The 57,671-nt window shown below is 43.2% G+C and carries 47 protein-coding genes, 1 tRNA gene and 1 rRNA gene (1 of these 49 only partly in view); 30 read left to right on the top strand and 19 right to left on the bottom strand.

Going from position 1 to position 57,671, the window contains the following annotated elements:
- Positions 1–656 carry the 5' portion of a hypothetical protein gene (locus tag Xmir_RS02305; protein WP_099112845.1) on the bottom strand. 241 nt of this gene lie to the left of the window's left edge, so only the first 656 of its 897 coding nucleotides appear in the window; the start codon lies at positions 654–656; the stop codon falls past the left edge of the window.
- A 479-nt stretch (positions 657–1,135) separates the two neighbouring features.
- Here Xmir_RS02305 and treB point away from each other — a divergent pair, with 479 nt between their 5' ends.
- From treB to Xmir_RS02280, 5 genes are all read left to right on the top strand, one after another.
- Entirely contained in the window at positions 1,136–2,569 is a 1,434-nt protein-coding gene (treB, locus tag Xmir_RS02300) for a PTS trehalose transporter subunit IIBC (RefSeq protein ID WP_099112844.1), read from the top strand.
- An 84-nt stretch (positions 2,570–2,653) separates the two neighbouring features.
- Entirely contained in the window at positions 2,654–4,315 is a 1,662-nt protein-coding gene (gene treC / locus Xmir_RS02295) for an alpha,alpha-phosphotrehalase (protein WP_099112843.1), read from the top strand.
- 203 nt (positions 4,316–4,518) lie between these two features.
- Positions 4,519–5,877: a PI-PLC domain-containing protein gene (locus tag Xmir_RS02290; protein ID WP_099112842.1), complete on the top strand. Its 1,359-nt coding sequence runs from the start codon at positions 4,519–4,521 to the stop codon at positions 5,875–5,877.
- A gap of 114 nt (positions 5,878–5,991) precedes the next feature.
- Positions 5,992–6,468 (top strand): hypothetical protein, encoded by a 477-nt coding sequence (locus Xmir_RS02285; protein ID WP_099113070.1) that lies wholly within the window; start codon positions 5,992–5,994, stop codon positions 6,466–6,468.
- Positions 6,469–6,795 (top strand): lysozyme inhibitor LprI family protein, encoded by a 327-nt coding sequence (locus Xmir_RS02280; protein ID WP_099112841.1) that lies wholly within the window; start codon positions 6,469–6,471, stop codon positions 6,793–6,795.
- A gap of 75 nt (positions 6,796–6,870) precedes the next feature.
- Here the strand turns inward: Xmir_RS02280 and Xmir_RS02275 are convergent, their stop codons facing one another.
- The 4 genes from Xmir_RS02275 to Xmir_RS24465 all read right to left on the bottom strand — a co-directional run bounded on the left by Xmir_RS02275 (position 6,871) and on the right by Xmir_RS24465 (position 9,451).
- On the bottom strand, positions 6,871–7,557 hold the full coding sequence (locus tag Xmir_RS02275; RefSeq protein ID WP_099112840.1) for a hypothetical protein: 687 nt from the start codon (positions 7,555–7,557) through the stop codon (positions 6,871–6,873).
- Positions 7,558–7,596: 39 nt separating this feature from the next.
- Entirely contained in the window at positions 7,597–8,496 is a 900-nt protein-coding gene (locus Xmir_RS02270; protein WP_099112839.1) for a hypothetical protein, read from the bottom strand.
- A 268-nt stretch (positions 8,497–8,764) separates the two neighbouring features.
- On the bottom strand, positions 8,765–9,214 hold the full coding sequence (locus Xmir_RS02265; RefSeq protein WP_099112838.1) for a GNAT family N-acetyltransferase: 450 nt from the start codon (positions 9,212–9,214) through the stop codon (positions 8,765–8,767).
- 142 nt (positions 9,215–9,356) lie between these two features.
- A tRNA-Sec gene (locus Xmir_RS24465) sits at positions 9,357–9,451 on the bottom strand.
- A gap of 243 nt (positions 9,452–9,694) precedes the next feature.
- Here Xmir_RS24465 and prlC point away from each other — a divergent pair.
- Positions 9,695–11,737: an oligopeptidase A gene (gene prlC / locus Xmir_RS02260; protein WP_099112837.1), complete on the top strand. Its 2,043-nt coding sequence runs from the start codon at positions 9,695–9,697 to the stop codon at positions 11,735–11,737.
- 7 nt (positions 11,738–11,744) lie between these two features.
- Positions 11,745–12,488 (top strand): 16S rRNA (guanine(1516)-N(2))-methyltransferase RsmJ, encoded by a 744-nt coding sequence (gene rsmJ / locus Xmir_RS02255; RefSeq protein ID WP_099112836.1) that lies wholly within the window; start codon positions 11,745–11,747, stop codon positions 12,486–12,488.
- Between the two features lie 87 nt (positions 12,489–12,575).
- Here rsmJ and gdhA read toward each other — a convergent pair whose 3' ends face one another.
- Both gdhA and uspA read right to left on the bottom strand, forming a co-directional pair.
- On the bottom strand, positions 12,576–13,919 hold the full coding sequence (gene gdhA / locus Xmir_RS02250; RefSeq protein ID WP_099112835.1) for an NADP-specific glutamate dehydrogenase: 1,344 nt from the start codon (positions 13,917–13,919) through the stop codon (positions 12,576–12,578).
- A 259-nt stretch (positions 13,920–14,178) separates the two neighbouring features.
- Complete coding sequence (uspA, locus tag Xmir_RS02245; protein WP_047962023.1) at positions 14,179–14,610, bottom strand: universal stress protein UspA; 432 nt, start codon at positions 14,608–14,610, stop codon at positions 14,179–14,181.
- Between the two features lie 283 nt (positions 14,611–14,893).
- Here uspA and uspB point away from each other — a divergent pair, with 283 nt between their 5' ends.
- Positions 14,894–15,223, top strand: coding sequence for a universal stress protein UspB (uspB, locus tag Xmir_RS02240; protein WP_099112834.1), 330 nt, complete (start codon positions 14,894–14,896; stop codon positions 15,221–15,223).
- 96 nt (positions 15,224–15,319) lie between these two features.
- On the opposite strand, the gene pitA is transcribed toward uspB, so the two are convergent.
- Complete coding sequence (pitA, locus tag Xmir_RS02235; protein ID WP_099112833.1) at positions 15,320–16,810, bottom strand: inorganic phosphate transporter PitA; 1,491 nt, start codon at positions 16,808–16,810, stop codon at positions 15,320–15,322.
- 298 nt (positions 16,811–17,108) lie between these two features.
- On the opposite strand from pitA, the gene Xmir_RS02230 reads away from it, so the two are divergent.
- The 5 genes from Xmir_RS02230 to Xmir_RS02210 all read left to right on the top strand — a co-directional run bounded on the left by Xmir_RS02230 (position 17,109) and on the right by Xmir_RS02210 (position 24,922).
- A complete protein-coding gene (locus Xmir_RS02230) occupies positions 17,109–18,353 on the top strand; it encodes a BaiN/RdsA family NAD(P)/FAD-dependent oxidoreductase (protein WP_099112832.1) in 1,245 nt (414 codons plus the stop codon).
- A gap of 802 nt (positions 18,354–19,155) precedes the next feature.
- Complete coding sequence (locus tag Xmir_RS02225; protein WP_099112831.1) at positions 19,156–20,286, top strand: LuxE/PaaK family acyltransferase; 1,131 nt, start codon at positions 19,156–19,158, stop codon at positions 20,284–20,286.
- A gap of 1 nt (position 20,287) precedes the next feature.
- Positions 20,288–22,723, top strand: coding sequence for an acyl-CoA reductase (locus Xmir_RS02220; protein ID WP_099112830.1), 2,436 nt, complete (start codon positions 20,288–20,290; stop codon positions 22,721–22,723).
- 15 nt (positions 22,724–22,738) lie between these two features.
- Positions 22,739–23,983, top strand: coding sequence for a phenylacetate--CoA ligase family protein (locus Xmir_RS02215; RefSeq protein WP_099112829.1), 1,245 nt, complete (start codon positions 22,739–22,741; stop codon positions 23,981–23,983).
- Positions 23,984–23,995: 12 nt separating this feature from the next.
- The gene (locus tag Xmir_RS02210) at positions 23,996–24,922 is read left to right on the top strand and encodes a GNAT family N-acetyltransferase (RefSeq protein WP_099112828.1); all 927 of its coding nucleotides are present in this window, start codon (positions 23,996–23,998) and stop codon (positions 24,920–24,922) included.
- Between the two features lie 274 nt (positions 24,923–25,196).
- Here Xmir_RS02210 and Xmir_RS02205 read toward each other — a convergent pair whose 3' ends face one another.
- Positions 25,197–27,209 (bottom strand): RNA-binding domain-containing protein, encoded by a 2,013-nt coding sequence (locus Xmir_RS02205; protein WP_099112827.1) that lies wholly within the window; start codon positions 27,207–27,209, stop codon positions 25,197–25,199.
- Between the two features lie 241 nt (positions 27,210–27,450).
- Between Xmir_RS02205 and Xmir_RS02200 the strand changes: the two genes are divergently transcribed.
- Positions 27,451–28,146 carry a pirin family protein gene (locus Xmir_RS02200; protein ID WP_099112826.1) on the top strand — a complete coding sequence of 232 codons (696 nt, stop codon included), beginning with the start codon at positions 27,451–27,453 and terminating at the stop codon, positions 28,144–28,146.
- A gap of 115 nt (positions 28,147–28,261) precedes the next feature.
- Here Xmir_RS02200 and pckA read toward each other — a convergent pair whose 3' ends face one another.
- The 4 genes from pckA to Xmir_RS02180 all read right to left on the bottom strand — a co-directional run bounded on the left by pckA (position 28,262) and on the right by Xmir_RS02180 (position 33,636).
- Positions 28,262–29,881, bottom strand: coding sequence for a phosphoenolpyruvate carboxykinase (ATP) (pckA, locus tag Xmir_RS02195; RefSeq protein ID WP_099112825.1), 1,620 nt, complete (start codon positions 29,879–29,881; stop codon positions 28,262–28,264).
- Between the two features lie 252 nt (positions 29,882–30,133).
- On the bottom strand, positions 30,134–31,006 hold the full coding sequence (gene hslO / locus Xmir_RS02190; RefSeq protein ID WP_099112824.1) for an Hsp33 family molecular chaperone HslO: 873 nt from the start codon (positions 31,004–31,006) through the stop codon (positions 30,134–30,136).
- A gap of 26 nt (positions 31,007–31,032) precedes the next feature.
- Complete coding sequence (gene hslR, locus Xmir_RS02185; protein WP_099112823.1) at positions 31,033–31,446, bottom strand: ribosome-associated heat shock protein Hsp15; 414 nt, start codon at positions 31,444–31,446, stop codon at positions 31,033–31,035.
- A gap of 81 nt (positions 31,447–31,527) precedes the next feature.
- Complete coding sequence (locus Xmir_RS02180) at positions 31,528–33,636, bottom strand: IgaA/UmoB family intracellular growth attenuator (protein WP_099113069.1); 2,109 nt, start codon at positions 33,634–33,636, stop codon at positions 31,528–31,530.
- 357 nt (positions 33,637–33,993) lie between these two features.
- Here Xmir_RS02180 and nudE point away from each other — a divergent pair, with 357 nt between their 5' ends.
- Complete coding sequence (gene nudE, locus Xmir_RS02175; RefSeq protein WP_099112822.1) at positions 33,994–34,545, top strand: ADP compounds hydrolase NudE; 552 nt, start codon at positions 33,994–33,996, stop codon at positions 34,543–34,545.
- 572 nt (positions 34,546–35,117) lie between these two features.
- Positions 35,118–36,353: a flagellin lysine-N-methylase gene (gene fliB, locus Xmir_RS02170; RefSeq protein ID WP_099112821.1), complete on the top strand. Its 1,236-nt coding sequence runs from the start codon at positions 35,118–35,120 to the stop codon at positions 36,351–36,353.
- 363 nt (positions 36,354–36,716) lie between these two features.
- On the opposite strand, the gene mrcA is transcribed toward fliB, so the two are convergent.
- The gene (gene mrcA / locus Xmir_RS02165; RefSeq protein ID WP_099112820.1) at positions 36,717–39,248 is read right to left on the bottom strand and encodes a peptidoglycan glycosyltransferase/peptidoglycan DD-transpeptidase MrcA; all 2,532 of its coding nucleotides are present in this window, start codon (positions 39,246–39,248) and stop codon (positions 36,717–36,719) included.
- 237 nt (positions 39,249–39,485) lie between these two features.
- On the opposite strand from mrcA, the gene pilM reads away from it, so the two are divergent.
- The 11 genes from pilM (at position 39,486) to trpS (ending at position 49,255) form a co-directional block, all read left to right on the top strand.
- Complete coding sequence (gene pilM / locus Xmir_RS02160; protein WP_099112819.1) at positions 39,486–40,319, top strand: type IV pilus biogenesis protein PilM; 834 nt, start codon at positions 39,486–39,488, stop codon at positions 40,317–40,319.
- Positions 40,316–40,867: a PilN domain-containing protein gene (locus Xmir_RS02155; protein WP_099112818.1), complete on the top strand. Its 552-nt coding sequence runs from the start codon at positions 40,316–40,318 to the stop codon at positions 40,865–40,867. Before pilM ends, Xmir_RS02155 begins: the two co-directional genes overlap by 4 nt.
- Complete coding sequence (locus Xmir_RS02150; protein ID WP_099112817.1) at positions 40,857–41,444, top strand: hypothetical protein; 588 nt, start codon at positions 40,857–40,859, stop codon at positions 41,442–41,444. The genes Xmir_RS02155 and Xmir_RS02150 overlap by 11 nt, the downstream gene beginning before the upstream one ends.
- Positions 41,441–42,565, top strand: a complete 1,125-nt coding sequence (locus Xmir_RS02145; RefSeq protein ID WP_099112816.1) for a secretin N-terminal domain-containing protein — start codon at positions 41,441–41,443, stop codon at positions 42,563–42,565. Before Xmir_RS02150 ends, Xmir_RS02145 begins: the two co-directional genes overlap by 4 nt.
- Positions 42,566–42,957: 392 nt before the next feature.
- Positions 42,958–43,479 carry a shikimate kinase AroK gene (gene aroK, locus Xmir_RS02140; RefSeq protein WP_038237472.1) on the top strand — a complete coding sequence of 174 codons (522 nt, stop codon included), beginning with the start codon at positions 42,958–42,960 and terminating at the stop codon, positions 43,477–43,479.
- 45 nt (positions 43,480–43,524) lie between these two features.
- The gene (aroB, locus tag Xmir_RS02135) at positions 43,525–44,622 is read left to right on the top strand and encodes a 3-dehydroquinate synthase (RefSeq protein WP_099112815.1); all 1,098 of its coding nucleotides are present in this window, start codon (positions 43,525–43,527) and stop codon (positions 44,620–44,622) included.
- A gap of 263 nt (positions 44,623–44,885) precedes the next feature.
- Complete coding sequence (locus Xmir_RS02130) at positions 44,886–45,857, top strand: SPOR domain-containing protein (protein ID WP_099112814.1); 972 nt, start codon at positions 44,886–44,888, stop codon at positions 45,855–45,857.
- A gap of 85 nt (positions 45,858–45,942) precedes the next feature.
- Positions 45,943–46,761 carry an adenine-specific DNA-methyltransferase gene (dam, locus tag Xmir_RS02125; RefSeq protein WP_099112813.1) on the top strand — a complete coding sequence of 273 codons (819 nt, stop codon included), beginning with the start codon at positions 45,943–45,945 and terminating at the stop codon, positions 46,759–46,761.
- A 58-nt stretch (positions 46,762–46,819) separates the two neighbouring features.
- Positions 46,820–47,497: a ribulose-phosphate 3-epimerase gene (gene rpe / locus Xmir_RS02120; RefSeq protein WP_099112812.1), complete on the top strand. Its 678-nt coding sequence runs from the start codon at positions 46,820–46,822 to the stop codon at positions 47,495–47,497.
- On the top strand, positions 47,494–48,216 hold the full coding sequence (locus Xmir_RS02115; RefSeq protein ID WP_099112811.1) for a phosphoglycolate phosphatase: 723 nt from the start codon (positions 47,494–47,496) through the stop codon (positions 48,214–48,216). The genes rpe and Xmir_RS02115 overlap by 4 nt, the downstream gene beginning before the upstream one ends.
- Positions 48,217–48,220: 4 nt before the next feature.
- Positions 48,221–49,255 carry a tryptophan--tRNA ligase gene (trpS, locus tag Xmir_RS02110; RefSeq protein WP_099112810.1) on the top strand — a complete coding sequence of 345 codons (1,035 nt, stop codon included), beginning with the start codon at positions 48,221–48,223 and terminating at the stop codon, positions 49,253–49,255.
- 114 nt (positions 49,256–49,369) lie between these two features.
- On the opposite strand, the gene Xmir_RS02105 is transcribed toward trpS, so the two are convergent.
- From Xmir_RS02105 to sodA, 4 genes are all read right to left on the bottom strand, one after another.
- Positions 49,370–50,557, bottom strand: a complete 1,188-nt coding sequence (locus tag Xmir_RS02105) for a glycosyltransferase (protein ID WP_145956858.1) — start codon at positions 50,555–50,557, stop codon at positions 49,370–49,372.
- 299 nt (positions 50,558–50,856) lie between these two features.
- A complete protein-coding gene (yiiM, locus tag Xmir_RS02100; RefSeq protein ID WP_099112809.1) occupies positions 50,857–51,528 on the bottom strand; it encodes a 6-hydroxyaminopurine reductase in 672 nt (223 codons plus the stop codon).
- 103 nt (positions 51,529–51,631) lie between these two features.
- The gene (locus Xmir_RS02095; RefSeq protein ID WP_244170836.1) at positions 51,632–52,027 is read right to left on the bottom strand and encodes an Exc2 family lipoprotein; all 396 of its coding nucleotides are present in this window, start codon (positions 52,025–52,027) and stop codon (positions 51,632–51,634) included.
- A gap of 140 nt (positions 52,028–52,167) precedes the next feature.
- Entirely contained in the window at positions 52,168–52,794 is a 627-nt protein-coding gene (sodA, locus tag Xmir_RS02090; protein ID WP_099112807.1) for a superoxide dismutase [Mn], read from the bottom strand.
- 371 nt (positions 52,795–53,165) lie between these two features.
- Between sodA and acs the strand changes: the two genes are divergently transcribed.
- The 3 genes from acs (at position 53,166) to actP (ending at position 57,260) form a co-directional block, all read left to right on the top strand.
- Positions 53,166–55,121, top strand: coding sequence for an acetate--CoA ligase (gene acs / locus Xmir_RS02085; RefSeq protein ID WP_099112806.1), 1,956 nt, complete (start codon positions 53,166–53,168; stop codon positions 55,119–55,121).
- Positions 55,122–55,290: 169 nt separating this feature from the next.
- Positions 55,291–55,602 (top strand): DUF485 domain-containing protein, encoded by a 312-nt coding sequence (locus Xmir_RS02080; RefSeq protein WP_099112805.1) that lies wholly within the window; start codon positions 55,291–55,293, stop codon positions 55,600–55,602.
- Positions 55,599–57,260, top strand: coding sequence for a cation/acetate symporter ActP (actP, locus tag Xmir_RS02075; RefSeq protein ID WP_099112804.1), 1,662 nt, complete (start codon positions 55,599–55,601; stop codon positions 57,258–57,260). The genes Xmir_RS02080 and actP overlap by 4 nt, the downstream gene beginning before the upstream one ends.
- Before the next feature lie 125 nt (positions 57,261–57,385).
- Here actP and rrf read toward each other — a convergent pair.
- Positions 57,386–57,501: ribosomal RNA gene (gene rrf, locus Xmir_RS02070) — 5S ribosomal RNA — on the bottom strand.
- Between the last annotated feature and the right edge of the window lie 170 nt (positions 57,502–57,671).

The raw sequence follows: 57,671 nt of genomic DNA, 5'->3' as shown, positions 1-57,671 counted from the left end.
GCTCTTAGATATTGTTTCGAATTCTCAGTGATCTTAAGATAATCAAGCAATCTTTTTCTCTCAGTAAGAAAATTACTCAGATGGCTACTAGGATCTATCTGGTCAAATAAAGTCATAGAAGAATATCTTAATGAGAGATTAGATCCAGAATATCTTATACGATAAAAATAATCTCCAAATCTGCTTTTAATTTTTTTAGGCGTTTGACCCACCTCAAGTGAAAAGAACACATAATCATTATTTCCCAAATCCTCTATATCTGTGATAGTTGAATGATTGTCAGGAAATGGAATTTCTTTTTCCTCAAGGCGCAGCCTTGAGTAAATATTCAAGTCTCTTTTGAAATTATCTGGTTTGTTTATAAGATTTTTGTCGCTAGCATGGACAATATAGAACTCTTTTGACTTAAAAACTTTTTCGAATTTTAATTCCTCATCTGTCAATTCTCCTAAACTTTGCCTCAAGTCATTTGTAACAGTCCACATATTAGAATGTAAATCTGGGAAACACTTATCACCAGGTCTCTTGTTAAAATCGTATACCATATCGGAATCTTGATTTCCTGCTATTGCCTGACTCATTTGGTCAATCGCTTTGTTTGCCCAACGTCGACGAGTAGCCCATCTTAATTTTGACCAAGCATCTTTTTCATTCATATATCACCTCATCATTTCATGCTTCTCCTAACTGAGAACTAAGGCTCTGGTATCATCTTATCAACTGACTGAAAATGAACAATATTAAAGACTCATTTATCACAAATAGAATAATTTCTTTTTCGGCAGAAAAAAAATCCATACATTTCAAAAACCATTAACAATAAAACCCTCCTTTGTTTTACAAAAAAAATATAAATCCAGCACAATGTATAATAAATATCTATTAATTAGCTAAGTAATCAAACCTGTTTCACCTATAAGTTTTGCAAATATAAAAATCTTTAATTTCAAACCAATGGCGTAAAATGTGATCTAAAACTCAAACGAAAAATATTTTCATATTAAAAAGTTTGAAATCTTACTAGGATGAATCAGCTATTATTTCAGTCTATTCACTATCTCATCACGAGAGTAATCATTCTGTTAATCGCAAAATTCCGTTTTTTATAACTCCTGCCACACAAAGGAGCAAAGGCATGAAGAAAAAACAAATAAATCAAAAGGATATTGAAAAACTTATTACATTGATTGGAGGAAAAGAAAATATCGCCTCCGTCAGTCATTGTATCACCCGCCTCAGATTCGTTCTCAATACACCAGAAAATGCCGATGCCAAAGCCATTGAAGAGTTACCAATGGTTAAGGGCTGCTTCACCAATGCCGGTCAATTTCAGGTGGTTATTGGAACAAATGTAGATATTTATTATAAAGCCCTGCTTGAAGCCACCGGAAAACAATCCGTTAATAAAGAAGAAGTTAAACAAGCAGCTCGCCAAAATATGAAATGGTATGAAAATGCAATTTCACATTTTGCTGAGATCTTCTTCCCATTACTGCCCGCTCTGATAAGCGGTGGTTTAATTCTCGGTTTCCGTAACCTGATCGGCGATATTCCGTTCAGCGAGGGCAAGTCACTCGCTCAGCTCGACCCTATCTGGAAGACTATCTATGACTTCCTTTGGCTGATCGGTGAAGCGATATTCTTCTATCTTCCTGTCGGGATCTGCTGGTCTGCTGTCAAAAAAATGGGTGGAACACCCATCTTAGGGATTATTTTGGGGATTACACTGGTTTCCCCACAGTTGATGAATGCTTATCTGCTTGGGCAACAAGCTCCCGAAGTCTGGAATTTCGGCTGGTTTACAATTGATAAAGTCGGTTATCAGGCACAAGTTATTCCTTCCTTATTAGCAGGTTTAACGCTGGGATGGATTGAAACACGGCTGAAAAAATGGGTACCCGATTACCTCTATCTTGTTATTGTCCCTGTCACCTCTCTGTTGCTGGCAGTATTCCTTGCCCATGCACTGATAGGGCCTGCCGGACGTGCTATCGGCGATGGCGTTGCCTGGGCTGTTAAAGGATTAATGACGGGTAGTTTTGCCCCTATCGGTGCCGCCTTGTTCGGCTTCTTCTACGCCCCGCTGGTTATTACAGGTGTACACCAAACGACTCTGGCAATCGATCTGCAAATGATCCAAAGCACTGGCGGAACACCAATCTGGCCTATTATTGCGCTATCCAATATTGCCCAAGGGTCAGCCGTAGCCGGCATTATTTGGGCAAGCAAGAAACAGAAAGAGCGTGAAGTTTCTGTTCCTGCGGCAATTTCAGCTTATCTGGGAGTCACTGAGCCTGCCATGTACGGTATCAACCTGAAATATCGTTACCCGATGTTCTGCGCAATGATTGGTGCAAGCCTGGCCGGGCTGATTTGTGGCTTTAATCATGTCACCGCCAATGGCATCGGTGTTGGTGGTATACCGGGTATTCTTTCCATCAAACCACAGTTTTGGATGGTCTACCTAATCGCTATGCTTGTCGCTATTGTTGTCCCTTTAGTGCTGACCGTTCTGGCTTATCGCAGAAACGAACGTAAGGCAGCATTATCCAATGAGATTGCCAATTGACTTAGCAAGCTCATTAAATTAACAGGCCTACTTAATGAGTAGGCATAGTAAATTAGTAGGCATAATAAATTAGTAGGGATAGTTATGACCGAACAAAAACCGTGGTGGATGGATAGCGTTATCTATCAAATTTATCCAAAGAGTTTTCAAGATAGTACCGGAAGCGGCACAGGAGATATCAACGGGATTATCCAGCGGCTGGATTATCTGCAACGCCTCGGTGTGGAGGCTATCTGGATCACCCCAATTTATCCGTCTCCACAAATTGATAATGGCTATGATGTTGCCGATTACTGCGCTATTAATCCTGATTATGGCTCGATGGAAGACTTTGACAATTTGGTGCAAAACGCTCATCAACGAGGCATTCGCATCATTTTGGATATGGTTTTCAATCATACTTCAACGCAGCATCCGTGGTTCCAGGCAGCTCAAGATATTAATAGTCCTTATCGCCAGTTTTATATCTGGAAAGACGGCTCCGAAGGCACCTTGCCCAATAACTGGAGGTCTAAATTCGGTGGTAATGCCTGGCAATGGCATGCAGAGAGCCAGCAGTATTACCTCCATCTGTTTGCGGTAGAACAAGCCGATTTAAATTGGGAGCATGAACCTGTTCGCGCTGAGCTGAAAAAAATCTGTGAATTCTGGGCTGATCGTGGTGTAGATGGCTTGCGACTGGACGTAATTAATCTTGTCTCAAAACAGCAGGATTATCCGAATGATGAACGTGGAGATGGTCGTCGATTCTATACCGATGGCCCGCGTATCCATGAATTTATGCAAGAAATGAGCCGTGATGTTTTTCAACCTAAGGGATTGATGACTGTCGGTGAAATGTCCTCCACTGGCCTTGAACACTGCCAGCGCTATAGCTCACTGGATGGGACAGCGCTGTCCATGACGTTTAATTTTCACCATCTGAAAGTGGATTATCCGAATGGAGAGAAATGGACTCGCGCAAAACCCGATTATGTTGAGTTGAAAAAGATTTTCTCAACATGGCAGCAAGGTATGTATCAAAAGGCTTGGAACGCGCTTTTCTGGTGTAATCATGATCAACCCCGCATTGTTTCCCGGTTTGGAGATGAACACCGGCACCATAAAACATCCGCCAAAATGTTGGCTATGGTGCTGCACGGTATGCAAGGAACACCTTATATTTATCAGGGTGAAGAGCTGGGCATGACGAACCCACATTTTGCGCGTATTGAAGATTATCGGGATATCGAAAGCCTGAATATGTATCAGGAGCGTATTGAGCAAGGCATGCAGCCAGAGGATATATTGGCAATTCTAGCGCAGAAGTCCCGCGACAATGGCCGGACTCCTATGCAGTGGGATAATTCAGCGAATGCAGGTTTTACCACCGGCAATCCGTGGATTGCACCATGCAGTAATTACCCGGAAATCAATACCGAAGCCGCATTACAGGATAAAGATTCCGTCTTTTATTGCTACCACGATTTAGTTAAATTGAGAAAGCAGCAACCTATCCTGACATATGGTGATTATCTGGATTTACTGCCTGATCATCCCTCACTGTGGTGTTATTTGCGCCGTTGGCAGGCACAAACTCTGCTGGTGATTGCCAATCTCAGTAATGAAACACAATCTTGGTCTCCAGAGGCTTCACTTACACACAAAGAATGGCAGGTATTAATAAGCAATTATCCTTCACCCACAAAAATAGCGAATGAAATTAAAATTAAACCTTATGAAGCAATATACTTATTAGCAGAATAACCAACTTATTTATATATTATTAAATAATAAAAACCTCGTCTTAATAGGCGAGGTCAATGATAAAGATTAAATAAACCACACTAATGCTTCGCACATTTACAGGTTAATTTAAAATTACCTTTTAAAATTTATACTATACTAATAATAACCTACTCCAAATAATTTTTGGAAATTATAATATTTACTTAATAAAAGAGGTTGTTATGGGTGAGACAGCATATCTTTCATTGATCAATAGCACCAATGCTGATTGGGAAATAGTTAAAAGTTCTTCTTATCAGATGAATTTTTGGTATTTCCCAGAAAAAATAACATCTAAAAATGCAGTCCAGTTAACCATAGAAAGAAGTGGTTGGATTTCTAATGATCATGATCTTGATATGGGTATTGCTGAATACAAGTTACTTGACTCGAAGGAAAGTCGTTTTCAAATAAGTGCAAAATATCATAAAGATAAAGGGCGTTTTTTGATTAGTATTGTTTTTATCAGTTTAAAAGCAGACGGAAATTTACCAGGGTCAACATTAATACTAGGGTGGAAACCAGACTCATTAACCACATTTATACTTTCAGGCGCAGAAGGAAACTATACGGGAACAAACCTGAAAACGGAGAGTTGGATGTATGATAACAGAAAACTTTTGGGTGATCTGCCATTAAAATCAATCTGTATTACTGGCTCTCATGATGCGGGTATGAGTAAAATGACTGGTGGAACAGCATTCGGATATGAATGTAATACATTAACTCAATCTTATGATGTATTAGGACAATTGAATTTAGGGATAAGATTCTTTGATATCAGGCCAGTCATCAGTGCTGCCCATTACTCTACCGGCCATTATTCTAAAGTTGGTTTCACCTGGCAAGGCGCAAACGGCGAACCCATTCAATCTATCATTAATGGTATAAATTCATTCACAAAAAACAACAATGAGTTGATCATTATCAGGCTTTCTCATTCTCTCAATACTGATCTTGGCAATACATCTTATCGTTCATTTACACAAGATGAATGGGACGGTCTATTTGGCCAATTAAGTAAGATTAAATATCGCTACTATTATCAGGATGATGAAACAGATACCCCCTTTTCTCTTGCAAACATAACTTTAAACAAGTTTACCAATAATGGAGCCAATTCAGCCGTTTTATTCGTCATACGAAAAGATGAAAAAAACAAAGTTGATTTAGGAAAACGATATAAAAAAGGGTTTTTCTATCTTGATGACCTTAATATATATGGTAAATATTCCAATACAAATGATTTCAGGAAGATGTCCGATGAACAGGTCAAAAAAATGAATAAGTTTGCTGGATATAAGTACTTTTTATTATATTGGACATTAACCCAAAGTGCAGCACAAGCAACCCTTTGTCAGCTACCGGGAGTTGCTAGCATTAAAGATTTAGCAAATTATGCGAATCAAAACCTGTCTGCTTATCCTTATATCGTTATGGATTCATTATCATACCCGAATATCATTAATGTTGATAATGTATTAGATAAAAACATAACTGCATTTGCAGTAGCAATTAACTACAAGGTACATTTGGCATAACAAAAAGGCTATTTAAAAATGGCTTCAACAATAAGTCAACGTATATCCTCTGTGATGGCACAATTAAGCAATCTGTGCCATACTTTTTTAGTCTCAAACGGGGAGTATGCTGCTATGTTTTCAAAATACTTAACTTATTTGGGTGCCAGTTGTCTTTTATTATCTGCCTTTGCGCAAGCACAATCACCATCCAAACAATTATCCCTAACCCAGAAAAAATACCTGCAACTACAGATTAATGAACAAATTACAGATAAATCTGTTCTGAAAGATATAGCAAACTGGTCAGAGGCTAAAAAAGTGGCTGAGTTTATTTGTCGCCCTTTTGCTTTGCCCATCATTCAACAGCATCACAAAGACGCCGATAAGGTTTTTCTGGGTGATGTTTCACCCGATAGCATAAAGCTGGAACATTCATCTGAATTGGTTGGTAAAGGCATGTACCGGACAGATGATGGTTGGAAGGATATCCGGTTCTCCTGCAAATTGGATGCAGCGGGTAAGGCACACTCATTTAAGTATGAAAGTGCCGAGTCTCCCAAATTGCAAACCGGGCCTGGGCCTGTTATCCCCTCCCATAAGGAGCAATAAATGAAGCATATCTATTTTATGTTACTTGTCCTGTCGCCATTAAGCTTCGCCGCCAGTTTTGACTGTGCGAAAGCTAAGGCACCGGATGAAAAAGCGATTTGCTCAAACCCAAAGCTCAATGATTTGGATGTAGAAATGAGCGTAAAGTATCACTTTTTGAAAGGGTTATTTACCATGGGAGTATCAGGGGATATGTATGATGACCAAACTGCATGGCTGAAGCAGCGCCAAAAATGCAAAGGGAATACAGCCTGTTTGCTGCAAAGTTACCACCAGCGGATTAATCAACTTGATACGCTATATAATTCGATAAATAAGCCGTTTTGATAGAAAATATTCAGGAACTCAAGGAGGGATTTTCTTTCCTTGAGTTTTTTATGATAGAAAATCATATTAATGATATTAAGTTAATTCCTTAACTAATTCAGGTATAAACCCAGTTTTAACTGGCTGCATACCTAAACCAAGCTTATCGTATATTTGCCCACCAATACCAGGAATAACCTCACCTGAGTGAGTATCTTTTTCAGCATCAACGGCAAAATAAATAAATTTAAATTTTTTGCTAATTCGTAAAGGAAACTCTTTTAATAAAGACGCTTCGGAATTCTCATGTATAACCGGTGAAACAATATAAATATTTTTTGCCTTAATTTTTTCAATAACTTCAAGCAAATTTGTACGTACAACACAGCTACCAGAAATTACCGATTTAACAATAACTAATTGATTAGACTTGTCATACCCTGGCTCTAAGAATTTATGCACTATAGGAGCAACACTTACACCATCTTTTAATGAATAATGGTTATTCCAAAAGACAGCTGTTTTAGCCTCATGATCTTCTTTCAAAGAGTCTAATACTCCTCGTGAAAGATAATCGGCATCTTCGGCAGTAGAAACCACAAGGCACTTATCCGTTTTAGGAATAAATGGAGACACAACATTCCCCAAAAAGCAACCTAGCTGCTTCATCACAGCACGATATTCATCAGGATTTATTTGGTCTTCCAATAAGCGGTTCAACGCAATTTTAGCTTTATCATTAGCATATCGACTAAAACTTCTATTATTTATGGGAGTGACCATATTCCCTCCTAACCTTTTTATATTCTGCTATGTAAGCCTCTATAGGAAGCTTTGTTTAGTAATATTAGTCAAAATATCTAAAAATGTATGTAACTCAGTTGCAGAATCAATTTGCTTTAACTGCTCAGGCGTCAGCTGGTCATAGGCATCAGTAACTACGACTTCTAAGCCACGACACCGCACGTAAACGATACCGGATTCTACACTAGCAATACATCCATTGAAAGTGGCGCATTTCTCGGTTAGTCGCGATGGTATCAGTCCATGAAAAATATTTGGGTGTGACATAGATTTTGCTTCCCCAATAATGTCTCCAATCGTTTTCACTTCCTGAGAATCATTCATTACCCAAGCACTGTGAATAATTTTAAATGCAGTATCAAGTGATTGCAGGCTCTTATTTGCACAAATTTTTTCTAAATCAGAACGTAATGGTTTATGTTCCATTATCAACTGAGTTGAACTTTTAAAATAAGGAAAATATTCACAGTCACAAAAAGTACGTAAATCTATAGGGATTTTCTTCAAATTTTTTCGGTACTTAGCTTTTGAACTAACAAGCAGAACATTACGTGAAATTTTCACCTTATGATAATTAATATCTATATGATATTGATTTTTAATTCTTTCTTGTAAGTCATTATTCCAATCAGCAACATAGTTTTCAGAATTTTTTGCCTGATAGTTTATCTTTAAACCACTATCCTTAACCCTCCAGCAAAGATCATCTACAAATGCTCTTTCTTGTGCTGATAATACATAGTTATCATAAGAATTATCTTTCATGGAATTAGCTACAGATGAACAAATTTTTGCGACTGCATAATAATTTTCATATTTAGTTCCCTTGTGATTACTGGAGCCACCAATATTTATTTTCTCTAATTTCTTCCTTAGTGATGGTCCAAGCGAACGTTCAACAAAATCTTCTAAAGTCAAATTATTCACCTATATTTACATGATTTAAAATGAGATTTTCAGATAGACTTATTATTTAAAGAATAAACTAACAAAATAATATAAGCTGTAAACCTAAAACAATTTCAAATAACTATTAACCCTTAAGTTAGCACACATGTTTATATAGATAATACCTAATTTTAATAGCTTTTTTCAATAGATTAAATGAATGACCATAAATTATAAAATTCATTACTCCTATATAGATAACGACTAATGTAATCGTTTCCAAAACCAATAATTAGAATTACCCTTTCTTATAAATATCCGGGCGAACTATCTGCCAAACACCATTTTCACAGTTAACGGGAGAGTAACCAAATTTTTCATATAACCAAGGCGCGGTTGAAGTTACCAGCATGATTCTTCTTAGCCGTTGTAGCAAAGGATGAGATTGGCAGCATGTCATCAACCAACGTCCTAATTGTTGTTTCTGATACTCTTCCAAGACATATACATCACATAGATAGCCAAAAGTAGCAAAATCCGTCACCAATCTTGCAAACCCTATTTGGGTTTGATCTTTGTACAACCCAAATGTCAGGCTGTTTTCAATCGCTGTCCGCACTGTTTCAAGATCAATGCCTTCTGCCCAACGGGAGCGTGTAAGAAATTGGTGAATAGCGGTGATGTCTAATAGCGATTTATCTGTTGAGACTTGATAGTTTTCTTTTTGCCAATGGAAATGTTGAGCCATGTTTTTTACTCCTCACATAAAACCGAATCATCAGTTGATACCAGATCAAGGGAAAACATCTTGCTTAAATGTCCTCATGATTTCTTCACAATAGGCAACCATTCAGCCGTCAGCTTTGTGAACTTATCCGAATGATGATGATTGGCGGAAGATCACAGGAGTTGAACCTGCCAAGAGCCGCTGGCGGCCCCATCTGGATTTGAAGTCCAGCCGCCCCACCGGGGACGATGATCTTCCATTAAATAATCTGATGAAGAGCCGGGATTATAGCGCGTCTATCTTAATATCTAAATGTCTCCGTCGTTTCGCAGAGACTTCACAGATATCTGACATAAAAAGAGCCGGATTATTCGCATAAAAGTGCGGCATTAGCATTGAACTCACGGTATCTTATCCCCATCTATCGTCAACGACCCATTGGGATATAAGGCTGGTTTCAGCGTATACCCTAACTCTAACTACACATATAAGGCGCTCATTATGACTAATCCGTTACTGACACCTTCTGCATTGCCTAAGTTCTCTGCAATTGAACCAAAACATGTCGTGCCTGCTGTGAAAGAGACGTTAGCCAACTACCGTCAAGTAATTGAGAAGATTTTGTCAGAAAATTCCGCTTTTACTTGGGATAATCTGTGCCAGCCAATTTCTGAAGAGAAGGATAAACTTGCCCGTGTATGGTCGCCTGTCGGTCATTTAAATGCCGTCAAGAACAGCCCAGAGCTGCGCGAAGTCTATGAGCAAAGCCTGTCTCTGCTTTCTGAATTCGATACTTGGCTGGGGCAACACAAAGGTCTTTATCAAGCCTATAAGTCACTGAAAGCAAGTGAAGCTTTCAAAAATCTTCCCCAGCCACAGCGTAAGATAGTTGAAGATGCCCTGCGTGATTTTGAGTTGACCGGTATTGGCCTGCCAGAAGAGCAGCAGAAACGTTACGGTGAAATTACTGCCCGTTTATCTGAGCTTGGCGCGAAGTTCGGCAATAATGTGCTGGATGCCACAATGGGATGGACTAAGCTGATTACCGATGAGTGTGACCTGGAAGGTATGCCTGAAAGTGCCAAAGCCGCCGCTAAAGCCGCTGCCGAAGCCAAAGGGCAGGAAGGATGGCTGCTGACGCTGAATATGCCAAGTTATCTGCCTGTCATGACCTATGTTGATGATAGTGAACTGCGCGAAGAGATGTATTTCGCCTATACAACCCGTGCTTCCGATCAAGGGCCAAATGCCGGGAAGTGGGATAATAATGAAGTCATGGCCGAAATCCTCGCATTGCGCCATGAACTCGCTCAGTTGCTGGGTTTCAAGAACTATGCTGAAAATTCCCTTGCCACCAAAATGGCTAAAACACCTCAGCAAGTACTCGATTTCCTGAACGACCTGACCAAACGCGCCCACAGGCAAGGTGAGGAAGAGTTGGAAGCGCTGGCGGATTTCGCTGAATCTCACTACTGGGTTGATGAGCTGGAAGCATGGGATCTGGCATATTATAGCGAGAAGCAAAAACAACATGACTTCTCGATTGATGATGAGCAATTACGTCCTTATTTCCCTGAACAACGTGTGCTGGAAGGGCTGTTTGAAGTCGTCCACCGCATTTATGGTATCACTGCCAAAGAACGCCACGATGTGGATACATGGCATCCCGATGTTCGCTTCTTTGAGTTGTATGATGATAAGCAAGTATTGCGCGGCAGTTTCTATCTGGATCTCTACGCCCGCGAGAATAAACGTGGCGGCGCATGGATGGACAGTTATGTCGGCAGAATGCGTCATGCTTCTGGTGTGCTGCAAGATCCTGTGACTTATCTGACGTGTAACTTCAACAAACCTGTCGGGGATCAACCAGCCCTGTTCACGCACAGTGAAGTCACAACACTGTTCCATGAGTTTGGTCACGGCCTGCATCACATGCTGACCCAAATTGAAGCGCTGGATGTGGCAGGTATCAACGGTGTGCCTTGGGATGCGGTAGAGTGTCCGAGCCAGTTTATGGAAAACTGGTGTTGGGAGCCAGAAGCGCTGGCGTTTATTTCCGGTCACTATGAAACGAAGGAACCACTGCCGCAGGAGATGCTGGATAATATGCTGGCAGCCAAAAACTATCAGGCCGCGATGAAGATTCTGCGTCAACTTGAGTTTGGTCTGTTCGATTTCCGCCTGCATGTGGAATATGATCCAGCTAAAGGGGCGCAAATTCTGGAAACGCTGAAGTCGGTGAAAAAACAGGTGTCTGTTGTCCCATCACCAGATTGGGGACGCTTCCCGAACTCCTTCAACCATATCTTTAATGGCGGTTATGCAGCGGGCTATTACAGCTATCTGTGGGCGGATGTTCTGGCAGCAGATGCGTATTCCCGCTTCTCTGAAGAGGGAATTTTTAATCGCACAACAGGTCAGTCATTCCTCGATAATATCCTGGCTCGTGGCGGCTCAGAAGACCCAATGACGCTGTTTGTACGTTTCCGTGGTCGCGAACCAAAACTGGATGCTATGCTGAAAAGCTACGGCATTGCTGGATAAGAAACTTGTGAAGATTTGTTTGATTTGTGAAGAAGGCGCTGATCACAGCGCCTTATCGCTATTGGCTGAACGCTGGAATCTGGTTCATGATGAAGATTCAGTCATGGCTCTGGTACTGACCCCCGAACGGCTGGAGTTACGCAAGCGTGATGAACCCAAGCTGGGCGGAATTTATGTTGATTTTGTTGCCGGAACGATGGCTCACCGTCGCCGTTTTGGGGGCGGTCGCGGCGAAGCAGTCGCTAAGGCCGTCGGCATCAAGAAAGATTATTTACCTTCGGTTGTGGATGCGACCGCAGGTTTGGGCCGCGATGCCTTTGTGCTGGCTTCCATCGGCTGTCATGTCAGAATGTTGGAACGCCACCCGGTGGTAGCAGCATTACTGGATGATGGTCTACAGCGCGGCTATCAGGATGAAGAGATCGGTGGCTGGCTGAAAGAGCGTATGACGCTGATTCATGCCTCAAGCATTACCGCATTGACGGATATTACACCACCACCCGATGTGGTTTATCTCGACCCGATGTATCCGCACAAACAAAAAAGCGCTCTGGTTAAAAAAGAGATGCGCGTTTTCCAGTCTCTGGTCGGGGCGGATGAGGATGCTGACAGTTTACTGGCACCTGCACGGGCACTGGCGAAACGTCGGGTTGTCGTGAAACGGCCGGATTATGCCGAACCGCTGGCAGGTGTTAAAGCCTCTGCCGCGATTACCACGAAAAATCACCGTTTTGATATTTATCCCTGTTAATCAAGATCTCACCGCCCAAAAACAATCCCCATATTTCCATGGGGATTATCCGTAAATTAGCTACCGATCATATGCCAAACCAAGCCACTACACGATCCCCTGCGCTAACATGGCATCTGCAACTTTAACAAAACCCGCAATATTTGCGCCTTGTACATAGTTAGTCTGCTTGCCTTCTCCTCCATATTCGACACAGGCATGATGGATATCAAGCATGATGTGATGTAAGCGAATATCTACTTTTTCCGCTTTCCAACTCAGACGCACCGCGTTCTGGGCCATCTCAAGGCCGGAAGTCGCTACGCCACCCGCATTGGCGGCTTTGCCCGGCGCAAACAAAACGCCGGCTTCAAGGAAAGCATCCGTAGCCGCGATGGTTGCCGGCATATTTGCCCCTTCCGCAACTACTTTTACCCCATTTTTAATCAGCACTTTTGCCGCGTCTGAATCTAATTCATTCTGAGTCGCACAAGGCAGGGCAATATCTACTGGAATTGCCCACGGATCCTGGCCCTTGAGGAAAGTTAATCCGCGCTCTTTGGCATACTCCTCTATACGGCCGTAACGCTGATTTTTGATCTCTTCAAGATGGGCCAGTTTTTCCGGTGTAAAACCCTCTTCATCCAATACGGTGCCGCCTGAATCGGAAGCCGTAACCACTTTTGCACCCAGTTCCATACATTTTTCGATGGTATATTGTGCAACGTTTCCTGCACCGGATACGGATACCCGCATGCCTTCCAATCCCATGCCGTGGCGTTTTAACATCTCATGGGTGAAATAAACCAGGCCATAGCCCGTGGCTTCAGGGCGGATCAGGCTTCCACCAAATGAGAGGTCCTTGCCCGTGAAAACACATGCCGTATTGTTGGACAATTTTTTCATCATGCCAGCCATAAAGCCAACTTCACGGCTCCCCACACCGATATCTCCGGCGGGTACATCGGTATCCGGCCCCAAGTGGCGATAAAGTTCTGTCATTAATGCCTGACAGAATCGCATGACTTCACCGTGACTTTTCCCTTTGGGATCAAAATCAGAACCCCCTTTTCCGCCTCCCATTGGTAACGTTGTCAGCGCATTCTTCAATGTCTGTTCAAAGCCCAAAAATTTCAGGATAGAAAGGTTAACCGAAGGATGAAAACGCATCCCGCCTTTAAATGGCCCAATGGCAGAACTAAACTGAACCCGCCATGCACGGTTAACCTGTACTTTTCCTTGATCATCCACCCAGCAGACGCGGAATTGGATAACCCTTTCCGGCTCGACCAGACGTTCCAATAATCCTTGCTCACAATATTGCGGGTTTTGTTGAAGAAAAGGCCAGAGAGAGGTCAACACTTCTCGTACTGCCTGTAGGTATTCTGGTTGATGCTGATTACGGGACTGAACCGAATCGAGAAATGTGACTAAAGATGATGCAACATTCATTTAGGGCTTCCTTTTTGTCATTCAGAAGTGATGACCCCCAGCCATTTTCCATATTATTTTTTTGTCGAAAATGTGAGGTAATTACGGTTTGCTTTCTGAATATAGCACCGTTTTATGCTTACATTTCAACAACTATTTTTTATTAATTTCCTTAAAAATAGCTTTGACAATTTCTAAAGCAGTTTCATTATCCTTTCTAAGGGCAAAAAAATCGCCTGCATAAGCAGGCGATTTTATAGAATAAAATTTCAACCGAAGATTATTCTTCGTCACGCAAAGGCACGATCAACATATCAACATGAACGGTGTTAATAAGCTGACGAGCTGAAGACATCAACTTGCTCCAAAAATCCTGATGATGACCACATACAACGAGATCCATATCGTATTGTTTGATGGCATCAACAAGGACCTGGCCTAAATCACCACTGCCACTCAGCGTTTCCTGAACAGGGTAACCTGCGCTGGCAGACAGCTCTTTCAGGGACTTACGGGTTTCATCCGCGATACGTTCTTGCATATCGCCAAGATTAACGTCAATCAGGCCGGTATAAAGATCGGAGTAGTTTACATCAACATGGATCAGGGAAACTTTGGCATTGTACGGTTTTGCCATTGACACAGCTTTCTCCACCAAAATCTGACTTTCTGGTGATAGATCAACCGCAACAAGAATATGTTTGTAAGCCATAAGAGCTCCTTCCATAACGTCGATTAAATGGATTGGCAGCACTAAATGCTGTGATTTGATGTTTATACTATAACTGTTCAATGTACCTTTTGAGTGTTGTTTTGATCACAACTTATTGTTTTTCTTTCTTCCTTAAATAAAGCCCCCCATTTCATTCTTTCTTCAATACACAGGGCACTGTATTTTCTTCTAAAATTTAATATAGTTATTATTCACATTAGAATCTTTTCGGTTGATTTCTTCTTTCTGGCAGCATTTGTTGCCGCTATAAGTAGGAGGAAGTATGTTCAATGCTATTGCACTCTTTTGGGCAGTTTGCCTTATCTGCATTATTAACATGATTCGCTACTTTTCTTCGCTCCGTGCACTATTGTCAATCTTGCGCGAGTCAGATCCCATGCTGTATCAGTCGGTTGATGGCAACGGTTTTTTTACAACCAATAGTCAATTCAGCAAACAGTTTCGGCTCGTGCGTTATATCAATTCGCAAAGTTATATCAACCATCACGATCCCGATGTCATCTTGTTATGCGAAAGGCTGAGAAAGCAATTTATATTGACGGAAGTGTTGCTTGGGGCTGGTGTGCTATGCCTGATAATAATCGTTGTTTGAATGGGATTTGAGAAACTAACGTGAACAGAAAAAAGTCAGAAATAAAAAAGGGTTGGCTACTGTGTTAGTAAGCCAACCCTTTTTTCTAAGATGTCATTAGATCAGTTTCAAGGCAATCCAATACAGAATACCTGACAATCCAATTGAAATAGGCAGAGTCAGAACCCACGCCAGCATGATATTTTTGATGGTCTTGCTTTGGACACCACCACCATCAACCAGCATTGTCCCCGCTACCGCAGAAGAAAGTACCTGTGTCGTAGATACTGGCATTCCCGTATAGCTTGCAACACCAATAGAAACTGCGGCGGTAACTTGAGCAGAAACGCCCTGGGCATAAGTCATGCCTTTTTTGCCAATCTTCTCACCAATGGTCACAGCAACACGCTTCCACCCTACCATGGTGCCCAAAGACAGAGCGAGCGCCACAGCAACGATGATCCACAACGGTGCATATTCCACGGTATTCAGCAAATCTTTGCGCAGCTTATTCAGGAAACGGGCATCTTCAATACTGGTTTCCGGCAACTTAGCCACGGAGCTGGCGGTATCAGTGATACACATCAGCATACGACGCATACTGTTACGTTGATCCGGCGTCAACTCGCTGAAACTCTGGATATTCCCTAGCATATTTTCAGCCTTGTCCAAAATCACCAGAGCGCGTGAGTTATCACAATGGAATTCCATATCCAATTGGTCTTCCACAGAAGCGATAGCTGGAGTCAACTCAATCGCATGAGCCAGTGCCGGGCCGTGATGCTCATAATATTGCTGCAAATGGACAACAGCATCATGAGTACGGGCAATATCATAACTGGTTGAGTTCATATTGACGACGAAGCCCGCAGGCGCAACGCCAATCAGAACCAGCATGATCAAACCAATACCTTTCTGGCCGTCATTGGCTCCGTGGGAGAAGCTCACACCAACAGCAGAAAGAATCAGGGCAGTACGTGTCCAGAATGGCGGTTTGCGTTTACCATCCTGTTTTTCACGCTCGGCAGGCGTCATATGGATACGGCGACGTTTTTTCGTACCGCTCCAATAGCGGCGCAACAAAAACACCATCGCTCCGGCAATGACCAGACCAATCAGAGGAGACAGGATCAAGGACATAAAAATCTGTATCATCTTCGGAATATTCAGCGCATCCACTACCGAAGAACTGGTCACTATCGCATTGGTCAAGCCGATGCCGATAATAGAGCCAATCAACGTATGGGAACTGGATGCTGGAATACCGAAGTACCACGTACCTAAATTCCAGATAATCGCTGCCAGCAGCATGGAGAAAACCATAGCCAAACCGTGAGCCGAGCTGACATTTAGCAGAAGATCCGTAGGCAGCAGATGCACAATCGCATAAGCGACACTTAATCCACCAAGGAGAACACCCAAAAAGTTAAAAACCCCTGCCATGACAACGGCAAGCTGCGAACGCATCGCCCGGGTATAAATAACAGTTGCTACTGCGTTTGCGGTATCATGAAACCCATTGATGGCTTCATAGAAAAGCACAAACAACAGAGCAAGCACTAACATAAGGCCGGTATAAAATTCCAGGCCAGTAAACAGATGTAGCATAAACGTTAAGCCAGTTAGTAGGACATGAACGCGCGCATTATCAGTGACAAACGTTAGCGGGAAAAGAGAAATATGACCTTTTTTTGATTTAATGACAATAAAACAACATAAAGTTCCTCATATTTATCAAGTATATCAAATGGTTATTTAATTTTAATATTTTGATATTTTTTTGATGAAAAATAACTTTTGCCAGCCAAAAGTGAAACTAAATGCGTATTTTTCTCCGTAGTTCGTGAATACAACCCCCACAATGCGGTGATTTCCTATAATTAACTCGGCCAGAAGAGACAGGCGAATGGAAAAATTTGATGTAGTTATTATCGGTGCCGGCGCTGCTGGCTTGTTTTGTGCTGCTCAGGCAGGGCAAGCCGGATTAAATGTTCTGGTACTGGATAATGGCAAAAAAGCGGGGCGCAAAATTTTGATGTCCGGTGGCGGGCGCTGTAATTTTACCAATATGTACACCGAACCCGCCGCATATCTTTCTGCCAACCCGCATTTTTGTAAGTCAGCACTTGCTCGCTACACACAGTGGGATTTTATTGATCTGGTACAACGCTATAGTATCCCTTATCACGAAAAAACATTGGGCCAGCTTTTCTGTGATGACTCCGCTCAACAAATTATCGACCTCCTTTTAAAAGAATGCAAACTCGGCGGCGTCACTATTCGCTTGCGTAGTGAAGTCACCCATGTAGAAAAGAAAGAGCGGGGCTTTGTTATTACGGCCTCAGGAAAAGAAGTAAGCACACACTCACTTGTTGTTGCGTCTGGTGGTTTATCCATGCCTGGTTTGGGCGCCACACCTTTCGGTTACCGTATCGCAGAACAATTCGGTCTCAATATCCTGCCCACACGTGCGGCATTAGTGCCTTTTACCCTGCATAAACCTCTACTGGAACAACTGCAAACACTTTCTGGTGTCGCGGTTCCTTCTGTCGTCACCGCAAAAGACGGCACCGTATTCAGGGAAAATATCCTGTTCACCCATCGCGGTCTTTCCGGCCCGGCTATTTTGCAGATTTCCAGTTATTGGCAACACGGTGAGTATGTGAGTATTAACTTACTTCCTGATACAGATTTAGAGAGTTTTCTGGAACAAGAGCGGGAATCTCACCCTAACCAGAGTTTGAAAAACACACTGGCTAAGCTCCTGCCTAAACGTTTGGTGGAATGTTTACAGTCTTTCGGGCAATTGCCGGAACTGTCTCTGAAACAACTTAATTCCGCCCAGAAAAAAGAGTTGATCGCGACCCTGCAATGCTGGCAGGTACAACCAAATGGTACAGAAGGTTATCGCACTGCGGAAGTCACTCTTGGTGGTGTGGATACGAATGAATTGTCCTCAAAAACAATGGAATCTCATAAAGTGAAAGGGTTGTACTTTATCGGTGAAGTGGTTGATGTAACCGGCTGGCTCGGTGGGTATAACTTCCAATGGGCGTGGAGTTCAGCGTGGGCTTGTGCGCAGGCTTTGATCACCGTGTGTAGAGATAATAGAGTTAAGCCGACTACATTAACTACAGATAAGATCATTTAAAGAGCTTCAACGAGCTCTAGATATTGACCAATGTATAGAGCATTATCAGAGACAACAGCGCGCAAATCCTAAGGCAAAACAGCCTCAATTTTAGCAATGGTATCTTGTGCCGCGAGAGAAAGTGCGCTGTCTGTCTGCTTGCTGACCCATTATGCACCGACGGTGAGAGACTGAGTTTCTTCTTCGGGAAACATCAGTGGTAGCAACAAGAACCCAGAGCGCAGGATAAAACGACACCTGCCTGCCCTTCGATATCGGCCGCGTAGCAATTCACGGTATCACCCCCCCTAACCTGTCAATTCATTTTGACAGCTTTTCCCATACTTACGGAGATTTTGAAGACAGCAGCACAACTGTCAGATTGAGGTCAATTTGCGTGTAAAAATAAACTTCAACCAATCATCACATAACAACAAATAATGAAACGTGTGTATCAAATAATGATTGCCTAAAACATAAGAAAGAGGAAAAATATTAGCAAAATGATTTGATTGTTACTATATGGTTTGGAATAATGCGCCCAGCAAATACAGGGCTGACATTGACTATAAAAATGCAAATAAACGCTAAATAATATCGATTATAAGTTGATTTTACCAAAATAAGACTTAATTTCTGTCAGAAACCAAAAGTATCACCTTCCAACAAAGCTCAAGTAATCAATTAAGGTAGCTCCTTTTATTCATTACATTAGGTAATGAATAAAGCCTATCAAAAATGATTGCATTCAGTACACGAACACACTAATTAATTAATTTAACTAATTATCTTCTGTAGTTGTTACTAAAGAATGAGTTTCGATATGCAAAATTTACCTCACGTCAAAGCACTGTGTGCTGTCACACACCCTTATCGTGCTTGTGCCGAATATGATTCATTATTTGATGCCGCCATGCGTGAACTGACGCTGTATCACTGCGAGCATACTCCTGGCTATATGCAATGGCTGGCAGATCATGGTTTAGATAAACAGGCGATAATGGCACTGGAAGATTGGTCAAGCCTGCCGCTGCTATTTGCCAATTACTTCAAGCGTAATTTGATACTCAGTGATAGTGCACAAGATGCGCTGGAACTGACTTCCTCCGGAACCACCGGGCAGAAAAGCCGCATGCGCTATGATACTGAAAGTATTACGGCTGCCCAAAATATGGTGGACTGTATTTTCGACTATTATGGCTGGAATACGCCCGATCAACCGTGCAACTATCTGCTATTCAGCTACGAACCCGCTGGTGCTGTTACGCTGGGTACGGCCTATACCGATCAGTTTTTGGCTAAATATGCCCCCGTAAATCGCGCTTATTATGCTTTGCGTCACAATGGACAAGGCAATGAATTTGATCCTTTCGGTACAATTACCGCACTCCAACAATTTGCTGAAGAAGGGTTGCCGGTACGTATTTTCGGCTTTCCCGCTTTCCTGTGGTTTACCCTGCAAAGAATGGAGAAAATGGGGCTTCCTGCACTGAAATTGCATCCAGAGTCACTGGTTTTTCTCGGTGGAGGCTGGAAAACTCATGCCGATAAATCCATCCCTAAACTGAAACTGTATCAACGTCTGACTGAACAACTGGGTATCCCTGATATTCGCTGTCGTGATGGTTATGGCTCAGTGGAACATCCCGTGCCTTATGTTGAATGTTCCCATCATAATTTTCATGTCCCGGTCTATGCCCGGGCTTACGTGCGCCATACCGTCAATTTGTCGCGTCAGCCTTATGGCGAACCTGGATTTCTGCAATTTGCATCGCCTTATATCACTTCCTGTCCTGCCCACAGCATCGTCACAAATGATCTTGCCGTACTGCATCCCGCTGACAGTTGTGGCTGTGAGCTGGACACTGACTGGTTTGAATTGCTTGGTCGTGCTGGTACCAGCAAAAATCGTAGTTGTGCTATCGCCGCTTCAGAATTGATTAAGAGATCTTGATATGTCTTCCGTAAATACAATTTCCGTAAGTTCAATGAATACGCCAATATCTCCAGTGCCACTGGCAGGTCAAAACATCGCAAAATTACGTGAGCGGCTACCTGAGTTGCTGGCTCGTCCTCATACTTCCGGGCAAGTGCTGGATTGTGCACAACGTTTCGCAGATTATCTGTCCAATCTGGATGATCATCCCCTGTTTGATGCGCAAACCCGAAAAACACTTAGTACATTCTGCCAACGTCAGGCGTTAGAAACCAAGCTGGAGCGGGAACTTGGAAAAAATGCCTTTTCACTGCGTCGATTCGATTATGACCAGAATCGCTATGAGGCTTGGAAACCCCTGGGATTGGTCGTCCATATTACTCCCTCCAATGCTGCACTACTGCCTTTTATGGCTGTTATCGAAAGTCTGTTGGTCGGAAATATCAACTGGCTGCGTCCCAGCAGCAGCGATAATGGTTTTAGCGCGCAACTGTTAGCGGAATTCTTAGCACACGATATTTCAGGTGATTTAGCTGATCGGGTTGCAGTATTACCCTTGCCCGTAACACAACTGGCAGAATTACTGAATCAGGCTGATGCTGTTTCTGCCTGGGGAGGCAATTATTCTCTGGCATCTATACGATCCCAATTACCGACAGGTTGCCGTTGGATAGATTGGGGACACCGCATCAGTTTTGCCTGGCTAAGCCCAGAAGTTATTGATGATACCCTTTTAGATGTATTGGCTGATGATATTTGTCGTTTTGATCAGCAAGCCTGTTCCAGTCCGCAATGTCTGCTGGTCGATAGTGATGATCCAAACGTTTTACAGCATGTCGGACAACGCATGGCCGCCGCCCTGCAACGTCGTTCCGGGTTACATCCGGCATTAAAACCGGATATTCAGGAAGCCGCTGAAATTACAACCCAAACTGCTTTTCAACAACTCGATCTCTCTTTTACGCAGGTAAACGGCGAAGTCTGGCAAGCCGACGGATGGCGGGTGATCTGGCGACACGAAGAAGAACTGGCTGCGTCCCCTCTGTTCCGCACATTGCAGGTACGCCCGGCGCCACACCAACGCCTGTGTTCTATTTTGCAACCTTGGCGTAATCACCTGCAAACCTGTGCGTTGATGACGCGTCAGGAATCAATAGCCGAGATGAGCCATGCGCTGATCGCAGCAGGTATTAGCCGTATCACGCCGGCGGGTCAAATGCATGATGGCTATAGCGGTGAGCCGCACGATGGCGTTTATGCACTATCGCGCCTGACTAAACGAGTCTCGGTCAGTCTGGCCCCTGATTTAATGGCAGGCTGCGCCCATCTTGATATTTCTCCATCGCGTCCAAATGGGCTGGAAAATCTGCCTGTCATGAATAAAGCCGATTTTCATGCGCTGGTTCCGAATGAAAAATCCCGCCTGTTTTTCCTCAGCGGTGGCAGTAGTGGTGAGCCTAAACTGGCTGCATATAGCTATCAGGATTATCACCGACAAATGCAGGCCGCAGCCGATGGCGTATTCGCTTCTGGACTTGAACCCGCGACTGACCGGGTGATGAATCTGTTGTATGGCGGAAAATTGTACGGCGGCATGATGAGCTTTTTCACCATTCTGGATAAATTGGGAGTAGCCCAATATCCAATGGGTGGCCCTGTTGATAATGATTTCCGTGAAATCGCCGATTTCATCGTACAACAACGTATTAATACGCTGGTGGGAATGCCAAGCACACTGCATCGGTTATTCCTGAACGAGGAAGCCAAACTGCGTCAATATGGCGGTATTCGTAAGCTATTTTTGGGTGGTGAACACCTGAATATGAGCCAGCGGCATTTCCTGGCCGGCTTTGGCGTTACCCTGATACGTTCAACCATCTACGGTACAGTGGATGCCGGCCCTGTAGGTCATGGATGTGCCGCCAGCGAGGACGGTGTTTTCCATTTAATGGCCGATACCCAATGGCTGGAAATCCTCAATGTCGATAATGATCAACCCGTCGCTGATGGTGAAACAGGCCGCCTGGTATTTACTTCCCTGCATCGTGAGGCACAACCTGTCCAACGTTATGATTTAGGCGATCTCGGTTGCTGGATCAATCAACCCTGTTCTTGTGGCCTTTCTTCCCCCCGCTTCCGGTTGATGGGACGCAGTGGTGCTTTGTTACGTGTGGGTAGCATTTTCGTCAATCTGACAGATTTGTCTCAACAACTGGGCTTACCCGTGCAATGGATAATCGAGCATGACAGTCACGGCGTCGATAGCATTCAGCTATTGGTTGATGGTTCCGAGCCAGCAGTAGTGCGCCAGCGTTTATTACAGGATGCAAAACTCGCCGAAGTGGTTAATGGAAACCTACTGAATTTAGATGTTATTTCCACACCCGCTACTCAATTTCGCCAAAATACTCATAGCGGAAAATCACCATTATTCATTGACTTGCGTAAATATTAAGTGAGTAAAATTCAGATGATGACCAGAACAGCATTAATTGATTTGCTCCAACATGCACGCGAGCATTCTGCTTATTACAAAGCACTCTACCAGTCCATTCCCGAGAACTGGGCATTGAAAGATTTGCCACTTGTGGAGCCCAGTGATTACTGGGCACATTCAAACGACTTACAGACATGGCCGGTGCTGACGGCCCCACTGGCAGGCGGTCATGTATATAAAACGGGTGGCTCAACCAGCGATGGGCGGTTGTCAGTTTTCAGTCAACAAGAGTGGAAAGCATTTATTCACGCCTTTGGGCAAGGTATTGCCCGCCAGTTGAAGGCCGGGGATCGTGTAGCCAACCTGTTTTTTGCTGGCGATCTGTATACCAGCTTCATATTTATCCACGGCGCATTGTCAAATTCGTCACTCCCCATATTGGAATATCCTTTTACCTGCAAGGTTGAAGATGATTTGCTGGTTAACAATATTCAACTGCATAACATCAATGTGCTGGCGGGTGTACCCGTTCAGTTAATCCGCCTTGCCCACTATCTGAAAGATACGGGACAAATATTGCCGATGGTGGAGACCATTTTGTACGGTGGGGAGAGCCTGTTTGATTCACAGATAGCTATCATACAGCAGGTTTTTCCTAATGCGCGTTTGGGATCAATAGGCTGTGCCAGCGTTGATGCCGGCTTGATCGGCTTTGCTGATCCTGAGTGTCAGCAAGGAGAACACCGGGTATTTGAAGAAGACACAATTATCGAAATCGTGGATGAAATTACTCATCAACCAATTACGACTCCGGGTAAATGCGGCCTGCTCGTTGTCACCAATCTACAACGAAAACTCATGCCAGTGATCCGCTATCCGACTGGTGATATGGCTTGCTGGTGTGAGCCAGAACAGATGCACCGCAAGTTCGCCCTGCGAGGGCGTGCCAATCAAGGCTACCGTATCCGGTTTGGCACACTTTCATTGTTCCCTGATGATTTAGCCGCACAACTGTCGCAGCAAACGGAGCTTCTGGCCTGGCAACTAGAGCTAAGTCAGCAGGCAGGGGAAGACAAAATCAGACTGTTGGTGGCAAGCCTTCAAACTGTCGATACCGACAAGATACGCCATAGGGTACTAACGGCTTTTCCTAATCTGGCTGAGGCCAACATACATCAAAATATGTTGGAGATTGTGCAAACCAATATTGATGGTATGTATACGCACCCACGATCGGGAAAATTGCAGCGAGTTGTGGATCTGCGTAGTTATAACTAAAGGTTGAAATCGATGACTATCTTCCCTTCCGCTATTCAGCTTAGAAGTTACCAATCGGGTGATGATAAAAAGATCAGCCAATTATTCCGTGAAGTCTACGGCGACTCGTATGTCTATCCTGATATTTATCTGCCAAGGCTCATTGATGATAATCAGGCCACGGGGCAATGGTATTCTGCCTTAGCGTTCCATCAAGGGCGGTTCATCGGTCATGCTGCGCTGGTTAAAGATGCGGTGCAGCAAAACCATGCAGAACTTGCACTCATCGCCGTAGATCCCAATTTTCAGGGCTATGGTGTGGCTAAGTCTCTGGGCAGCTATTTATGCCGCTATGCGAAAGAGCTAAGTTATAATTTATTGACGATAAAACAGGTATGTTCACATCCGAAAAGCCAGTATATCGCCCGGAACTTAGGCTTTTATTCGACAGCCCTGATGCTGGATTATGTCGATTCACCATTCGGGCTGCCTGAGCCTGAAAGTATCGTTCAGGGCATTTTGCCGCTTAAGTCGTTGCCATTACCTAAACTGAACTGGCCACAACCCTGGCAGAACTGGGTTACCCAGATAAGCCAATATGTGGGTGAATCATCCCCAAGTGCGAAACAAGCCTATCGTCGTGCCCTTACCTCGGAGCCGTTTACCATTAAAAAATCCGGTCGACGTTTGGAGATCACGCTCTATGAGGTTCATTCTGATTTTTTATCGGAAGTTATCGATTTTCCAACCGGACAGTTAATCTATTTAAAACTGCCTGCGTGTGAAAAATCTCTGGAATTGTATCCACAGCTCAAAAAAGGGGGCTTCCGTTTCGCAGGATTATGCCCCGATACACGTGATGGGTGGTTTTTACTATGGCTAAGAGGCTATCAGCTAGCGCCATATCAGTTTCATGACTCAGGAACCCAGCATCTCTATCAAATGGAATTAGGGGCATAGATAAACGCATCCTAAATTTGATTAAAAAAACACTTTACAAGTGATATTGAGAACGATTATCATTCTTAACACTTTCAGTGCACCACCTTCAGGGTCCATGTGAAAGTACGACATTGCTCACATTGCTTCCAGTGTTTACTTTTTATAAGCCAGCTTATTGCTGGCTTTTTTTTTGCTCACTATTCTCTCATTTATTATGAGAGCTCTTACCCTTCCTTCTTCCAACTAGACTACAGAAACCAAAGCCGTGAGTTCTAACAATCCAATCGCCAAACTAATTATTGGTGATATAACCTTGTTTTTTATGACGTTTCACATGGGGAAAAGCAATTCTCAACTTTCCTTGCTCAACCAATGGCGATAACTGCTTTTCACGAACATTTTGTGGTGTGCGGTCAACTAACATAGCAATGACATTAAGAGGTATAAAATGCCCTTTACATAGCTCCAACACAATGGAATCCATCATCTCATTAGGCAGACGTTTCTTCTCTCTGGCAGGTTGAGCAATATCCTTTAATTTATTCTGTAACACTGTATTTAATAAAGAAAAATCATCAATGTAAGGGTGAGCCAGTTTGGTTGTAACAAAACGACCCATCTCATCGCGGCCTTGACTACTTTCCGTTAAGCCAACAACGTTATCCGTGATCATTTTTCCGTTATCCGTGATCAATTTTTCGTTATCCGTGATCATTTTTTCGTTATCCGTGATCATTTTTCCATTATCCGTAATGATCGATTTAGAAGATAACGGATTAGCATCAAACACATCATCTGGGGAAAGTAACTCCATTCCAGGTAGAGTGTAAGATTTATCGCGCTTCTCACCATGTGGAATAAGAAAACCACGCTCAACTAATTTGGGTAACGCCAATGTCACCTCGCGGGAGTGTAAGCTAGTTAATTGGCAAGCTCGCTCGTGATCTACCCAACCTTCAACTGCCGCGGTGATCACTATACTGCGTTCCAATTCATTGAGTTTCTCCACTCCATCACCAAATTTTTGGTGCAATAATGATGCAGTTTCTTCAGAAACCAGACTGCCAATAGAAAGTTCTAATAGAGTTTGTTCCGGTTCTGTTTTTTCATGCAATCTTGGCACTCGCCAGTTAGCCCACTTCCAACCACTATAAATTTTAGGAATACCAGATCCTGAACGTTCACCCGCTCCAATCATCAAAAACATCTGGTGCATCAATCTATTACGACAATCACTTTCGTATCCCTTAATTGCTTGCTCAGGAGGAATACGCATTAAGCCAGGATTACGAAAGCCAAACAAATCGGGACGTTTAACCACCAAAATAGATAAGCGACCTGTATAATCAGCGTGAACCAGGGCATTAACCAGAGCTTCACGTAATGCAGTATGAATTTGGGTTTCGTCTTGACGAATTCCATTTTTAAGCTCAAACGGGATCTTCAAGTCAGCAATTAACTTACGATAAGTACGGCGGTAGAAGTCAAACACATTACCAGACCAAGTTCCATCCGGGCAGATACGATCTATCCAACGGCGCTCAGTTCTAGCTTCTGGACGTTCCTGATAATCTACAAAGTAATTAGGTGCCGCATCTTGAATTGCTTCCCATGTACCAAACATTAAAATACCCGCCAGAGTCATACCTTCCTGACCCGTTTGTCTATCCTTACGCCAGCCTCCAATGCTACGTAAAAAATCAAAGTGATTTAGTTCCAGAGCTGGATGTGTTGGCCTGGAAACAGACAATAACTGACGATAAATCTGTAAGCTTTCGATATTGATATCATTCAGATCAAAATGTTGGAGGACCCTGTTGTCACGACTATCTTCCAATTGCTCGACCATCATTCGCTTCACTTGCTCTTCAGAACAAATCCGATCACCTTCATGTAAGCGAATATAGGTGTATTTCATTGGTTGATTTTTAAGGAAAACTGGCTTTTTTTCACGGCGGGCGGGAGGTATTTCAATCACTAATATTTGTTTACCATCTAATTCAACAATGTTGGCTTGTTGATCCGTCAATAAATTAACATTCACCAACTGTGGATTATTCAGACCATTAAATAGTTCCTGTTTCACCTTTTCCGGATTGTCTAATCCAGATATGGTAAATTTACCACTCTTCTCCCGCACGCCCAACACCACAAACCCACCACGGCTATTGGCCATGGCACTGTAGGTAGGCCAGAAATCATCCGGTAATTTGCCTTTCCCATCTTTTCCTTGAGCCAATTTAAATTCCAGCTCTGCCGATTCAAACAGCGTCTGTAAGTCAATCAGATCATTAACATGAAACATTGATGGCTCCTAAATATTGTCTCCTGATATAGGGAAGCAGAGCTAACTTACCAACAACCAAATGCAGTGAAAAGAGGTACTTAGTTTATTTTATAAGCCAACTTGATGTTGGTTGGCTTCTTTTTTTACTCACCATTCTCTCATTTATTATTCAAACTTTTTGAACTCTAAGGTTAAATTTCTAATCTTTTATATTTCAGACCTTCAACTAGACTACAAAAAACATTGAGGGATTTTGAAAATGATCTACTTACGTCGCGCTTCAGAACGAGGCCATGCCAATCATGGTTGGCTGGACAGTTGGCACACTTTTTCATTTGCCAACTATTACGATGCAAATTTCATGGGATTTTCCGTTCTCAGAGTCATTAATGAAGATGTTATTGATGCGGGTCAGGGATTCGGCACGCATCCTCATAAGGATATGGAAATATTAACCTATGTGCTGTCCGGAACTGTAGAACATCAAGACAGCATGGGAAATCAGGGGCAAGTGCCGGCGGGAGAATTCCAAATTATGAGTGCAGGAACCGGCATTCGTCATTCAGAATTTAACCCACATCATGATAACCAATTACATCTTTACCAAATCTGGATCATGCCAGATAAAGCAGGACTCACTCCCCGTTATGAACAGCGCCGTTTTGAGACTGTTGAAGGCCGCCAGCTAGTCCTTTCTCCTGATGCCCGTGCGGGTTCCCTGCAAGTTTTTCAGGATATGATGTTATGGCGTTGGGCATTTAAAAACGGCGAAGAGGGGGAATATCCTATGGAAAAAGCACGAAAAATCTGGATTCAGGTTGTTCGGGGCGAAGTGATGATCAATGGAACGCTGGCTACCACCAGCGATGGTGTCGCTATCTGGGATGAATCCCTTCTTCAATTAACTGCCAGCCAAGAAAGTGAGATTCTGCTGTTCGATATGCCATCCCATTGATGCCAGCGTTTTAATTTTATGTTTTGTCCCTGTATCGAATTGAAAAATATCACTTAAGAAAGAACCCTATCCAGCCGGATAGGGTTCTTTCATAGGAATAGCTTTTAAACAGAATTTACAGTTTAGGGCCAGCCTTCACCAGCGCGGCTCCCGCAGCGGTATCAGTATATTTATCGAAGTTGTCGACAAAGCGCTGTGCCAGATCTTTCGCCTTAACTTCCCATTCGGATTTATCCGCGTAGGTGTTGCGTGGATCAAGAATACCGGTATCGACACCCGGCAATGAAGTTGGAACCGTCAAATCAAAAATCGGCAGTTCAATGGTATCTGTGTCTTCAATGTCACCACTTAAGATAGCATCGATAATCGCACGGGTATCTTTGATAGAAATACGTTTGCCTGTACCATTCCAGCCAGTGTTGACCAGATAAGCTTTCGCGCCCGATGCCTGCATGCGCTTAACCAGCACTTCTGCATATTGAGTCGGATGCAGTGACAGGAATGCCGCACCGAAGCAAGCAGAGAAAGTGGGTGTTGGTTCCGTCACACCACGTTCAGTTCCCGCCAATTTCGCGGTAAAACCTGACAGGAAGTGATATTGCGTCTGCTCTGGAGTCAGTCGGGAAACCGGAGGCAGCACACCAAAAGCATCTGCTGTCAGGAAAATCACTTTAGTCGCATGTCCTGCTTTTGATACGGGCTTAACGATGTTGTCAATGTGATAGATAGGATAAGAGACGCGGGTATTTTCTGTCTTAGAGCCATCATTAAAATCAACCGTGCCATCTGCCAACACTGTGACGTTCTCCAGCAAGGCATCACGGCGAATAGCGTGATAGATATCCGGCTCGGCTTCTTTGGACAAGTTGATGGTTTTCGCATAGCAACCACCTTCAAAGTTAAACACGCCGTCATCATCCCAGCCATGTTCATCATCACCGATCAATTTACGTTTCGGATCAGTGGAAAGTGTTGTTTTGCCAGTACCAGAAAGCCCAAAGAAAATAGCGACATCGCCTTTTTCACCCACATTGGCAGAGCAGTGCATGGAAGCAATACCTTTCAGTGGCAGCAGGTAGTTCATCATTGAGAACATCCCTTTTTTCATTTCCCCGCCGTACCAAGTACCACCGATTAACTGCATACGCTCTGTCAGGTTAAAAGCAACAAAGTTCTCAGAATTCAGCCCTTGCTCTTTCCACTGTGAGTTCGTGCACTTGGCGCCATTCATCACAATAAAATCAGGCGTGAAACCGACCAGTTCTTCATCGGATGGGCGGATAAACATGTTTTTCACGAAATGAGCCTGCCAGGCAACTTCGGTGATAAAACGCACTTTCAGGCGCGTATCTTCATTGGCTCCGCAGAAAGTATCCACAACAAACAAACGTTTGCCTGAAAGTTGTTGAGTAACTAACCCCTTGAGATGAGACCAGGTTTCCTGACTGAGCGGTTTGTTATCATTTTTACCTTTACCCTGATCAGCCCACCATACGGTATCGCGAGTAACATCATCACGGACAATGTATTTATCTTTCGGGGAACGTCCTGTAAAAATACCTGTATCTACTGCGACAGCACCAAGATTAGTGAGCGTGCCGCGCTCATATCCCTGTAGCGAGGATTGGGTTTCTTCAGAGAATAACAATTCATAACTTGGGTTATAAACAATTTCACTAACACCACGAATACCATAAACCGCAAGTTCCTGCTCAGTAATGCCTGTAACGCTCATTTGTTGCTCCTGGTCAGTTATACTTTATCTCTATCTCTGCGGGGGATAATAAATAATTATGACTAATTAACAGCGATTGTTATCAAAAAATTGGAATTACATGACTTTTTTTGAGTTTATATGAGACACAGGGCACGGAATGAATGAAAGAAGGGCAAATAATAAAAAGGGCGTATTTTACGCCCCATGAAAAACTGTTATGCACGAGTTAGGCACGAATAGTGCAACCACCTAATCAGTACATATATTTCATCAGTGCGACTGCTCTTTTTTCGTCGCTTTTATTTCACTGACCTCTTTCTCACCGAAAATATAGTGCATCCCGCAGAACTCACACTCCATATCGATTTTGCCATCGTTGTGCAAAATTTCCTGAAGGTCAGCATCGGGTAATGTCGCTAACGTATCAGCACAACGTTGTTGGGAACATGTGCAACGAAATTCAACCTGCTGAGGCTCATAGAGCGTGACATCTTCTTCATGATAAAGACGATACAAAATCTCTTTCGGATCCAGAGCAAACAGTTCTTCACCCTTAATGGTTGCAGTAAGTTGCACCAGATGGTCAAGCATATCCTCGCTGCCTTCTTGTACACTCGGCAAAACCTGCAATAACATGCCACCCGCAGCCATTTTTCCATCCTGCATTCCGGTACGAATAAACAAGCGGGTTGGTAACTGCTCAGACTGTCTGAAATAAGCATCCAGACAATCTGCCAACGTATCGCCTTCCAGAGCCACAACCCCCTGATAGCGCTCACCTTCTGTAGGGGTAACAGTAATGACCATATAGCCATTGCCTATCATGTCTCTCAAACTGCTGGCTGCACTAATATCACCATCAATGCGTGCAGTGCCGCGCATCTGTTGCTGGTTGTTGCCATTAATTACCGCTAACTTGACCGGACCATCACCCTGGATCTGTACGGTGATATCCCCATTGAATTTCAATGTCGCTGTCAACAGGCTGGTTGCGACCAACAATTCACCCAATAGCAGCTGCACAGGTTGAGGGAAATGATGATTTTCCAGCATCCGCTGGTAAGTCTCGCTGACGGAGACGAGTTCCCCCCTGACAGAGTAGCTTTCAAATAAAAAGCGGTGTAATTGGTCATGCTTGGTCATAAATTTCTCTCATTTCACTGAGACGGTTATCCCGCCTCATTTAATTTTGTGTTCTTGAATTTAATCAGTGTGCGCCGTTCTTTTTTATCTGGACGGCGATTAGGGTGCGGCATCGTCAGCGCATTCATTTTACGGGCCAATGCCATTTTTTCCCGATTGATAATACTTTCTGCCGTTTCCTGATAAAGTTGCTGCGCTTCGGTAGCGCTACGTCTGTGGCTGTTCAATGCCAGGACGATTACCGTTTTCTCATCATTGCCCTGACGCAGTTTGATCTTTGCGTTCAACTCAACCAGTTTACCCGGCTTACTCCGCTGCCCATTATAATGGACTTTACCCCCTTCAATCATTTCACGTGCGATGGAACGGGTCTTGTAAAAACGGGCAGCCCACAGCCATTTATCAAGGCGCACAGCCTGATCGGTGTCTGAATTCAACATGATAGCTTCTCCCAATTATCGGGTCCCACTGCCTAATCGGAGCCGGCAAAAAACGGACTGAGGGTAACACAGCCCATCGGATTATCGCCAATCCATCGGCGATGAAGATGATTTGAAACAGTTATCGTAGTATTGAGTGATATGCTGGAGACGACGCCGGTTTTTCTGCTTTTTCTTTATAACCAGTATCATGTTGATCGTGAACGTCGTCAGCAATATTGCCAACAGCAAACAACTGCCCAGATAACGAATGAGAGTCTTGGTATCGGGTTCACGATGCAGCGTGATCTGGCGGGTCCCATTTGCGTCCTCGGACAATTCCGTCACGATCCCCCCTGTTTCGAATGGCGTCCTCATCAGTAATCCTAAAACTTCTTCTAATTCCTGCCATCGTTCCAGAGCAGTATGTTCATACATATTGCCTACCCGCATCGGATATTCGATCAATTCTCTCTGCTCTGCACTAATCAGCAAAACACCTCCCGGCGATGGACTATTTATCAGAGTGGTAATTTTATCCATTTCCCTATAGATAAATGATGCCGTCGTCGTATCAACCAGTTTTTCTAACGCATCCGCACTGGCAGAACGCAATAACACTTTGGTTCCATCCAGCTTTCCTTTTTTGGCATCGTTTAATAGCGTATTCCAATTCTTGGCGTTCCCTAAATTGGCAAGTGCGTTTTTAAGGCGGTTACACTCAGGCTCGTTCTGACATAAGCTGTGCGTTTTTAAAACGATTGGAGCAAAGTTATCGAGCAGGATCATACCGGATTTAACAATAGCTTCATCCAGACTTGGGTTGATCTTCCTGTTATTTGAAAACGGATGCAATTGCTCATTAACCATTTTAATCAGCGCAGCCGACTTCTCAACGGCTTTAGATTCCAGTATTGGTAATGGCGTTTCACTGTTCCAATAGACACCGTAGCAATCGAATGCAGCGAAGTACGAGATATCGCCCCCATATGCTCTATCGGGCGGCATATAACACATCCCGACACCTTTGACCTTCAAGACATCTCCTGGCTTCAACGGCATTTTTTGCAGCTCAGTAAAACTGGTAATAACTTTAGTATTGTTGCCATATAACCAAGCCAAACTGAGCCGCATGGATAAACTCACGGGCTGGTAAAAATAAAGCAATGACATGGCCAATACAGAGAAAACCACCAATATCAAATTTTTCCGGTGGCGCTGATAAGGGTAGTGTTTTTCTTCTTCATGTAAGGAAAGATAGCGCCCCTGCCGGGTAACATGGCAGTTGGCGTACATGTCTATATCTGTATTCTGGTCAAGATCGTGGAAAACATAGGGTTCCCAATGCGCCGGATAAATGAGATCAATACCGCCCAGTGAAATATTTTTTCTTTGCTCTGGTTCAAACTCACTGAAGACTCCCCAACGTTTGGGAATACCGCTGAAACAATGAATATTGGATAATTTTCGGCCCGAAGGCAACCGAAAGTGCGGCCAGAAACTGCCCAATATGCCTAAGAACGCAACCGACATTAACCATGGGAACATGGGTATGGGCAAGAAAAGGGCAACAAACCATATCGAAAGCCCCATACTCATGAGAATGCCTTCCTGAATCCCTGTTGAATGTCTCAGGCGATATTCTTCTAATGTCTCCTTGCGGATATACAGTAAGTTAGCACTTGAATTACCATTTTTTTGGATGGAAGCATGCTCTTTTTTTGCTATCGCCCGCGTGATGGACAGATCCTGCTGATAATCTTTCAGAGAGTGACCATTGACAGCGATGACAATCGGCATTGAGCTTGTCTGAATAATTTCAATCGTATTCTGCTGCGTGATAAATGGCTCAAGAAAAACAGGGAAATGTATTTCCGTTTCATCAACATAATAACGCCAATGGTGAGATTCATCTCTGGCGGCAGAAAAACGGGTAATAGGGTGGCTGGTGATATAAACATTATCACTTTTAACAGGTAACGCCGGATAGCCTGCCTGATGTCGGCTACTTTGCTTCATCAGAAGATGAGCATTTCTCAAGTAAGATTCTATGGATTGATATTCATCAGCCTCCAATTTACGTCTGGCTGTTTTGACCATCGACGGTAGATAACGCACGTTATCAAGCCGCTTCCACCTGAAATTCAGAAAGGAAGCCATTATAATCAGGCTAATGATAAAAGTAGCCAATATAATGACCAATGAGCTCATTTTTTTCCCCACGCCCATGACAGCAATACAGCGACTGGCAGAATAACAATCTCGTGAAACAATCAGAATCAGGCTATTCCTATTCTTGCCTTCCATTTTAATTTTATTTACAAAAGGTTATATAAATTTTCTCATACCTTTCCATAAAATAAAGTTTTTTTTGTAAGAGTAAGATAGTAACAAAAATACATTCAAGCGATAATCGCTATCATTTACTAACATAATCAGCCATATTAAAGCAAAGTTTAGATGCGTCTCCAATTTAACCACAAGACCTGAATTAGCCGAGAAGATCTCATTAATTGGGCGCATTACTGTTTTCAATTAGCCAGCATATGACAACAATCAGGGGCAAGCATGATAGATCAGAAAAAACCTAAGATACTGAATGTTAATGACATTGCCCACTCACGTTTATTCAATATTCAATCTGTTGATCTTGAATTCAGCAACGGTGTAAAACGCGTTTATGAGCGTATGAAGCCGACTAATCGTGAAGCCGTTCTGATTATTCCCATCATCGGCGATGAGTTAATCCTTATTCACGAATATGCTGTAGGTATTGAACAATACGAGTTAGGCTTTCCAAAAGGAGCCATTGATGCCGGGGAAAGTGTTTTTGACGCCGCCAATCGGGAATTAAAGGAAGAAATTGGTTTCGGAGCGGGAAAATTGGAACTTCTGGCGAAATTGACGATGGCGCCTTCCTATTTTTCCAGCAAGATGAATATTGTGATTGCTCACGATCTGTACCCCGAACGCCTGGAAGGTGATGAACCCGAACCCTTGGTGCAGAAACGCTGGCCTGTCTCTGAAATGATGTCACTGTTGGAACATCCTGATTTCAACGAAGCCAGAAACGTCAGTGCCTTATTTTTTGCCCAACGCTACCTGCAAGCAAAAAAATAATGAGGAATTTCAGGTAAATTAATTTCCGAAACGGGTATTAAAGTTGATATTTCAATACCCGTTTCAGCAAATACGATAATAAAAAATAATCACCTAAATAAAGTAGGGTTTTATTTTATTCTTATATCTTATGATAGTTAAATAATATTCCATAAAATTTACTTACTTTATCAAAAATAATAAATAAACATATTTATTATTTTTCTTAGAATTAACTCCCATATAAAAGCATAACCTTCGTCGAAGAGTCACTGCTCTCAATTAACCCCATTGAAACAGAATAATTTTTTAATAAACGATCAGAGCATAAATATATTTTAGGTTGGATAACGAATATTGACAGGCCGTAGTGTAATTCAGCAATCTTGAAACCCGGCTCTATTCGAAATGAGGTTTCCTATACCAACATTGCGTTACACTTACCACTGCTGAACTGAGTGGCACTGTTACAGGGAGATGATTTAATGAGGTAATAAATGCAATAAATCTCAGTCTCTTCGCCCATTCCGAGATAATCCTACGTGTTACCCTGATGTATACATTCTATACATTCATCACGAGCTCTCGCTATCATGTTCATTCATAAAATCATCACGCCGATGTTTATTAAACGCTTTCAGTGTGTCGGTTCTGATTGCATTTCACATTGCTGCCAGGATTGGTTCATCAGTGTGGATAAAAAAACATATAAAAAATATCACCATGCCGACAGCATCGAAATCAAACAAGTCGCGCAGACACATGTACTGAAATCGGAGAAAAAAGGAAACTATGCCTATATCCGTTTAAATGAGCAAAAAGCCTGTCCGTTTCTGACAGAAGAGCGGCTGTGCAATATTTATTGCAAGCTCGGCCCTTCGGCGATGAGTGATACATGTCGGGAATATCCGCGTAGTGAAGTTGAGTACAGTAATGTAACATTCAAACGTCTCTCCTTATCTTGTCCTGAAGTTATCCGGCAACTTCTTTTTTCAGCAGATGCGATGCAACTGACAGAAGAAGACCATTACCTGGCGAAAGCACCGAAAAAATCGGATTTGACCGATCCTCAATACCTTGTTTACCTTTGGTGTCTAAATCTTATTCAAGCGTCATCACCGCAATTTGACGATAATCTTTATGCCACCATGCAATTACTGATTTTCCTGGAGAAAGTCAATTTTGAGATAGAAGCAAATTTCGATCGAATTCAGGGGATATTCGAATTTTTACTGGCTGCTTTACAGAATGGCGAACTAACAGAAGAGCGACGTAAGCTACCGCATTCTTCGGTGGCATTTCAGACCGCAGTATTAGGCGTATACGGTAAATTTATTTATGAGCTATCACGTGGCGGTGACTTCTTGTTATCCACGTATGTGAATACGCTTAATCAACTGGAATTGGATGAAAACCAAACGCAGAAACGAACAGAAGACAATATGGCACGGTTACGGGAGACATGGCATTTGCTGACACAGGACTCCTGTATGAAGGAACCGAGTGTGTTACGTAATCTATTTTCTTATCTGCTTTATCACAGCCAGTTCCCGCATGTTTCAAATTTTAATGGGGATGTGAAAGGGCAACATAACGCATTGACGCACTTTAGTTTATTGGTGATGGATTATTTCTATCTACGCACCAATTTATCGGCGCTCGCAATTGTGGAAAAACGGATGATGACGGAAAAAGACGTTCAGTTGATATTCAGTGCCTATTTTTCCATGAAAATGCATGTCACTGGCATCAATGATAATTTATTGACGTTGATGGAACAGTGCCAGATGAGCGATGCCTTGGCGTGTATTTGTTTATTAGATAATTGATAGGCGTTGGATGGCTAAAGTTATATGGCGCTGTTGCAAAACTCCGGTAGTTGATACGTTCAGTTGAATCATTTTTCCCGTAGCCAGATGTTTTTCACTCCATTGCTGAGTGTTATCTGATATTTCTCTCGCAACCGGGCCGGCACCTGCACCTGACGATGCCAATAGAGTGTGTCACGGGAGCAGCCAGCATGTAGTAAGGCCGAATCGGTACGGTAAACCAGAAAGTGCGCCGGAACATACTACGATAGAATCACGGTTTCCCGGTTTATCTGAAGCCAATTATTGATAATCCATTGGTAATAAAAAGCCCCGTCAGTTTTCTGACAGGGCTTTTTCATTATCTTACTGCCTCAGAATCAATCAGAACAACTCATGGCTTTCGCCATTTTCAGTGACTGTCGTTCCCACATCCGGTACAGCATATTCCGTCGGTTGTGTCCCTTCGATAAAATATTCTTTACGGGTATTTCCGCCACCGTTGGATAACTTGCCTGTCACCCGATCAATCGTGACGGATACAATACCGGCAGGCGGCTCCATCATTTTCTCAGGAACGCCTTCCAGCGCGGCTTTCATGAAATCATCCCAGATGGGTTGAGCCGTTTTAGCCCCCCCTTCCCCTTTTAATATCGGTGTGCGTCCCAAACTTCTACTGTGTTCATCGAAACCAATCCAAGCTGTCGCGACAATATCCGGGCCATAACCAGAGAACCACGCATCTTTCGAACTATTCGTCGTCCCCGTTTTACCGCCAATATCACGGCGCTTCAAATCACGGGCAGCACGCCAGCCTGTTCCCATCCAACCCGGTTCACCAAATATATTGGTGTTCATCGCATCACGCATCAAAAACGCAAGCGGTGTATTGATAACATGAGGAGCATACTGCTGGTCATTAACATTCACATTGGCCGATACCCCCTCCAGATCAGGTTGAGGCGGCAAAGCTGAATTTTGCGGCATATCAGAGTGCGTCACATTTTCAATGGAATCTTCGGACAATTCGATGGAACGCCCCGTATCACCATAAATCACCGGAATATTTTCGCATTGCGGACAGGCAGTTTTAGGCTTGGCTTCAAACAACACTTTCCCTTCATCATTTTCAATTTTGCTGATGAAGTAAGGATCAACCAAATAACCGCCATTCACCATCACCGCATAGCCGCGTACCAATTGCATCGGGGTAAAAGAAGGCGATCCCAAAGCTAAGGATTCTGTACGTACAACATTTTCCCCCGGCAAACCAAAACGCTTCAAATAATCAGCGGCATAATCGACTCCCATTGCACGCATAGCACGAACCATCACCACGTTTTTGGATTGCCCAAATCCCTGACGCAGGCGAATTGGCCCATCATAAGTCGCTGGTGAGTTTTTCGGACGCCAGTCCGTCCCGGCTCCGGCATCCCAACGGCTGATTGGTGCATCATTCAGCAATGAAGCTAACGTCAGTCCCTTGTCCATCGCGGCGGCATACAGGAACGGTTTGATATTGGAACCGACCTGACGCAGTGATTGTGTCACTCGGTTAAATTTACTCAGCTCAAAATCAAATCCACCCACCAGCGCTTCTACCGCACCGTTTATCGGATTGATGGAAACCAATGCGGCATTGACATCAGGGAGCTGCGCCAACCACCAGGTGTCGTTGACTTTTCTCACCCAAATCTGCTCACCGGCCTGAATGACCTCATTGACGCTACGAGGTACAGCGCCTTGCAGACTGTCAGTTTTGAACGGACGTGCCCAACGGACCCCTGCCATCGTCAACTCAACTTTACTGCCATCCACCCGCATCGCCTCTGCCTGATTGGCGTTGGAGGTTGTGACAACTGCCGGGATCAGAGGGCCGTATTTAGGCAAGGTTTTCAGCTTATCGATAATCTGCGCTTGGCTCCATGCCGGTTGGCTGCTTTTCCACAACACTTCCTGCGCACCGCGATAACCATGACGAACATCATAATCAATCACATTGGAACGAACAGCATCAACAGCCGCCAATTGGGTCTTGCGCGTAATCGTGGTGTAAACCTTATAGCCATCGGTATAAGCATTTTCGCCATAACGATTGATCATTTCCTGACGTGCCATTTCAGTCAGATAAGGCGCGGAGAAAACAATCTGTGGAGTATGATAACGGGCGACCAATTTTTCGTCTCTGGCTTCATCATACTGGCGCCGGGTGATATATCCCTCTTCCAACATCCTCCCCAGCACCACATTGCGGCGGTTGACTGCCCGCTCGTAGGAATAAAGCGGGTTAAACGTTGAAGGCGCCTTCGGCAATCCGGCAATCATCGCCATTTCACTCAACGTCAACTCATTGACATTCTTGCCAAAATAGACGTGAGCAGCAGCCCCGACCCCATAGGCACGATAACCGAGATAGATCTTGTTGAGATATAGCTCAAGGATTTCATCCTTCGTCAACAATTGTTCGATCTTAATTGCCAAAAACGCTTCTTTCGCCTTACGTATCAGTGTCTTCTCTGGGCTGAGGAAAAAGTTTCTCGCAAGCTGCTGAGTGATAGTACTTGCCCCTTGGGAAGCGTGACCCGAAGTCATCACAACGGAAACCGCTCGGATAACCCCGATAGGATCAACGCCGTGGTGCTCATAAAAACGGCTATCTTCTGTGGCAATAAACGCTTTCACCATTAGAGGAGGCATTTCGGATAGGGTAAGAGGCAGACGACGCTTTTCACCATATTGGGCTATCAATTCGCCATCAGCACTGAACACCTGCATAGGTGTCTGTAACCGGACATCCTTCAAAGTCGCGACATCAGGCAACTGCGGCTCGATATATTTGTATAAACCAAAAATCGAGGCGGTTCCCAATAAAATGCAAACAACGATAAGGATCAAAAAATACTTTATGAACTTCACCTGAAATTTCTCACGCCATGTTAATCGGGCAGTTTATAAACGATTAGTACGTAGTATAAAAGGCAGTACGTTGTTGTATAAAAGACTCAGTAGAAAGGACTTAGTATAAAGGTTATACAGCACCATGGATATGACCTTTCATTAATACGGTTGTCATAAATAACGACTTTCATGAACGACCACTTTGCTTTGCTTTGCTTTTAATAGCAAATAACTAGCAGATAAGGAGATCTCTGCATGTATCCATCTAAATGGTATATCGGACTGGATATCCAAGATCATTATATTCGTGCTCTTGCAGCCACTAAACGTCGTGATGGCTGGCAACTTCGACATTGCTGGCAATATCGCCTATCGAACGAAATTATCTCAGGAGGACGGCTGCAACATCCTGAAAAATTGCTTCATATTTTAATGCAGTGGAGACAAATATTACCTAAAAATATTAAATTGAGATTAGCTCTCCCTGTTCAGCAAACCTTACAGCGGCAGATAGCCTTACCCAGCCATACGGTATTGCAGGAGCCAGAACTTGGCTGGTTTGTGCACGCCAACGCCGGAAAACAATTTCCTGTCAGCGATCTTGCATTGGACTACCGGGTTCATGGCCAGCAGGTTTGCATCAGTGCTACCCGCCAAAAAGATCTCAATCTCTGGCTGAATTTATTTGAAGATATCAATTTACCCCTTGATGCAATTGATATTTCTCCCTGTGCGTTACGTTATGTTGCCAAATGCGCCGGCGTTCCTGACGACAGTTGGCTGGTTCACAAACGCACGACAGATTGGCTATGGGTCGCCCCCGCCAATCACCCTTTTAGCTACGGGCTGGTGACGTCACAATCTTATCCCCATCTCGCTCAAATCATCAGCCAGCTACCCATGACGCCAGAGACTGAAAATTATGCAGTTTATTACAGTGATGAGGAGCAAACGATGTCAGCACCACCAGAGGCTGCTAATCTCTGGCAAATTTTGGCAGCATTTCGCCATTATCACCCCCCATTACCAGAGCAAATTAAGGCATTTACCATTGCCGCAGGTCTGGCTCTCAGGCCGGATGACCAATGATACATCAAATCAATTTCTTACCTTGGCGACAAAAAAGGTTAAATCGCAAATGTCAGACATGGGGATTATTACTCTGCTTGCAAGTCAGTATATGGGTAACGGTTTTAGTGTTCATTTCTGCTCAGCAAACAAACCTAATGGAGCAATATCGCGGGAAATTAACGGAAATTAGGTATCAATTGGCTCAATTACAACAAATTATTCAAGAAACAGACCAGGCGGTGCTTCACCATAGCCAACTGACACAACAATTAAGGAAAAAACAGGTGTTCATGGAACAGAACCAACGGTATTTACAGTTATTTCGTCAACTTCCCCAAGTGTTACCAGAAAAAAGCTGGCTCACCGCATTCAGCGACGACAGTGGACGGTTAATTTTTACGGCTCACAGCCAAAACTACGCGGATATTTCCGATTTGCTGGATAACCTGACAGACAATACTGAGCTTATCAATGTACAGCTGAAAAAAATGACCACAACTGAGGATTACCTTAAGGCCTTTACTATTGATGCAGATTGGCTGACAGGAGAATCCAATGGGAAATAACTACCTTGAATGGTTTCACCGGCCTGCGTGGCTGTTAGCTCTCTTGCAGCAATTGTTCACCCTTCCATTACTATTGGGGTTCTATTTTCTTGTTTGGCAGGAAAATCAGTATGAAATTGATACTCTGCAAAACAATATTACGGAACAACAACACAGTACAAGGCTATTTCAACAGCAATTGACTGAGTTGCCGCCTCTGTCTGATATTCAACAGAAAATCCAGAGGACAACCGTGGAGCTTGGTCAAGATAATCAAATTCCCCCTAAACACACTACCGTGCTCAAACGACTGCATTCGCCACTCATTCACTCAGGCAGTCAATTGATTGAATGGAAAACACACAAAGAAAACAATCAAGTTTTCTGGCATATCATGCTGTCGCTGAATTATGTTCAATTTCTCCATTTCCTGAATGAAATTCAGCAATTGCAGCCACCATTATTAATCAAACATCTCACGATTACGCCTGCCGATAATTGGCTGACTGTCCGCATGGTTTTGTCAGATATTCCCCTGCCGGAAATGACTCAGCCAAACAGGATAAAACCAGATCCTGTCCATGAGGAGAAATCATGAACAGAAATGTTTTTATCCTGCTAGCCTTCCTGCTGTTACCCACTTTCAGTTTTTGTTTAGAAAATAGTGCATTAGAAAATAATTTATTAGAAAGCAATTTATTAGAAAACAATACAGAGGAAGAATCAACTTTCGAAATGTCAGTGAGAAACCCATTCTTGCCTCCCGTAACCCCAAAAGAGGACGATACTGATTTTTCTTTGGTCGAACATAATGAGCAAGAACAGGAGATCGAATATCAAGCAATAGCCCTGCAATATGCCGATGCAGGGCAGATTGCAGAACAATTACAGAAAAATCTTCCGGCCCTGCTGACAAAATGGGGGAAGGTTGAACACGATCCTTTAACCAACAGCTTGATATTAGAAGATAAGTTTGATGCTATTACCCGTATCAAAAATTGGCTGAAAGAAGTCGATACTCCAAAACAACAAGTACAGATTACTGCTCATATTGTTACTAGCAGCAGGGAAGCCCTGCACGAACTTGGCATTCATTGGGGCATGATCGCAGATCCACTGAATCGCTCAATAGGTCTAAATCGCTTGAACCTACATCAGCCCGCAGGTATTCAGCGCCATCGATTAGTACTGAATACTGCCCGTATCCACTCAAATCTGTTGGAAATGGAGCTAAGTGCACTGGAACAAGAAAACCAGCTCGATATCATTGCCAGCCCGCGGCTGACCGCTTCACATCAACAGCCCGCCAGTATCAAACAAGGTTCAGACATTCCTTATGTTGTTCAACAGAAGGGAAAAACAACCATTCAATTCAAAGAAGCGGTATTAGGTATGGAAGTTACCCCACATATTTTAAGGCAGGGGAAAATTCGTCTGGCATTGAAAATTAGCCAGAACGCGCCCGGCTTTCCCATAAATCAGGGAGGAAATGAAAATCTGGCCATTGATAAACAAGAAATTATGACTCAAGTTACGGTCAGAAACGGGGAAACCTTGATTCTGGGCGGGATTTTTCAACAGAAAAAAGGCGCAAACCTGCAAAAAGTCCCCTACTTATCGGAAATTCCTCTATTAGGTTCATTATTTAACCAAAAAGGAGAACAACACAGCCGAAGAGAACTCGTAATTTTTATTACACCTCAACTGAGCGATATTTAATCAAATAAAAAATATTCATTTTAAATCAAAATATTAATAAAAGTAATTGTGCTTTTTTTGTCAGTTAGCCGACCATTTTTCTTGGTATGACCTGTTTATGGATTTGACGCTGAGAGTAATTTAGCATACAAGGATTAACTAATTGAGTGAGCAGGTCTAACATCACAAGTCAGGGTCTATACATACTAGGCTCTCAATCAACCCGCAAAGCATGAGCCAGATAACAGAGACTCGTGCCAAATTTATATAGTTGCAATACAGGTTGATGTGCTGAGATAATTTTCCTATCTGATCTCACATTCTCACTCATGAGGTTTCAGTTTAGGTCCCGCGGCTAATCTGATTGGCGGGGCGGGTTATCATTAACAAATAGTCTTAGTAATACCAAAAACATGGCAGAGAAACGCAATATCTTTCTGGTTGGGCCTATGGGTGCCGGCAAAAGCACTATTGGTCGTCAGTTAGCTCAGCAACTCAATATGGAGTTTTACGACTCTGATCAAGAAATTGAGCGACGTACCGGAGCTGACGTGGGCTGGGTATTTGATGTGGAAGGCGAAGAAGGCTTCCGCGACCGCGAAGAAAAAATAATTAACGAACTGACTGAAAAACAAGGCATCGTATTGGCTACCGGAGGGGGTTCCGTTAAATCAAAAGAAACCCGCAATCGCCTGTCTGCCCGTGGTGTGGTCGTCTATTTAGAAACAACCATCGAAAAACAGTTAGCTCGTACCCAGCGCGATAAAAAACGCCCTTTACTTCAGGTTGATGCACCAGCACGAGAAGTTTTAGAAAATTTGGCTGATGAGCGCAATCCTCTTTACGAGGAAATTGCTGACGTGACTATTCGTACGGATGAGCAAAGCGCCAAAGTCGTCGCTAACCAAATCATTGAATTACTGGAAAAAAACTGATTATAGCGAGTCCGCACGGCGGCAAGCGATAAGGCGAAAGCTGATATGGAACAAGTGACTGTTACGTTAGGTGAAAGAAGCTACCCAATTACCATAGCCGAAGGGCTATTTTCTGACAATGAGGCGTTCAAGCCCCTGCAAGCTGGCCAGCAAGTCATGATAGTGACCAATGAAACGCTTGCCCCCCTGTATCTTGAACAGGTGAAATCCACATTGCAGAGAATGGATCTTCGGGTAAATGAAGTTATCTTGCCTGACGGTGAGCAGTACAAATCACTTTTTGTGCTTAATGACATCTTTTCCGCCCTGCTGGAAAATAATCATGGTCGTGACACAACACTTATCGCTCTCGGTGGTGGTGTAATCGGTGATATGACGGGATTTGCCGCAGCCAGCTATCAACGCGGCGCTCGTTTTATCCAAATACCCACCACGCTACTTTCTCAGGTTGACTCCTCTGTCGGTGGAAAAACAGGAGTCAACCATCCCCTCGGCAAAAACATGATAGGGGCTTTTTACCAGCCTGCATCTGTTGTTGTCGATCTCAGTTGTTTGAAAACACTGCCCGCCCAAGAGTTGTATTCAGGTCTGGCTGAAGTCATTAAATACGGCGTCATTCTGGACGGTGAATTTTTTCGTTGGCTTGAAGATAATATTGAGAAATTACTGGCTCTCGATAATCAATCAATGGCTTATTGCATTCGTCGTTGCTGTGAACTCAAAGCGTTAGTCGTAGCGGCAGATGAACAAGAACGCAATGGAATGCGGGCGCTGTTAAACCTCGGCCATACCTTTGGACATGCGATTGAAGCTGAAATGGGTTATGGCGTCTGGCTACATGGTCAGGCAGTTGCTGCCGGCATGGTGATGGCAGCACGGGCATCTGAACTTGTCGGCACATTCTCAAAACAAGAGACCCTGCGCATTATCCGTTTGCTTGAACGGGCAAAATTACCGATCAGCGGCCCTGCCGAAATGTCTCCTGATGCCTACCTTCCTCACATGATGCGTGATAAAAAAGTTTCCGCAGGAAAACTACATCTCGTGCTACCCACAGCTATTGGGGAGGCAAAACTTCGCTCTGATATTGGGCAGGAAGTGATACTGGATGCCATTCGCCTATGTCAGCCATCCACCAGCTAATTCCACGATTTTATCCATAAATTTCAAGTTGCAGCTCAGCAGTGAGTGAAAGTTATTGTCAAAACAGCAACTTGAAAGATGAAGGGAATATCTGGATGTGGCAAAATTCTCTCTGAGGATAAAAGCTGAATGATGAATCATTCTCTAGCTGTTATGCTATAAGATAGCTACATTATCAGACAGAACTTTATCGGTTTTAGTTAGGTCAGACTGCCAAACCTCTTAAATAACAATTGGCAGTATTATCTCTGTCGGGAGGGCATATGGACGAATTAAAATCAGAAAACAAAAAACAAACAGAAAACGAATTTAAGCCTGATACGTCTGATCGCAGCCCTCAGCGATCCAGAAAACAATCTAATCAACCCAAACTGGCTGTATCTCGTCAGCAAATGATGATTGGTGTTGGTATTCTGGTACTTTTGCTTCTGATTATTGCTATCAGTTCTGCATTAAAATCACCCACTGAGCATGAAAAACAGCAATCTTCAGATGCAACGGAAAAGAGTATCGATCTCTCTGGATCTTCTTCACTTTCCCCTGATACTCAAAATAGTGAACAGCCTGAAGATAAGGCCCCCCCAGCTCATGAATCCTCAATCAATGGCCCTCGTGAAATCAGCCCACCGCCAGTGAGTAATACTCCAAGTAAAGATCTTGCTCCAGCAACCGGAACGGGTGGCTACAACCAACGTATAGAATTGCCCGGTGACATCACTGATGCGTTGAATCAGCAGCAAAGCAACATTAATAACGCAGTACAAAAAAACCTGACGCCACCACAGGTCAAACCAACCGCTACTCCGTCAGCTGAACAGAAAAAAATGGAGAAAATGGCACCTCCTAAAATAGAAGATAAGAGAAGAGAGGAAAGCCAGTCTAAGGCAGCGACTAAACCTGCCACGGGCAATAATCAGGCTACTCACAATAGTCACGTTAATACAAAAAGTGCCGGTGGCGACTTACTAAAAGCCCCAGCAAACCGATTCACTCTCCAGCTGAGCAGCGCGAGCCGCTCCGATACCTTGATTGCTTTCGCGAAAAAACATAACCTTAATAACTACAAGGTTTATGAAACCAAACGTGATGGTAAGGCATGGTTTATCTTGATTCATGGTAACTACGGTTCAGTTTCTGATGCTAAAATCGCCATTTCCTCACTCCCTGCGGAAGTTCAGGCTAAAAAACCGTGGGTCAGAAAACTACAACAGGTTCAGCAAGATCTGAAAAGATAAAACTATTTTGATTAGGCGCTGATATGCTGTCCTAAACAGAGTACAATCTGCGGCTCTGAAATTATTGAATAACTAATTTGACGGCATGAAAAAAAAACGCGCTTTCTTAAAATGGGCCGGTGGAAAATACCCCTTGGTAGATGATATTAAACGTCATCTGCCAGAGGGCGATTACTTGATTGAGCCATTTGTTGGCGCAGGCTCGGTATTCCTGAATACCGATTATGATTCTTACATTTTGTCAGATATCAATAGTGATCTGATCAATCTGTACGACACCGTAAAATCTCGTGCGGATGAGTTTATTAATCATGCCCGTCCACTATTTTCATCGGAATTCAACAACTCCGAAAACTTCTATCGCCTGAGAGAAGAGTTCAACAAAAGCAAAGATCCCTTTCGCCGCAGTATGTTGTTCCTTTACCTCAACCGACACTGCTATAACGGTCTTTGCCGGTATAATTCACGGGGTGAGTTCAACGTTCCTTTCGGGCGCTATAAAAAACCTTATTTTCCTGAAGATGAGCTTTACTGGTTTGCCGAAAAGTCCCAGAAGGCGACTTTTATCTGCCAACATTACGAAGTCGCACTAAACAACGCGCCAAAAGGTTCGGTGGTTTATTGCGATCCACCGTATGCGCCACTCTCGGCCACGGCTAATTTTACAGCCTACCATACAAATAGCTTTAACCTTCTTGATCAGGAAAATCTGGCACAAATCGCCTATTATCTCTCGTCTCAACAAGGCATTCCGGTGCTCATTTCCAATCACGACACGCCGATGACACGAGATTGGTATCATCAGGCTTCCCTTTACATTGTTAAAGCCCGCCGGACAATCAGTAGAAATATTCTTGCCCGAAGTAAAGTTGATGAGCTTTTGGCGTTATACTGCCAGAAATAAGTGAGGCTTCCTGTCCCTGAAATAACAGGGATAAAACAATGAATTGGAGAAGATAATAATGAAGAAAGACTTTCTGATCGCCCCATCCATTCTATCCGCAGATTTTGCCCGATTAGGTGAAGATACCGCTAAGGTTTTGGAAGCAGGTGCTGATGTTGTGCACTTTGATGTCATGGATAACCATTACGTGCCAAATTTGACTATTGGCCCAATGGTCTGCCAGGCGCTACGCGATTATGGTATCACCGCACCAATTGATGTTCACCTGATGGTAAAACCGGTTGATCGAATTATCCCTGATTTTGCCAAAGCTGGTGCTACCTATATTACTTTCCATCCCGAAGCGAGCGAACATATCGATCGCACCTTACAACTTATCAAGGAACATGGCTGTAAAGCTGGCTTGGTTTTCAATCCTGCTACGCCTCTCAGATACCTTGATTATGTATTGGATAAACTGGATGTGATTCTCCTGATGTCTGTTAACCCAGGCTTCGGCGGTCAGTCTTTCATCCCTGAGACACTGAACAAACTACGTCAAGTACGCAAAATTATTGATGACAGCGGGTACGATATCCGTCTTGAAGTTGATGGTGGCATTAAGCCTAATAATATTGCCGCGGCTGCTCAGGCTGGTGCTGATATGTTTGTTGCTGGCTCTGCTATTTTTAGCCAGCCAGATTATAAAGCTGTTGTTGATGAGATGCGTCGCGAATTATCAAAGGTAGCGCCATGACAAATAACGTAGTAGAAGGAATTCGTGCCATCGCATTTGATCTGGATGGCACACTGGTGGACAGTGCCAGCGGTCTGGCAAATGCGTTGGATCAAGCCCTGATTGCCAAGGGCTTGCCCGCTGCGGGCAAAGAGCGAGTTGCTATTTGGATAGGCAACGGGGCGGATGTCATGGTTGAACGCGCACTAAAATGGGCGGGTGTTGAAGCTTCTCCTGAATTGCACCAAGAAACCCGCAAACTGTTTGATGCGTTTTATGAAACCAGCGTCACCACAGGCAGCCAACTGTTTCCTCATGTAAAAGAGACGTTGGCAGAACTGGCAAAACACAATTTGCCCATGGCGATTGTCACTAATAAGCCCACACCTTTTATTGCCCCATTGCTGGAATCATTGGGTATCAGTGAATACTTTTCGTTGGTGTTGGGCGGTGATGATGTTAAAGAGAAGAAACCACATCCTGCACCGCTGTATCTAACAATGGGTATGTTTGGCCTACATAAAGAAGAATTGCTTTTTGTGGGTGATTCTCGCAATGATATTTTGGCAGCACAAGCCGCAGGCTGTCCTTGCGTTGGTTTGACCTATGGATATAACTACGGAGAATCTATAGCATCAAGCCAGCCAAATTACGTATTAGACCATTTTCCGGATCTACTTCCAACGATTGGACTATCCACTTTGAAACTATTATCCACTCTGAAAAGACAGGAAGCTTAATAAAATGAATGAACCCACTGTAATGAAATCGAACTCCCAAAAACCTATTGTATTCAGCGGCGCACAACCTTCCGGTGAATTGACCATCGGTAACTATATGGGGGCATTGCGTCAGTGGGTAAAAATGCAAGATGAATATGATTGCATCTACTGCATCGTTAACCAGCATGCCATTACTGTGCGCCAAGATCCCGATGAACTGAGAAAACGCACTCTGGATACGCTGGCGCTTTACCTTGCTTGTGGTATCGATCCAAAGAAAAGCACCATTTTTGTTCAGTCACATGTTCCACAACATACTCAATTGGCCTGGGTACTGAACTGCTACGCCTATTTCGGTGAACTCAGCCGTATGACTCAGTTTAAGGATAAATCTGCCCGTCATTCAGAAAACATTAATGCGGGCCTGTTTGATTATCCTGTTCTGATGGCCGCTGATATTTTACTTTATCAGGCCAATCAAATCCCTGTGGGCATTGACCAGAAACAGCATCTTGAGTTGACCCGTGATTTGGCACTGCGTTTTAACGCCTTATATGGTGATATCTTCACTGTCCCAGAGCCATTCATTCCAAAAGAGGGCGCTCGCGTGATGGCATTGCAAGATCCGGGCAAGAAAATGTCGAAGTCGGATGATAACCACAGTAACTTCATCGCATTGCTTGAAGATCCAAAATCTGTCGCCAAGAAAATCAAACGTGCCGTTACAGATTCTGAAGAGCCACCTCGTGTACGTTATGATCTGGAAAATAAACCTGGTGTTTCTAACTTGCTGGATATTCTTGCTGGCGTAACAGGCAAAACTATCCCTGAGTTGGAAGCTGAGTTTGAAGGCAAAATGTATGGCCATTTAAAAGGGGCGGTTGCTGATGCCGTATGTGAAATGTTAACTGGCTTACAAGAGCGTTTCCACCATTTCCGTAATGATGAAGCCTTGCTTAACCAAATCATGGCAGAAGGGGCAGCTAAAGCTCAGGCTCGTGCTCAGGCAACTTTGGATAAAGTTTATGAAGCAGTAGGGCTTATTGCTCATCCGTAATCATGTTATTCATCGCCAAAGGTGATCAATAGATCGCCTTTGGCTTTTTGGTGGTTTTCTTTGGCATATTCATAAGACCTTCGAACATAAAGTAGAAAAAAATCAATAAAACGATTATTTTTTATTTTTCACCGTTGCCCAATCAGCTTTAGTATCAACCTTTTTAAACATTAAATCTAAGCCACTATTCATTTGCCAATTTCTGGGAGGACTAATAAAATCAATTTCATGTTGATTATCCAACTCTTTATTTTTAACTATAGAAAAAAGCTCTTGATAAGACTGTGGCCCTGTCATATCGACAGTTAAATCAAGCCGGCGACATCTACGATACGAAGGTGTGTTCATAGAAGGTAAATGAGGAACAATTCCCGTTCTCCATTTAGAGCTTAATGTTTTATCCTCTTGATTATAAGAATACTTTTTAATATTACAGGCAATAAAAACTAAAAGAGCCATGATTTTTTCTGATCGGGGTTGTGCAGCAATAATGCCATTTGAAAACTCATTATAAACTAATTTTTTTATTCTACAGGCATCGAGATATCTTATATTCCATTTTTCATCACTCTGGCTTACTCTTCCCCATCCCATTCCATGACAATCACCAAAACCTATATCCGATTTAAGCTCTAATTTTTCAAACCTTGCTCTTCGGTTAAAGCGTTTTTCGATAGGTAAATTCTGACCAAAGCAGTAAGATTGCATATATTTTATATCTGAATCAGTGAGTTCAACATCAACATCAAGATATATCCCACCTTCCATATACAAAATAACCAAACGCGCAATATCACTGGCAGAGGCATAGTTTTTAAAATCACCATGTAACTGAAGATGAAATATATGATGTAAGAAACGTATTACCTTAGAATAATCATTAGAACGCACACCAGAACTGGTTGGATGAAATACCCGATGTAAAAAATTCATTCTCGTAGGGTCATTATTATAACGTACACCAAGATTGGTTAATTCAGCTCTTTTCTTCTCATACAAATCACGTGTAAAATCTGTGTCAATAAGCGATGAAGAGTGATTTATTAAGAAATTAAATGCCGTTTCAATATCTCTATATACAAATTGATTTCCAAATAACTCCCCAATATCAAGAACAGCATCATTATACTTAAAAGTAAGATTTGTTAATCTATTCAATATTAATGATTTAACATTTTTCAGCCCCCAAATATTAACTTCAAAACCAGGATTCTCAGATTTTATTGCAATGATACGCCTTAAATCTTTCTCGGAAATTTTACTTCCAACCCAAAAATAATGAATTTTTTTTGGAATCTTCATAAATACCCCTTCATAATAATTAATATTTTAATGTTGTTTTACTTTAATATTCCCGTAATATTATTAATCCGTATGGAGAATTCATTTTAATAATCTTAGAGTATACTTTTGTGATATATATCACAATAAAAACCTATATTTTTACTCTAATATGTAAACATAACCTATTTAACAATAAGAATAAATGCAAAGAAAAAATTTAAAAGATAAAAATAAATATGACGATAACAAGAATATAGTTACCGTCTACGGGATTATAATAGCATATTGTTTAATGATTCTTTAAAATTAAAAGAATTTTACTTTCCAAATAAACGACGACTGAAATCTTCAATTTTTCCATGCAATATCCGTTGCTGCATCTTCAGGTTCCAACTGGCGGATAACCCCGCTGCTCTCATTAAACGTTGATATTGTTCTTCATCAAATGGACTATGGAAAGCAATGGAGATGGCTTCTTTAACAGAAATATCACTATTGCGACTCAGCAATCTTATCGGTTCACTCACGCTGACAAAACCAGAAGAAATAACACGATATAGCCAACCACAATATCCACTATCTTGCATGATGGCAGAAAAGTTATTAATTCCAGTAAGATGATTGAGTTTATAACAAGGAGCGCGGGGCTGTGTGACCTGAATCAAAACGTCTCCCCACTGGAATATATCCCCAATATAAACATTTTCTTCCGTCATACCTTCCGTAGATAAGTTTTCACCAAACAATGGTGGTGAGAATAATTCTGTTAATTCAGGAAATTGCCTTTTCCAAAAGAGATAATGTTCCATAGGATAATGACAAAGCGCGCGATCAGGCCCGCCATGAAAACGGGTTTCTGCCTGTTCATCACCTTCCAGACCAAGAGAGGTAAGCTGTAAACGGCCATTCACCAGCAGTTTGTTAATTGCACTGGAACCCCATTTTTCGGAGGAAATTATTTTGCCTCTATATACCTGTAGGTAATACATCTCTATTCCTCCTCAATAGACGAGTATAAATATTACCCTGAGCGGATAAACGCGGCAAGCCTCACTTCAATTCACGATGGAGGGAAATTTCCCCCCCAAAGCATTAATTCCGGCCTTCGTAACCGTCTGTATAAGTGGCAGAGATGGCTTCAGACATGGCCTTGAGCCATTTTGGTGAAGCAGTCTCGTTGTAAACCTTACCTGCAAACCATGATTTTCTCTGAAGAGAGTTCAGAAACTCATCACTGCTGAAGTAACTTACACGTTGCTGCGCATCTTCCGGTGTCACTCCGGCTTCCCTGTCCTTTTTACCCAGTTGCCAGAACTGTTCAAAATAAGGTACAGAAAGCTGGATGCTATCGTATATTTGAGTTTGGAAATTGGGGTCAAAATCGTCGTTAGAAGCATAAATGAAATGCTTGGCGTTGCGTTCAGCACTACTCTTTGGTTGTGAGCATCCGACCATGAGAGAGGATACGATAAGGGTTGCTACTATCATGACAGCGTTCTTTTTCATTATTGCATGGTGCCTTTAATCGTGAAGCAGAAAGAATGCTAAATAATAAAGAAAAATTATGAATAATAAAAATGCTGATCACTGTGGTGACCAGCATTATCAAGAGAGGAGTTTTTTAGCACTTATTTAATTTTTTCTTCGTAACGTCTTGCAGCCTCATCCCAGTTAACGACATGCCAGAATGCTTTAATGTAGTCGGGACGACGGTTCTGATACTTCAGATAATAAGCGTGCTCCCACACATCCAAACCCACAATCGGGTAACCAGAAGCACCTGCGATCTCTTCACCCATAAGCGGGCTATCCTGATTGGCCGTTGAAACAACCGCCAGCTTGCCACCCTCTTTCAGCACCAACCATGCCCAGCCAGAACCAAAACGCGTGGCTGCCGCTTGTTCAAATTTTTCTTTGAAGCTGTCGATACTTCCAAAATCGCGCTCAATAGCCGCTTTCAAAACACCAGACAATTCAGTACCCAATTTTAAGCCTTTCCAGAACAAGCTGTGGTTTGAGTGCCCGCCTGCATTATTGCGAACAAAAGTACGCTTATCAGCAGGCACTTTATCAAGATGCTGGACTAGGTCGTCAATATCCAGCCCGCTTAATTCAGGGAAAGCCTCCAGAGCTGTATTCGTGTTAGTGACATAAGTCTGATGGTGCTTGGTATGATGAATTTCCATCGTTTGTTTATCGAAATGAGGCTCTAGAGCATCATAAGAGTAAGGCAGAGAAGGCAGTGAATAGCTCATGTCATATCTCCAGTTGTTAAAATATATAAAACTCACACTTTGTAGACAGGATGATTATTATAGTGAATTGAATGATAATGAAAATGATTATCAATTCCATGTATTCACTATGGTTTTCTTCTATAGGCTCGCGTTTCATACTAGAATTAAACTGAAAATCTAAACAAAATCGACTTTATGAAATTTTTAACCACAGATATAACTGACAACCTTACTTAACTTCACCCAATGACACTGCACTAAATGATCATTCCATGAAATTCATTCTCTTTATTGCGTGATCTTCCGCGCAAAAAAGAAACAAAAATTCTCCTTGCACTTTAGTTAACGTTGTTTTGACATAGTATTAACAATTGCAAGGAGATAAAAATATGACTCAAATAATCAAGCACCTTATTCCTGCTGATATTGCAGATACGGCCCTGATAAGCAAACAACAATATCGACAAGACTACCAATGGTCGCTACAAGACCCTGAAGGGTTTTGGGGTGAAAAAGGTAAAATAGTGGATTGGATAAGGCCCTACACCAAGGTCAAAAACACGTCTTTCGACCCAGGGCATATCAATATCCGCTGGTTTGAAGATGGAACACTGAATTTAAGTGCCAACTGTCTCGATCGCCATCTGGAAGAGCGTGGCGATCAAACCGCCATTATATGGGAAGGAGATAATCCAGCAGAATCCCGACACGTTACGTATCGCGAGTTACATTATGATGTCTGCCAGTTCGCCAATGTTTTGAAAAAACTGGGCGTCAAAAAAGGTGATGTTATTGCTATCTATATGCCTATGGTGCCAGAAGCTGCTGTTGCAATGCTGGCTTGTGCCCGTATAGGAGCAATTCACTCGGTGATTTTTGGTGGCTTTTCTCCGGATGCAATTTCAGGCAGAGTTATCGATTCTAATGCCAAGCTTATTGTTACCGCAGATGAAGGTTTGAGAGCCGGTCGCACGATTCCATTGAAGAAAAATGTCGATGAGGCACTGAGCAATCCTGCTGTGACGAGTGTCACTAATGTGGTTGTCTTCAGACGCACAGGAAATACCAGCAACTGGCATGACGGCCGTGATTTATGGTGGCATGAGCTTATCGAAAATATCAGCTCAGATTGCCCTGTTGAAGAGATGAATGCTGAAGATCCGTTATTCATCCTTTATACCTCTGGTTCAACCGGTAAACCCAAAGGCGTTCTGCATACGACCGGTGGTTATCTGGTCTATGCTTCCCTGACGTTCAAATACGCGTTTGATTATCGTCCCGGTGAAATTTATTGGTGCACAGCCGATGTAGGCTGGGTCACAGGGCATAGCTATCTGCTCTATGGCCCATTATCCTGTGGTGCCACGACCTTAATGTTTGAAGGCGTTCCCAACTATCCCGATGTTAATCGCCTCTGTCAGGTCATTGATAAGCATCAGGTTAATATTATTTATACTGCACCAACTGCCATTAGAGCATTGATGGCGGAAGGCGATAAAGCCATAGAAGGAACCAAACGCACGTCGCTACGTATCATGGGTTCTGTCGGTGAACCAATTAACCCGGAAGCATGGGAATGGTATTACCAAAAGATAGGGAATAGTAAATGCCCTATCGTGGACACATGGTGGCAAACTGAAACAGGCGGATTCATGATTACGCCATTACCCGGTGCGACCGATCTCAAAGCAGGCTCCGCTACCCTGCCTTTTTTCGGCATCAGCCCGGCATTGGTCGATAATTCAGGAGAAATCTTAGAGGGAGAAAATGAAGGCAATCTCGTTATCACGGACTCCTGGCCTGCACAAGCACGTACTTTATTCGGCGATCATGAACGTTTCGAACAAACCTATTTTTCCACCTTTAAGGGAATGTATTTCAGTGGCGATGGTGCCCGGCGTGATGAAGATGGCTATTACTGGATCACAGGCCGTGTCGATGATGTTCTGAATATTTCAGGTCATCGCCTAGGAACCGCAGAAATTGAATCAGCGTTGGTTTCCTATCCCAAAATCGCTGAAGCGGCCGTTGTTGGTATTCCTCACCATATCAAAGGACAAGCTATTTACGCTTATGTCACGCTAATTCATGGTGAAGAACCTTCCCCAGAACTGTATACCGAAGTCAGAAATTGGGTTCGTAAAGAAATAGGCCCGATTGCAACACCCGATATTCTTCATTGGACGGATTCTCTCCCTAAAACGCGTTCCGGAAAGATCATGCGGCGTATTTTACGCAAAATTGCTTCTGGTGATACCAGTAACTTAGGAGATACCTCCACACTGGCTGATCCGGGCGTTGTTGAAAAACTACTGGAAGAAAAACAATCCATAAAGATGTCATAAAACATATATGCCGCCGCAAGGCGGCTTGAATGACGTATCGCCAAAAGTACATAACTGCTCAGGGACGTGGCTAATAATCATGAATTCTCTCGGAAACGGCCACCTCGTATCTGGCATTCCATAATGTAACTTAAGGTGTGTCGTTTAAAATCAACAAGGAGATACTCTGATGAATACTGATATTTATCAAGAGATTGAAAATAATCCCCGCTTTAAGGAGTTGATTAAAAAGCGAGGACGTTTTGCCTGGTTGTTATCCATCATTATTTTAGTGCTTTATGTTAGTTTTATTTTCCTTATTGCCTTTGCACCCGAATGGCTTGGAACACCTCTCAATGAAAGCACGAGTATAACTCGCGGTATCCCCGTAGGTATTGGGATTATCTTTGCTTCTTTCATATTGACGGGGATTTATGTTGTGCGAGCGAATGGTGAATTCGATCGCCTGACATCCACTATTCTCAATGAGGTGAGAAAATGAAAAAAATTGTATTGTTAGCAATACCGCTATTTTCTTTCCTCTTTCCTATCTTAGCGCAAGCAGGTGCCATTTCAGGTAATGTAGAAAAACAACCCCTGAATATTCAAGCAATTGTCATGTTTATGTTATTCGTCGGGTTAACGCTTTTCATTACTTATTGGGCCTCAAAACGGACCATTTCACGCTCAGATTATTATACCGCCGGTGGGCGTATTACCGGTTTCCAAAATGGAATGGCGATAGCGGGTGACTATATGTCAGCAGCCTCTTTTCTGGGCATTTCTGCGCTAGTTTATACCTCCGGTTATGACGGGTTGATCTATTCCATAGGCTTCCTCGTTGGCTGGCCAATTATTCTCTTCCTTATTGCTGAGCGATTAAGAAATCTAGGGCGTTATACCTTTGCAGATGTTGCTTCTTATCGGCTAAAGCAACGTCCTATCCGGACGTTGTCCGCCATAGGTTCACTGGTTGTTGTCGCGTTATACCTGATAGCCCAGATGGTGGGGGCAGGAAAACTTATCGAATTGCTATTTGGATTAAATTACTACGTTGCGGTTGTTTTGGTCGGCATTCTAATGGTGCTTTATGTACTGTTTGGTGGGATGCTGGCAACAACATGGGTTCAGATTATCAAAGCAATCCTGCTGCTGGCAGGAGCAACATTTATGGCTCTGATGGTCATGAAAACAGTAAATTTCAATTTCAATGAGCTGTTTAAAGAAGCCATTGCTGTACATTCTCTTGGCCCTGCAATCATGAGCCCTGGCGGATTAGTGTCTGATCCTATATCCGCTCTCTCTTTAGGACTGGCATTAATGTTCGGTACTGCCGGATTACCGCATATCATCATGCGATTTTTTACTGTTAATGATGCCAAAGAGGCCCGTAAAAGCGTTTTCTATGCCACCGGTTTTATTGGTTATTTTTATATACTGACGTTTATTATCGGGTTTGGTGCAATCTTATTGGTCAGTGCTAACCCTTCATTCAAAGATGAAGCTGGGGCATTAATTGGTGGCACGAATATGGCTGCTGTCCATCTGGCAAGTGCCGTTGGCGGTGATTTCTTCCTTGGCTTTATCTCTGCTGTTGCTTTTGCCACTATTTTGGCTGTCGTTGCCGGATTAACGCTAGCTGGCGCCTCAGCGGTTTCCCATGATCTCTATGCCAATGTCATTAAACAGGGTCAGGCCAATGAACGTGATGAGCTGAGAGTGTCAAAAATTACTGTCGTTATTTTGGGTATCGTTGCTATCGGGCTGGGAATTTTATTTGAAAAGCAAAATATAGCCTTTATGGTTGGTTTGGCTTTCTCCATTGCTGCAAGCTGCAATTTCCCTATTATTTTACTGTCGATGTACTGGAGCAAGCTGACAACACGAGGAGCTTTAGTTGGCGGATGGTTGGGATTAATGACAGCCGTTGTATTAATGATCCTCGGCCCAACAATCTGGGTCAGTATTCTTGGCCATGAAAAACCGATTTATCCTTATGAATATCCCGCTCTATTTTCTATGTTCATAGCATTTATCGGGGCGTGGTTATTTTCGATCACTGATACATCGAAACAAGGCCAACAGGAAAGGGAAATGTTTCGTCGCCAGTTTATTCGTTCACAAACGGGGATTGGAATTGAAAAAGGAAAAGTACATTAATCTAACATATTAATAAATAAATGATTTTACTAAGATGCCATCGTTGATCTTAGAATACGATATTTAATTTTCCCCAAATGCAAAAAAGCCACCCGGTTAAGGGTGGCTTCTCTGGCTAATTGAATGTCTGGCAGTGTCCTACTCTCGCATGGGGAGGCCCCACACTACCATCGGCGCTACGGCGTTTCACTGCTGAGTTCGGCATGGGGTCAGGTGGGACCACCGCGCTGTTGCCGCCAGACAAATCCTGTATTCAATCCCGAACAAGCTGCGCTCTTGCGTTAATTTGAAACTGTTATCTCTCTCACCCTCACCCAAAACACCTTCGGTGTTGTCAGGTTAAGCCGCACGGTTCATTAGTACTGGTTAGCTCAACGTCTCGCAACGCTTACACACCCAGCCTATCCACGT

It is taken from the genome of Xenorhabdus miraniensis, assembly GCF_002632615.1.
Note: the sequence above shows the minus strand (reverse complement) of the source record. Positions and strands in the feature narration are given on the sequence as shown.

What these genes read in the sequence shown, in the direction of transcription:
- sodA (WP_099112807.1), bottom strand. Translation starts at nt 52,794, where the DNA reads ATGAGCTATTCACTGCCTTCTCTGCCTTACTCTTATGATGCTCTAGAG.
- aroK (WP_038237472.1), top strand. Translation starts at nt 42,958, where the DNA reads ATGGCAGAGAAACGCAATATCTTTCTGGTTGGGCCTATGGGTGCCGGC.
- Xmir_RS02205 (WP_099112827.1), bottom strand. Translation starts at nt 27,209, where the DNA reads ATGTTTCATGTTAATGATCTGATTGACTTACAGACGCTGTTTGAATCG.
- gdhA (WP_099112835.1), bottom strand. Translation starts at nt 13,919, where the DNA reads ATGAATGTTGCATCATCTTTAGTCACATTTCTCGATTCGGTTCAGTCC.
- Xmir_RS02220 (WP_099112830.1), top strand. Translation starts at nt 20,288, where the DNA reads ATGTCTTCCGTAAATACAATTTCCGTAAGTTCAATGAATACGCCAATA.
- Xmir_RS02230 (WP_099112832.1), top strand. Translation starts at nt 17,109, where the DNA reads ATGGAAAAATTTGATGTAGTTATTATCGGTGCCGGCGCTGCTGGCTTG.
- treC (WP_099112843.1), top strand. Translation starts at nt 2,654, where the DNA reads ATGACCGAACAAAAACCGTGGTGGATGGATAGCGTTATCTATCAAATT.
- treB (WP_099112844.1), top strand. Translation starts at nt 1,136, where the DNA reads ATGAAGAAAAAACAAATAAATCAAAAGGATATTGAAAAACTTATTACA.
- Xmir_RS02130 (WP_099112814.1), top strand. Translation starts at nt 44,886, where the DNA reads ATGGACGAATTAAAATCAGAAAACAAAAAACAAACAGAAAACGAATTT.
- Xmir_RS02280 (WP_099112841.1), top strand. Translation starts at nt 6,469, where the DNA reads ATGAAGCATATCTATTTTATGTTACTTGTCCTGTCGCCATTAAGCTTC.
- Xmir_RS02225 (WP_099112831.1), top strand. Translation starts at nt 19,156, where the DNA reads ATGCAAAATTTACCTCACGTCAAAGCACTGTGTGCTGTCACACACCCT.
- Xmir_RS02215 (WP_099112829.1), top strand. Translation starts at nt 22,739, where the DNA reads ATGATGACCAGAACAGCATTAATTGATTTGCTCCAACATGCACGCGAG.
- Xmir_RS02095 (WP_244170836.1), bottom strand. Translation starts at nt 52,027, where the DNA reads ATGATAGTAGCAACCCTTATCGTATCCTCTCTCATGGTCGGATGCTCA.
- uspB (WP_099112834.1), top strand. Translation starts at nt 14,894, where the DNA reads ATGTTCAATGCTATTGCACTCTTTTGGGCAGTTTGCCTTATCTGCATT.
- dam (WP_099112813.1), top strand. Translation starts at nt 45,943, where the DNA reads ATGAAAAAAAAACGCGCTTTCTTAAAATGGGCCGGTGGAAAATACCCC.
- Xmir_RS02285 (WP_099113070.1), top strand. Translation starts at nt 5,992, where the DNA reads ATGTTTTCAAAATACTTAACTTATTTGGGTGCCAGTTGTCTTTTATTA.
- nudE (WP_099112822.1), top strand. Translation starts at nt 33,994, where the DNA reads ATGATAGATCAGAAAAAACCTAAGATACTGAATGTTAATGACATTGCC.
- Xmir_RS02210 (WP_099112828.1), top strand. Translation starts at nt 23,996, where the DNA reads ATGACTATCTTCCCTTCCGCTATTCAGCTTAGAAGTTACCAATCGGGT.
- fliB (WP_099112821.1), top strand. Translation starts at nt 35,118, where the DNA reads ATGTTCATTCATAAAATCATCACGCCGATGTTTATTAAACGCTTTCAG.
- actP (WP_099112804.1), top strand. Translation starts at nt 55,599, where the DNA reads ATGAAAAAAATTGTATTGTTAGCAATACCGCTATTTTCTTTCCTCTTT.
- Xmir_RS02155 (WP_099112818.1), top strand. Translation starts at nt 40,316, where the DNA reads ATGATACATCAAATCAATTTCTTACCTTGGCGACAAAAAAGGTTAAAT.
- rpe (WP_099112812.1), top strand. Translation starts at nt 46,820, where the DNA reads ATGAAGAAAGACTTTCTGATCGCCCCATCCATTCTATCCGCAGATTTT.
- pitA (WP_099112833.1), bottom strand. Translation starts at nt 16,810, where the DNA reads ATGCTACATCTGTTTACTGGCCTGGAATTTTATACCGGCCTTATGTTA.
- Xmir_RS02275 (WP_099112840.1), bottom strand. Translation starts at nt 7,557, where the DNA reads ATGGTCACTCCCATAAATAATAGAAGTTTTAGTCGATATGCTAATGAT.
- trpS (WP_099112810.1), top strand. Translation starts at nt 48,221, where the DNA reads ATGAATGAACCCACTGTAATGAAATCGAACTCCCAAAAACCTATTGTA.
- Xmir_RS02145 (WP_099112816.1), top strand. Translation starts at nt 41,441, where the DNA reads ATGAACAGAAATGTTTTTATCCTGCTAGCCTTCCTGCTGTTACCCACT.
- Xmir_RS02265 (WP_099112838.1), bottom strand. Translation starts at nt 9,214, where the DNA reads ATGGCTCAACATTTCCATTGGCAAAAAGAAAACTATCAAGTCTCAACA.
- pckA (WP_099112825.1), bottom strand. Translation starts at nt 29,881, where the DNA reads ATGAGCGTTACAGGCATTACTGAGCAGGAACTTGCGGTTTATGGTATT.
- yiiM (WP_099112809.1), bottom strand. Translation starts at nt 51,528, where the DNA reads ATGTATTACCTACAGGTATATAGAGGCAAAATAATTTCCTCCGAAAAA.
- hslO (WP_099112824.1), bottom strand. Translation starts at nt 31,006, where the DNA reads ATGACCAAGCATGACCAATTACACCGCTTTTTATTTGAAAGCTACTCT.
- Xmir_RS02180 (WP_099113069.1), bottom strand. Translation starts at nt 33,636, where the DNA reads ATGAGCTCATTGGTCATTATATTGGCTACTTTTATCATTAGCCTGATT.
- Xmir_RS02115 (WP_099112811.1), top strand. Translation starts at nt 47,494, where the DNA reads ATGACAAATAACGTAGTAGAAGGAATTCGTGCCATCGCATTTGATCTG.
- acs (WP_099112806.1), top strand. Translation starts at nt 53,166, where the DNA reads ATGACTCAAATAATCAAGCACCTTATTCCTGCTGATATTGCAGATACG.
- Xmir_RS02290 (WP_099112842.1), top strand. Translation starts at nt 4,519, where the DNA reads ATGGGTGAGACAGCATATCTTTCATTGATCAATAGCACCAATGCTGAT.
- Xmir_RS02105 (WP_145956858.1), bottom strand. Translation starts at nt 50,557, where the DNA reads ATGAAGATTCCAAAAAAAATTCATTATTTTTGGGTTGGAAGTAAAATT.
- uspA (WP_047962023.1), bottom strand. Translation starts at nt 14,610, where the DNA reads ATGGCTTACAAACATATTCTTGTTGCGGTTGATCTATCACCAGAAAGT.
- aroB (WP_099112815.1), top strand. Translation starts at nt 43,525, where the DNA reads ATGGAACAAGTGACTGTTACGTTAGGTGAAAGAAGCTACCCAATTACC.
- pilM (WP_099112819.1), top strand. Translation starts at nt 39,486, where the DNA reads ATGTATCCATCTAAATGGTATATCGGACTGGATATCCAAGATCATTAT.
- hslR (WP_099112823.1), bottom strand. Translation starts at nt 31,446, where the DNA reads ATGTTGAATTCAGACACCGATCAGGCTGTGCGCCTTGATAAATGGCTG.
- Xmir_RS02150 (WP_099112817.1), top strand. Translation starts at nt 40,857, where the DNA reads ATGGGAAATAACTACCTTGAATGGTTTCACCGGCCTGCGTGGCTGTTA.
- Xmir_RS02080 (WP_099112805.1), top strand. Translation starts at nt 55,291, where the DNA reads ATGAATACTGATATTTATCAAGAGATTGAAAATAATCCCCGCTTTAAG.
- Xmir_RS02200 (WP_099112826.1), top strand. Translation starts at nt 27,451, where the DNA reads ATGATCTACTTACGTCGCGCTTCAGAACGAGGCCATGCCAATCATGGT.
- prlC (WP_099112837.1), top strand. Translation starts at nt 9,695, where the DNA reads ATGACTAATCCGTTACTGACACCTTCTGCATTGCCTAAGTTCTCTGCA.